Source organism: Actinoplanes sp. TBRC 11911, from assembly GCF_012933445.1.
Classification (GTDB): domain Bacteria; phylum Actinomycetota; class Actinomycetes; order Mycobacteriales; family Micromonosporaceae; genus Actinoplanes.
This window is the reverse complement of record NZ_JABBNC010000007.1, coordinates 167585-224183: the sequence shown is the minus strand read 5'-3', so window position 1 is coordinate 224183 and position 56599 is coordinate 167585. Positions and strand designations below refer to the sequence as shown.

Here is a 56599-nt window from a genome sequence, read left to right as displayed (position 1 = left end):
GTCGTCGGCGAGATGCTGATGCGCGTAGCCGGCGAAGATGCGCGGCGCGACCAGCTCCGGATCGCGGGCGCCCCACAGCCGGTGCCGCAGATCGCTGAGCACCCCGTCGTCCGCGTGCGGATCGGGGAAGCGGACCACCTTCTCATGGCCGCGCGTCGCACCCCGGGGGCCGCCGAGACCGCCCGCCGTGTTCACCACCGCCGTGCCCAGGGCCAGACCCGCCGCCGAGTCGTTCGCGGGCTCCAGCACGTCGCTGCCGCCCGGAAGCGCGATGCGCACCGGGAACTGGCCGAAGAACTTCGCGTACAGCGGCTCCAGCCCGCGCACCGCCTGGCTCGCCAGGATCAGGTGGATGCCGCACGAACGACCCGACCGGGCCAGCGACTCGAGCAGCGCGGCCGCCTCGGTCGCGATCGGATCGTTGCCGGCCAGCAGCACCGGGAACTCGTCGAGAACACAGAGGATCCGTGGCAGCGGCTTGCTGCGGCCCTCCCCGGCCGCGACCGCGCGCAGCTCGGCAAAACGCGAAACACCGGCACGCTCGTACGCCAGCGTGCGGCGCGACATCTCGGCGTCCAGCTCGCGGAGCACGGCCAGCCCGTACTCACGGTCGGCCTCGACACCGACCGCGCGGGCGTGCGGCAGCCACGTACGGTCCCGGCGGGTCGGCACGAACTCGGCGAACGACACGCCCTCCTTGAAGTCGAGCAGGTAGAGCGCCATCTCGGCCGGGCTGTAGCGAGCGCCGAGCGCGTACAGCACGTTGATCAGGAAGGCCGTCTTGCCGGACCCCGAGCGGCCACCGACCAGCCAGTGCGGGGTCAGATCGTTGAACCGCAACGCCAGCGGCGTGTCCCCGGCGTGGCCGACGACCGTGCTCAAGCCCTCGGCCGCGTCCTGCGCCCACATCGGCTCGTCCGGGTCGGGCAGCAGATCGGCGAGCGTCACCTGGGAGGCGGTGCGCGAATGCGAGACCAGCTCACGGCACACCGCGTCGAGCAGGTGCGGCGGGGGCTCCTCGTCCAGGAACACCGGCGCGTTCAGCCAGAGAGCATTGGGTTCCGAGCCGTACGTCCCGCCGGGCGGGTCGCCGATCACCGCGTACGGATTACGCACCGAGATCATCGTGGTGCGCGGCAGCGGCGGCTGGGTGGTCTCGGCGGTCAGCGGCGGCGGCGGCCAGCCCCCCACGAGCAGGTGCAGGCCCGAGTCGGGACCCTGCTGCGCGAGCGCGGCGATCCGGCGAAGCTCCTCGCCCTCGGTGAGCTCGGGCAGGCTGGCGATGACGACCAGCATCATCCGATCGGGACGGGAACGGCGGCCGCGGGCGGGACGCAGCCACTTCTCCGCCTCGGTGAGCACGTCCCGCAGGCCTTGCCGGTCGACGGCCGGGGGCGACATGAGGCCGGCGTCGCAGAGACCCGCGAACGGTGCGAACACGGTGCCGTCGCCGGTGCCGTCGACGGCGCGGATCAGCAGCGACCCGGCCGGGGCGGCCGCGAGCAGGCGCAGCAGCACGGACCGGATCAGGGCGAAGACGCGGGCGTCGGTGGCGGTGGCGTCGACGGTCAGGTGCCCGGTGCCGAGCAGCGGGACGACGGCCGGGAAACGAGCGTCGTCCAGCGGCTGAGCGACCCCGAGACGGACGAACTGGGGTGGATAGACACCCCCGAGCGGGTTGGTGGCCGACTGCGCGTCCAACGGGGACCCGAGCCAGCCCGGCGCCAGCGCGGCGGCCGCGGCACGTAGCTGCTCGACCACGCGATGCTGCTCAAGCGGGTCGGGAGCCGGCACGAAATCCGACTCCAGCGCCGCCGCGGCGGCCTCGACAGTGGCCGCGACCTGCCGGTGCAGGGCAGCAGCGTGCTGGACCCGCAAACCCGAATCCGCCACCGCCGTCACCTCCTGTGTGCGGATAAAACCTATCCCAGACCCGGCCGTCGATTGCGTTGCCGGTCCCGGTCGGCTTACGCGCCGTCCGCACTTTCGTACGGGTCGGGCGTCCGTTCGGTTCGTTCGGTTCGCCGGGATTGCGCCGTCAGGCACCGATTGGCGCTCGCCGCAGCGAGATGCCGGGATCGTAGGCACTACTGTCGTGTGTGTGCAGCCGCCGTCTGAGCCCGTGACCGGAGGATCCGCGCCGCGCGTGTCGGATCCGCCGCCGGCCACCCCGGGCGAGTCGTCGCCGGAGGCGAAGCCGAGGCGCAAGAGGTTGCGGCTCTGGGTGGCGATGGTGGCGGGGGTGGCAGCGCTGCTGGGTCTGGGCGGAATCGGCGTAGCCGTGCTCGTCTACGACAGGGAAACAAAGATCGAGAGAGCCGCCCCAGACGCCGTCGCCGACAATTTCCTCCGCGCCTACCTGGTTGACCGTAACGACGAAAGAGCTTCGCTCTATCAATGCAAGTCAGGTGGGGATTTCGGCGAGATCGCTAGCTATCGTGCAGATATCGTTGCACGTGAGAAGCAGTTCTCCGTGGGGATCCTCGTGACCTGGTCCAGCTTCGCCGTCCAGACCAACGGTGCGAATGCCGAGGTCACGACGGACCTGACTAAAACCACAAGCGACAAATCGGGCCGTCTGCGAGATTCGTGGCGTCTCACCCTTGTTGATCAAGACGGTTGGCGCGTCTGCGGTGCGAGTGCGGTCTCCTAAGTCATTCGACCCATAGAAGATCAGCTGCCACTTCGAGCGTTTTGGGCGCGCGGCCGCTCCACGCCCATCGATACCAATCGAGCTCGGCAGCCACGCGCGCGCAGATAATTCCGTCGCTATTTGTGTGTAGCTCGGTCACCGCACGCAGGTCGCGCTGCTCCCCACCGTCATCGAGTATCTGAACGGCTCGACGGCCGGAGATCGAGTCTGCGTCCGTCACGCGCACCGGGTTTCGTCGCGGCGGGTCATCCAGCGAAACCAGCCTCGACATGATGTCTTTCGTCAAACTGCTGGTGCCTGACATGCCGAACTCCTCGACCCAAACACGGTCGACTGGCACGAGAGGGGCGAAGACCTCGGTCTGTTCGGATTCGGCGCGGTACCACTCGGCTTCCTGGATTATAGGAACGTATGTGCGGCTGCCCTGTACGACCTTCTCGTCTGCGCGCAAGTCAGCGCGCCAACCGAAACCCGGCAGTCCGACCAGAACTCGTCGGCCGCGGAGCTGACCGCTCATCGTCGCGGGTGTGGGAACGATCGGTCGCGGCGCGTCCAAGGCCCAGTCAGAGGGCCCGGCGAAGGGGTCGGGCTGCGATCCGCCTGTCATTCCTCACCTCCGAGGGGGGCACCGTGCGCGCGCATGAACTGTATGGGATTGATCGCCCCGGCGCTGGAGCGGTCGTTGTTCAGGTGGACCTCGAAGTGTAGGTGCGGGCCGGATGAGTTGCCGCTGGTGCCCACGTGCCCGAGTTCTTGCCCGGCGGTGACTTCCTGGCCCTCCCGGACGTCTGGGTGCTGCACCATGTGGCAGTAGCGGGTCATGATGTTGCCGGCGTGCTGGATTTCCACCATCCAGCCACATCCGCCCTTTCCGGGATACCCGTCGACGTCGCACGTGCGCCGGCCCTGGTGGTCCTCGTCGCACTTCACCACCGAGACAACCCCGCTGGCGGCGGCCACGATCGGCTCGCCGCGACTGGCGCCGAGGTCGACGCCCTGGTGAGTGGGGCGCGCCGCGGTCCGGAAGCCGGAGACCACGCCCTCCTTGACGGGCACCGTCCAGCCCGACGCGGCGATCTGGCCCGCCGAGGCGCAGACCATGGAAACCGAACTTCCGACGGCGTTGGCCGCGCCGTTGGCCAGCTGGTTGACGATCTGGGTGGCCTGCGGTTCGTGCTTCGCGTACGCGTCCGGGTACGCGCTGATCTGCACCGCCTGCGCGGCCTTGGTGAGCGGCTCGTTCTGCCAGTTCGGAACGGCCTTAAGCTTGTTGTAGAACTTCGTGCTCGCGTACACGGGATCCCGCACCTGCGCGGGCGTTCCCCAACCGGCGCTCGGTCGCTGCTGGAACAGGCCGAGGGAGTCGTGGTCGTTCTGGTCGCCGAGGTTGCCCAGGTTGTTGAGCCCGGATTCCTGCATCGCCGTCGCCACCGCGATGACCCAGGCACGCGGCGGCATCTTCAGATCCGCGCCGGTCTTGATGATGACGGCGGCGTTATGCATCTCGGTGGCGTCGTACTGCGCGACCCGGGGGAGTTTCGCATTGGGATCGACGGGTCCGCCCTTGCCACACCCGAACGCATTGGTCACATTGTTGCCGTCGTCGTTTAGCTGCCCGAACAGGGCTGTAACGAGCCCACCACCGCAGCACAGGAGAGCGAGGGTCGCTACCAGGGCGACCAGCAGCACGATCTTGCGAGGCGCCCGGACACTCACGTCGCCGCCCAGTCGATGCCATCGACCACCCAGGGACCGTCTGGACAAATCATCCGCAGGCTCAGCTTGCCCGTGTCCATGGTGACCACCGCGTTGACCACCGTTGCGCTCACCGGTACCAGGGTGGGCCGGCCGACCACGCGGTCCGCGGGAACCCCGGCAGGATCGACACCGTCGAGTTCGTCGCCGAGTTCTTTCGTGCTGTTGGGTAAGAGCCGGTCCCGCCACGTCTTGGACGAAACGTTGCGGTGGTCCACCCACGCCGAGGCGAAGGCGTACGCGACAGCTTCCGGCTGAGCGCGACCCTTGCTCGTTTTGGGGCTGGGCGGTGGTGCGGTGTCGATGACGCTGTCGTCGTCCTTCGGATCAGCGCTCACCACCGGTGCCGGGGAACCGGCACCCAGGGGCGTTGACGACGAGCCGCCGCCGGAGAGCAGCCGGCCCAGGCCGACGATCGCGAGCACGATCGCGACGATGATGATCGCCACGCCCCATCGCGAGCGGAATATGCGGTTGAGGCCTAGTTCCAGATTCCGGGGCATGTGATCACTTGGCCTCGGAACGCACCCGCGGTGTCGCCGGTTCGTTGGTCGTCGAACCGGTCTCCGGCCGGTAGATCGCGTACGAAGCAGGCTGCTCGGCCACGTCCGGTTCGGTCCACGTGGTGGTCGGACGCGTGGGGGTCTCGCGACGTGCGGGTGAAGCGGCCGTGACCGGCGCCGTCGCCGGTGACGGAGTGCTTTCGGCGACGGGCTCGCGACCATCGGGCCGCGGTTGGGCGGGAACGCCGTCGGGCCGCGATCCGGTCCCGGCGGGCGCGATGTCACCATGGCTCGGCGTGGAGTGCGACGGGTCTTCGAGTCTTGCTTCGGGACGTAGGTGGCCCTGGTCGACGTAGACCGTGCGTTTGGTCTTGCCGACGACCGTTTCGCGACCCTCCTCGTTGGCATTCTCGATCTTCGAGGCCTCGCGCGCATCTCGGAAGAACCGGCGTTGCCACGAGCCGCCGGCGGCGATTTCCCGGGCGCCGTCCCGGCCGCCGAGTTGGGTGATCCGCCGATAGGGGCGCAACAACAGCCAGCCGACGACGCCGCAGAGGAACACGAGCACGACCTGCAGCCAGCCGGGGAGACTGGCCGTATTCATGATGAGGTCGACGGCGAACAGGTAGATCGCCGCGCCGGTGCCGAAGATCGCGATGTTGAAGACGGCGGCGACGACGGCATTGCCGAGCCGGCGGATTCCCGCACTGGCCGGACGAAGAAGGCCAACAGTGCCCAGGATCGGGGCCGCGATGACGGCCCATCGGAAGATTAGGAAGCCCAGAAGGACCAAGATCGACGCGGTCAGATCAAACAATGCGAACATAACGGCGGCCAGGACGGCGATGAATCCTGCACCGATCCGGTCCATGCCGTTGACACCCTGCAGGTACTCATACGCCTCAGGATCTTCCTGTTTAATCTGCTCGGCTACTCTTTCCCACTGTGCTTTCTTGGCGTCAAGAACACCGTCTCTGGTAGCCGGATTGTCCCGAATCCGTTGGGCTTCCTCCCACGTAAGAGACCGGGCGTCGTAGAGAGCCATTCCATATTTCTGTGCGGTCTCGCTGTCGGACGAGCCGAGCAGTCCACGAAGCCAGTTTCGGTAAAGCATTGTCTCGGTCGCGGTGTCGCTGGCCCTCACTGCGGGCGGACGGTTGTCCTCACATGCGTTGCCGCCGAGGGCACATGTCGCGGGTGGAGCCGCCGGCCGGGGACCGACTGCCTCATGGACAACGTTCAGCGTTGTGACCAGGGTGCCGTCGGCAATGTTCGCAGACCGAACTGGCCAGGCGGCAATAGCGGTCACGGCAACCATCACAAAGATAGCCCAGCCCGCCGTGGTGGCGGCGGCGCCCATTTCAGCCTGGCGTGACCGCCAAAGCAGGTACAGCCCGACGATGGCCAGCGTTATGACCCCGAAGACGCTGAAGACCTTCTCGTACACCGCTTTGGTTGCCTGGTCGACGAGCGGATCCGCCCATCCCCACAATGCTTGCGGGTTCCATGCCCGTTCACGCAACGCGTTGGATGCGCCGATCACCGCCGTGGCCATCATGAACTCGCCGTTGGCGACGGTCGTTTCAAATTTGTACTCCGGGTCGACCAATGTGGAGGCGCAACCGCTGTCCAGATCGTACGTGGAATAGCTGTATCCCGCGTATCCGTAGTCGCTGTACAGGCCGGGCAAGCTCGTTTTTGCCTTGGCGGACTCCGGTTGCTCGGCGAACCAGCCGGCCAATCCGGAGTCCGGCGTGCTGGGCGTCGGCGGGTTCAGGCACTGAGCCCGATCCTCTCCCACGTCCGTCAGGCGCTTCACGCAGCCCGGAATGTCCTGCTGCCACTCCTCCACACTGCACGCCCCACCCGGCGCCCGCACCGGTGCCGCCACCGCCACTCCGGGCGGCGCCGCCACCGCCCAGACGATCGACGCCACGATGACGATGAACATCGTCGTCAGCAGCGCCAACCCCCGCCGCAGCATCTCAAACCTCCAGGTCGGACGGCGACATCGGAAGAGCCGTCGGCGCCTTCGCGACCGTCGGTGTCGTGTCGAGGTGGTCCAGCAGGCCCTCAACGTACGACACGTCCACGCGCACCTTCTGCACGCGCCCGTCCACGTCCCGCATGACGAACTCACGGAAGCCGAGCCGCGCCGAGGAGGAGGTGTCCACCTGCGACAACGAGGCCAGCGTCGCCTCGTACCCGTCGTGCACCGGCACCCGGAGCAGCCGCAGCGCCTCGGACGCGATCTCCTGGTCCTCCGCGATCCGGCCGACGAACACCGTCGACACCAGGTTTTGCACGTCCAGGCCGAGGATGTCGCGCGGGTTCTGCGAGGCGACCAGTGCGGCCAGGTTCCACTTGCGGGAGTCGCGGGCGAGCCGCACCAGGAACGACCGGCCGGACCGCCAGCCCTCCATGAAGTGCGCCTCGTCCAAGCCGACCATCTTGCGCGTCGACATCGAGCCGCCGTACGAGCGCCGGACCGCCAGCCGGTGTGCCGTGTGCAGCATCGGCAACGCCAGCGACTCCTCCGCCGACCAGTACTCCCGCTCGATCTTCAGGTCGGGCAGTCGCAGGCCGGCCATGGTGATCACGGTGAGGGCCGCGTCGGCGCCGAGCAGGTGCTGTGGCGGCGAACCGAAGAACAGCAGCGCCAGCGGCATCTCGGCCGTGTCGAGGAGCAGGTTGGCCAGCTCCTTGCCCTCGTCGTCGTCCAGTCCGGCGAGCGTGCGGACCACGTCGTCGAGTGTGGACGACTCCTCGGCCGGGACCTGCCGGACGGCGTGCCGCAGCAGCGTCGCGGTCGACGCCTCCTTGGCCACCTGCGGCGGCACCAGCATCGAGCAGATGTCCTGCACCAGCATGCGGCGTTCGGCGCGGGCGTTGGAGACCGAGATCTCGTACTCGCGGTCGCCGCCGGGCCCGGTCGGGAACTCGGAGCGGACCGGGGTCGGGATCAGCGCGTACGGCGCCAGCGTCCCCTGCTCGGATCCGGTCAGGTTCAGCACCCGCGAGTAGGGCCGCAGCTCCGGCATGTCGCACAGCCGGGCCAGCGGGCCGGACGGGTCGAGCAGCGTCACCTGCACCCCACGGCGGGCGTTCAGGTAGCCGAGCGCGCCCATCAGCGTCGACTTGCCACCGCCCGGCTCGGCCACCATCACGCCGAGGCCGGACCGTTCGCGTACCTCCATCGGGAAGTGCAGGTCGAGGAAGACCGGACGGCGGCAGGTTCCCGACGTACGCCCGATCAGGTCCCCACGCCGGTCACCCACCGTGGACGCGGCTTGCGGAACCGCCGCGGCCAGCAGCTTCACCGGCATGCGCCGCACGTATCCGGTGTTCGCGATCGGCTCGCCCGGGATGAACTCGCGGGCCAGCTGGTCCTGGTTCTTCGGGTGCTGCAGCGAGATTCGCAGCTCACGCGAGTACAGCTGGATGAGCCGGCGGGCCCGTTCCAGGCATTCCTCGCGGGTGGCGCCGCCGACCGCGATCCGGTGCCAGCCGTGCGCGCGGGCCGACTCGACCGGCAGCCCGGTGGTCATCTCGTCGCCGATCACCAGCGCGCGCTTGGCGAGGCGTTCGAGTTCCGGCGGTGCGTCGATGCCGTGCTCGGCGTAGTCGAGCTGCTGCGACCGGATCATCCGGAGCCGGTGCTCGAGGTTCTTGAACGAGCTGCCCGAGCCGAGGATGTCGATGCGCGAGGAGATCTCCATCGGCCACGGCAGGCGCTCGTGGAAGTGCAGCCACGGCTCGTGCTTCTCGGGGATCTCCAGCGGTTCCATCCGGCCGACGGACAGGACGGCGACGTGCCTTTCTTCGCCGGTCATCCGGTTGACCAGCTTCACCGTCGACCCGTACGGCGTACGGTAGCGCTCGACCTGCTCGGTGAGCGCCAGCAGATCACCGGTTTCCCACTGCCCGTTGGAGATCGGCGACAGTGGACCGGGCGGCGCCATGCACAACGCCACCGACCGGAACAGCAGCCATTCGAGCTCCTGCGGGGTGACCCGGCGCCCGCGCATGCCGAACGCGTTCAGCACCTCGTCGAACTGCTCGACGGTGCGTCCCAGCTTGCGCCGTTCGCTGTCCGAGGTGCCGCGGCCGAACATCCGCAGGATCCGCTCGGAGAACGTGTTGCCCAGCGAGCGCCGCGCGAACGTCACCCCCAGGTACGTCTGGCCCTCGGCGTGGTTGACCGACAGCAGGTGCCGCTGGGCCGCGACCAGGTGATCCGACCACGAGGTGGCGCCGTGCACGTCGGGCAGCGGCTTGGCGGTGAACGAGTCCATCGTCCGCGCCCACTCGTCCGCCGGGAACGGCCGGTTCGTGCGCCGCAGATGCAGCCGGAAGCCGGCCAGTCCGGCGTACTGCTCGGAGATGGCGCTGAGCAACGCCTCGCGCTCCGCGTCCGGGCGGAACGCCCAGCGCACCTCGGGCAGGTGATACCAGGCGGTGACCGTGCTCTGGGTGAAGGTCAGATGCCCGGCGATCTCGCTGATCGCCAGCTCCAGCGCCGGGTCGCGGTCGTTGAACTTGAGCTTGTGCGGGCGAAGCTGGGTGTCCTTGCGCGGCCGGACGGGAAGATTTTCCGGGCGCTTGGCCGGCGCCTTCTCACGGCGCTTGGCGGGTGCTTTCTCGGTGAGCGGCACCGGCAGCGGCGGTTCCACATGATCCGCCGGCGGTGCACCCACGGTCTGCGGATCCGGCTCGGCGACCGGCGGCGCGAGCGGGGCCGGAGCCGTGGCGACAGCGGGCGGCGCAGGCCACCCGTCGAAGTCGGGCCATTCCTCATAATCCGAGGCGGCCGCCGACTCGTCGAAGAAGTCCGGCTCGGGCCCGACCGGCGCACGTTCGACCGGCGCCTCCTCATCGGACTCGACCGACGACCCGGAAACCACCGACGCCCCGGAAACCACCGGCGGCGGCACAAAAGCCCGAGCAGGCGGACCCGAAACCGGAGCAGGCGGACTCGAAACCGGAGCAGGCGGAGTCGAAACGGGAGCGGGCGCCGGCGGACTCCCCGTCCCCCCGAAGAGATCGAGGAACGGCGAATCGATGTCCAGCGACGTGTCCACCGTGGCGGTGCGCGGACGGACCGGCTGCGGCGCCTGGAACACACCCACCGCGCCGTGTCCCGGGGCAGCGACGAGCTCCTCGGCGCTTTCGTCCGCGGTATCTGGCGAAGAGTAACCATTCGATCGCACACCGTTACTCTGCCTCGCCGACGCAAGCGAGTCCGCGCGGGGATCCCCCGGCGGGAGTGATCCAGTCATGCCGGGCCCTCACCTACGCGCATTGGGAACCAACTCCTCCCGGACTCGGATACGAGTGGCGACGAGTCGTGGATCGCGTTGCTCGACCGCCGGTTCGCGTGTGCGGCGCCAGTCGGTGAGCGCGGTGCGGATGACCACCCGGGCCGGGCGATCGGGATCGACGTGCCGGAACACGTAGGACGTGGTGACCATCGCGAGCGCGATCTCCCACGCCGGGAACGGGTCGAACCGGAACGTGATCAGGTAGTGCGCGAGCATGAACAGCGGAACCAGCGCGACGAACATGCCGTACTGCGCGTACGGCAGGTGGATGGGCAGCGTGTACCCGGGCGGCCCCAGGTAAACCAAGCGCGCCCGATAGATGTCGTCGTCGGTGCGGAGCCTCATCTCAGTTGAAGATCAGGTCGATGAGGTAGTCGCCGACGAAGAACAGGGTCGCCGCACCGGCGATGAACGCTAGGCCCACGATCGCGATGGCGGAGCTGGTCAGCACCTTCGAGATCTCACCCCGGCTGGCGCGTCCAATGAAGATCACGCCAAGCGCCGCGAGCAGGATCGGCGCGATGTTACGGGCGAAGAAGCTGACGACGCCCTGGGTGTCGATGCCCTTGGGTTGGTCGGGCGCGGCGAGCGTGGCCTGCTGAACCGCCTCGACAGCGTGTCTGGCGAGCTCGGTGGCGATCATCGGTAAACCTCCAAGTGCCCGGGTAGGGGATTCCGGACACGCTGCAGTTGTGAAGCCTCGCGGCAACGCCCATATCGTGCTACTTGCAGTCCACCGCGTCGAGTGAGCCGTTTGGGCACTGCCATGCTCGTCTGCTCTCTTCGGTCCCTTCATGATGCCCAGTTCCGAAGAGTACGGGCCGTACTTCTTAGCTACAAGCGTCGGAAACGTTACGCAAGGTTACTGCATGCATGAAAATGAGTCACCATCGGTCGTACATATGTTCGACAAAGCATTGAGCCGTACCCTCGTCGTGTGACGACTAGGCGGACCGGCTCGCAGGTCAGGACCACGGATATCGGGAAAGATCACCCGGTCGTGATGGGCGTCCTGAACGTCACGCCGGATTCCTTCTCGGATGGTGGACGCTTCGCCGATGTGGACGCCGCCGTCGCGCACGGGATCTTGTTGCACCAGCAGGGCGCGGACATCATCGACGTGGGCGGCGAGTCGACCCGTCCGGGTGCCGAGCGCGTCGACGCCGCGACCGAGATCGCCCGCGTGGTGCCGGTCATCAGCCGGCTGGCCGAGGCGGGCGTGCCGATGAGCATCGATACCACCAGGGCCAAGGTCGCCGAGGCCGCGCTGGACGCCGGCGCCGTGGTGATCAACGACGTGTCCGGCGGCCTGGCCGATCCGGCGATGGGCACGCTCGCGGCCGATGCCCACTGTCCGTGGATCCTGATGCACTGGCGCGGTCATTCCATGAACATGAATGAACTGGCCGTATATAAGGACGTGGTGGCCGAGGTCCGCGACGAGCTGAGCGCCCGGGTGGCTGCCGCGTTGCGGGCCGGCGTCGCCCCCGAGCAGCTCATCCTCGACCCGGGCATAGGCTTCGCCAAGAAGGCCGAGCACAACTGGGAAATCAGCGCACACCTGGACGAATTGATAGATCTCGGTTTCCCGGTGCTCTTCGCCGCCAGCCGCAAGACCTACCTGGGCCGCCTTCTCGCCGATGAGCAGGGACATCCGCGCCCGGTCGACGAGCGCGAGGCTGCCACAATTGCCACCACGATCCTGGCCGTCGCCGCCGGGGTCTGGGGCGTGCGCGTCCACGAGGTCCGCGCCACCGTCGACGCGATCAAGGTCTGGCGCGCCACCGGCTCACCACGCCTGTAGTGATCAACAACACCCAGGATCAAGAGCCGGATGTCGCAGCGGGGTGGTGGGTGCGGACCGTCGCTCCCGCCGAGGGCCGAGCATGGGCGCGGGGCGCCCAGAACACTCGGCGACGTGCGTGATTGGTTGCGCCCAAGACCCCTGGCAGGGTGGAGGCCGACGCACAGCGTGCCCGACGGCGACGCGCCACGATGCGGCACGCTGGACGACGAGAGGGGGACAGGAACGTGACGGGTCGGATCACGCTCACCGGGCTGCGCGCCCACGGGCGCCACGGGGTCTACGACTTCGAACGCGAGGCCGGCCAGGACTTCGTCGTGGACGTGCGGCTCGATCTCGATCTGGACAAGCCGGCCGCCACCGACGACGTGGCCGACACGATCCACTACGGCGAGCTGGCCGAAAAGCTGGTCGCGGTGATCGGCGGCGAACCGGTCAACTTGATCGAGACACTCGCCGACCGGCTGCTGGCAGTCTGCCTCGACGATCCGCGGGTGGCGGTCGCCGAGGTGACCGTCCACAAGCCGCAGGCCCCGATCCCGCACGAGTTCGCCGACGTGGCCGTGACGATGCGCCAAGAACGGTCGGCATGGGTCGAGCTGATGCGCGGGAGGCGGTCGTGAGCCGCGCGGTGCTGTCGATCGGCAGCAACCTGGGGGACCGTCGCCGCAATCTCGAGCAGGCGGTCCGGCTGCTCGGCAACTGTGTGGTCAAGGCGTCCGGCGTCTACGAGACACCGCCGTGGGGTGATCCGGACCAACCGGCGTACCTGAACGCGGTCTTGCTCGTCGCGGATCCGAAGGCCGCGCCGCACGACTGGCTGGACCGCGCCCGCGCCTGCGAGGCCGCCGCCGGCCGGGTCCGTGATCCGCAACGCCGGTTCGGTCCGCGCAGCCTCGACGTGGACGTCATCGCGGTCTGGGACGCCGACGACGAGCCGGTGATCAGCGATGACCCGGAGCTGACGCTGCCGCATCCGCGCGCGCACCAGCGGGCCTTCGTGCTGCAGCCATGGATCGACATCCAGCCGTACGGGCAACTGCCCGGTCACGGCTGGCTCACCGACCTGCTGAACGAACCCGAGATTTCGGACGACGTGGCGGGAATGACCGCCCGACCCGAAATCGCACTAGAGTCAAGAACGTGAGCAGCAATCCCCAGGCACCGAGGTCGGACCCGTCGATGCGGCCGACCAGCGTCTCGGTGCTGATCGTCGCCGCGCTCGCCGCCGCCGCGCTGGCCTGGCTGCTGCTGGCCGCGTTCTACGGCTCGATCGGGCCCAACCTGCCCTGGTCACCCGCGATCGTGCTGGCCGTGCTCGCGGTCGCCGAGACGTTACTGGCGCAGAACACGAGCGCCCGCATCCAGCGCAAGCCCGGCACCCCGCCGGTCGATCCGCTGGCGGTGGCCCGCTACGTCGCTTTAGCCAAGGCATCCGCGCTGGTCGGCGCGCTTTCCTCGGGTTTCTCGGCGGGCCTGGTGGCCTGGCTGTCGGTGGCCGGGACGGAGGCGGCGCACGACGATCTGCCCGCCGGGATCGGCGGTCTCGTCGCGGCGCTGATGCTGGTCGGCGCGGCATTGTGGCTGGAGCGCGCGTGCCGCATCCCGGAGCAGCCCGATTCCGAGGACGAGGACGACCCGGACCGCTCGCCCGGCCGCCGCTGAAGCATCACTCCGGTCTTGAACTGAGACCAACTCGTATCCGTATGCTGCACTGTGCACGAGCAGGCGCTCGGCAGAGTTCTGGGTGCGCGGCGATCCCACGTCGGCGCACGAGGAGGCGCGACGATGGCGTACGACGACACGACCTTTCGTCGGAGTGAGGAACAGCCGTCGGATCCGGCCGCCTACCGGGCGAACGCCCTGGCCGCCGAGCAGCGCCGCCGCGCCGACGAAGTCGCGGCCGCCGAGACCGACACCACCACCGGCAGCCTGAGCCCGATCGGCCCCGAGGACGACGGTCGCGACCGGCTCGGCATCCACCTGGGCTGGGAGGTCGTGCTGCTGCTCGGGGCCGCCGCGATCGGGTTCCTGCTCTGGCGGGTGGACGCGGACGCGCTGAAGCGCCCGGCCCTGGACAACCTGCTGGTCACCGGGGCCGCGATCGGCCTGCTCGCGATGGGCGCCGGGCTGACGCTGCGCGCCGGCGTGCCGAACCTGGCGCTCGGCCCGATCGCGCTGGCCGCCGCCCTGCAGTACGCGGAACAGGGCGACCAGGGCCTGGTCAAGGCCGCGGTGCCGGCGATCATCTTCGCGGCGGCCGGCGGCATCGTGGTCGGCCTGCTCATTCTGGTGCTGCACGTGCCGGGCTGGGCCGCGACGCTCGCCGCCGGGCTCGGGGTGATCGTCTTCGACCAGCTGCGCACCGCCCCGGTCCGGGTACAGGGCGACTTCGACCCGACCAACCAGGCCTTCTTCATCTTCGGCGGCTTCGCCTTGCTGGCCGTGATCGGCGGCGCGCTCGGCACGATCACGCCACTGCGCCGCTGGCTGGGCGGGATGCGCGCGTCCGGGGACCCGGCCCGCCGCCGTGGCGCCGTGGTCGCCGCCCCGGTGCTGCTCTCGCTGGCGCTGTCGTCGATCTTCGCGGTCGGCGCCGGCATCCTGATGGCGGCGCAGTCGACCGGGCCGGTCGTCCCGGGCACCGGCATCGAGTGGACCGGCATCGCGATCGGGCTCGCCCTGCTGGCCGGGACCAGCGCGTACGGGCGGCGGGGTGGGATTTTCGGCACGCTGTTCGCGGTCGTCGGGCTGACCCTGTTCCTCGACTACAACGTCCGCAAGGACCTGCAGATCTCGCTCTTCGCGATCGCCGCCTGCCTGCTCGGCGCCGGCCTGCTCATCACGCGTCTGGTCGAGACGTACGGGCGGCCGCTGCCCCCGCGCGTCGAGGACTGGAACGCGGCGCCCACCTCCGGTGTGGAGAACTGGAACCCGGACCTGCCGGGCAGCTGGACGTCGCCGGGCGCCACCCCGGTGACCCAGGAGGACCGTTGGGACGACGGACCTTGGGGATCTAAGCGCTGACCTCGTGGGCAGGCACCTTATGCTTGCCCGCATGACCTCTCCAAGCTTCGCCGAGCTGGACGCCCTGCCCACCGAGGAGCTGCGCGAGCTGGCCTTCACGCGGGCCCGCGAGCACCTCGACGTCCGGTTCTTCTGGTCGCTGCTCAAGCGCCTGCCGGACTCCGAGAACGCGTCGGAGCTGGACGGGGCGCCCAACACGATCGGCCCGATCGTCGACGAGGCCGTCGCGCTGTTCCGCGAGTTCGAGGGTCACGGCTACGGCGACCAGGAGCCGGTGCTCCGCGCCAAGTTCATCGACTACCTGCAAAAGCACCGCTGACCAGGGCATTTACCGGCGTCGTTTGAAAGTTGCGGTGCTCCGGGAATTAGCGGGGCATGGCTCTCGGGAATCGTTACAAGTCTGCGACCGGTGCGGGCACCATCGCCGCGCTCATCCTGGTGCTCGTCTTCGGCAGTCCCTGGTATTCGGACTGGGTCAACGACGGGTCCAACACCAACCCCAACTCGGCCGGCGGCTGGTTCCTGCGTCTGCTCGCCTGGCCGCACTGGGAATTCAACTCCAACGACTCGCTGCGCAACGTGATCGTGGGCGACCTCCGGGCGATCCTGGTGGTCGTGCTGGCGGCGTTGTTCCTGTTCCTGCTGCCCGGCTCGCAACTGGCCCGGGCCCGGGGCACCCTCAGCCAGTTCTTCGCCGGCTGGGGTGCGTACATCTTCGCCGGAAGTTTCGCCGCCCTGCTGGCCACGTTGTTCCTGCGTAACCCCTCGATGCTCAGCGCGTTCCAGGCGGCCGGCGGCGGCGCCCAGTACGGCTTTTTCGTGGGCTGGATCGTGGGGCTCGCCACGCTCGGCGGCTATCGGAAGTGACCACGAGGCCGGGGTGCCCGCCCCGGCCTCGCGATCAGGCCGTCTGCCGTTCCGGGTCGGCGAAGACCGACGCCCGGGCCACCACGCCCACCGCGCGGTCGCCGTCGACCACCACGACCTCGGCGGCGTCGGCCGTCAGCATGACGGCGAGCGCGTCGTAGAGCGTGCCGGTCACATCCACCGTCGGCCGGTCCCCGGCCGGCTCACCGTTGGACAGCGGGCGCATCGTGTCCCGCACCCGGGTCACCGCGAGCCGCCGGATGCCCCGGTCCGCGCCCACGAAGTCGGCAACCGCAGGCGTTGCCGGGTGACTGAGCAGCTCCGCGGGCGGGGCGTACTGCCGCAGCGCGCCGTTCTCGCCGAGCACCGCGATCCGGTCGCCGAGCCGCACCGCCTCGTCGATGTCGTGGGTGACCAGCACGACCGTCTTGCGCACCGTCTCCTGCAGCTTGAGAAACTCCTCCTGCAGCCGCCCCCGCGCGATCGGGTCGACCGCGGAGAACGGCTCGTCCATTAAGAGCACGAGCGGGTCCGCGGCCAGCGCGCGAGCCACCCCGACCCGCTGCCGCTGACCACCGGAGAGCTCGTGCGGATAGCGCTTCGAATACCGGGCCGGGTCGAGCCCGACCAGATCGAGCAGCTCGTCGGCGCGCGCGTTGATCCGGTTCTTGTCCCAGCCCAGCAGCCGCGGCACCGTGCCGATGTTGGTGCGGATGTTCTGGTGCGGGAAGAGACCCACGTTCTGGATCACATAGCCGATATGGCGGCGGAGCTCGTTCGGGTCCTGCTCCATCACGTTCCGGCCGTCGACCAGGATGCGCCCCTTGGTCGGCTCGATCAGCCGGTTGATCATGCGCAGGATCGTCGACTTGCCGCCGCCCGAGGGCCCGATCAGCACGGTCAGCTCGCCGGGGCGTACCTCAAGGCTGAAATCGCCGACCGCGACCGTACCGTCCGGGTATGTCTTGCCCACGTTCTCGAGAGTGATCGGCGCCGCGCTCCGGGCAGGCCCGGAATCGTTGATCGCGGTAGCGTCCACTTATGTCCTTCCTGTCGTGGGGCCCGGCGGCCGCTGTGCCGCTGGCCGCACCCGCCGAAGACGGGCCGGGAAATCCGTGGTTCTCGTGGCAGTACATCCACGACAACGCCGACACCCTCGGTAGCGCCCTGCTCTTCCATGCGGGCCTCACCGCCCGGGCGGTGATCTTCGCATTGATCGTTGCTCTGCCGCTCGCGGTCCTGGCCTACTGGATCAGACCGCTGACCGGCCCGATTCTTGCACTCTCCGGTGTTCTCTACACGATCCCTTCGCTGGCCCTGCTCGCGCTACTCGCCCCGTTGATCGGGACGACCAGCGACTGGGCGGTACTCATCGCCCTTGTCCTATATGCCCTGCTTGTTTTGATCCGCAACTTCCTGACCGGGCTCACCTCGGTGCCCGACGAGGTGCGCGAGGCCGCGACCGGGATGGGCTACAGCCGATTCGGCCGCCTGCTGCGGGTGGAGCTGCCGCTCGCCCTACCCGGCATCTTCACCGGCTTACGGCTGGCCACCGTGTCCACGGTCGCCCTGGTCACGGTCGGTTCGCTGATCGGCAAGGGGGGACTGGGCGAGCTGATCCTGGGCGGATTCCGCAACAACTTCTACAAGGCTGAGATTCTCACCTCAACTATTTTGGTCGTCGCCCTGGCGCTCGTCCTGGACCTGATCCTCGCCCTGCTCGGCAGGCTGCTCACGCCGTGGACCAGGAGGCGGACGTCGTGAACTATTTCAGTCAAGCCCTGACCTGGCTCAACGACCCGCTGAACTGGACCAACCCGGGTGGCCTGTTCGACCGGCTGATCGAACACCTGCAGATCACCGCGTGGGCGGTGCTGATCGGGTGCATCATCGGCTGGCCCATCGGGATCTGGCTCGGACACCGCGGCAAGGGCGGTGCCGCGGTCATCACGGTCGCCAATCTCACCCTGGCGGTGCCGACGCTGGCGTTGCTCACCATCCTGCCGCTGACCCCGCTCGGCTTCGGCCGGCCACCGGTGATCGTGGCGCTGGCCGTCTTCGCGGTGCCGCCACTGCTCGCGAACGCGTACACCGGGCTGCGCTCGATCGACCCGGAGACGATCGAGGCGGCCAAGGGCATGGGCCTGTCCGGCGGGCAGGTGCTGCGCCGCGTCGAGTTGCCGCTCGCGGTGCCCTATCTCGCGGCCGGGCTACGCACCGCCGCGGTTCAGGTGGTGGCGACGGCGGCTCTTGCAACATTTGTTAACGGCGGCGGACTCGGCGAGATCATTGCGGCCGGATTCGGCCTCGGAATCAATGTCGGAGGCGGCCAGATTGTTGCGGGAGGCATCGTTGTGGTGGCTCTCGCATTAATTGTCGAAGGACTGCTCGCACTCGTACAACGCCTGGTCACGCCCGCTCCGCTACGTGCCGTGAAGCGTCGCCGCCCGGTTCGCGCGACCTCGGTCGGGTAACGGAGTCGCATCTTTCCGCGAAGTTGTCATACCCAGCGGGTAGACACATCAGGGCATAGATACGGGCATCGCGGTTTGACTGCCCGTCGGACACGCGGCGCGCTCCACCCGAGCGCGCCGGGACACAGAAGGCGGCAGTATGCGTCGACACCTCATCCTGATGGCCGTTGCCACCACGGCGGCGGGCCTCACGCTCGCCGGCTGCGGTGGCGCCGGCTCTTCCGGCACGGCGGCTCCGCCCTCGGCTGCTTCGGGGCAGGGTTGCGCCCCGGTCGCGGGCGACACCTTGACCGTGCTGACCGACGACAAGCACCTGCAGAACAGCGACAACGTTGTTCCCGCGATCAACGCGAAGGCATCGTCGCCGCAGTTGATCGCCGCGCTCGACAAGGTCTCCGCAGCGCTCGACACGACCAAGCTGATCGCGCTGAACAAGGCGGTCGACATCGATCGCAAGACCTCCAAGGCCGCGGCCACCGAGTTCCTCACGACCAACAACGTGCTGGCTGGCATCCAGAAGGGTCCCGGCGGCAAGATCACGATCGGCGCGGCGAACTTCAGCGAGAACGCGACGCTCGGCGAGGTCTACAGCCAGGCGCTCACCGCCGCGGGCTACACGGTCACCGTGCAGCAGATCGGCAACCGGGAGCTGTACGAGCCCGCGCTGGAGAAGGGCGACATCGACGTCGTCCCGGAGTACGCGGCGACCCTCGCCACGTTCCTGGCCGGAAAGGTGAACGGAGCGAACGCGAAGGATCCGTCCTCGCCCGACCTCAACACGACCATGACCAACCTCAAGGCGCTCGGCGAGAAGCGTGGCCTGACCTTCGGCACCCCGTCGCAGGCTCAGGACCAGAACGCCTTCGCCACCACCACGGCGTTCTCCGACAAGTACGCGGTGAAGACGCTGTCCGACCTGGCCGCCAAGTGCTCCGGCGCGGCGACCGTGCTCGGCGGCCCGGCGGAGTGCCCCCAGCGCCCCAAGTGCCAGGCGGGCCTGGTGTCGGTGTACAACTTCCAGGCTGGCAAGTTCAGCAGCCTGGACGCGGGCGGACCGCTCACCAAGACCGCGCTCAAGCAGGGCACGATCAGCGTGGGCCTGGTGCTCAGCTCGGACGGGGCGCTAGCTGCGGGTTGATCCCGTTAAGGGCAAGTGCCGGGATATTTCATGATGTTGCCCGGTGCTTGCCCTTTTCGCCCAAGCCACCCTCTCGGTAGCATCAGCGCCCATGCCGGACCGGGACCCCGTGGCGGGACATAGCGCGCGAATGCTCCGTGGCCTCATCTGGACGGGCGTCGTGCTCGCTCCGTTGGCCGCGATCATCGTGCTGGTCGGCGGCGGCTCCGCCGTCCGATTCGCCGTGCTGCTCATGGCGGTCAGCGTCGTGCTGGTCGGCGCCTCGGTGCTGATCCGCAACGACCCGTCGCTGCAGCGGATGGACGTCGAGGACCGCGTCGCCGAGGAGGTGGCGGTGCTCCGGCGCGAGTTGCGCGCCGAGTTCGGCCAGCCCGGCCCCGGCCTCGGTCCGACCGAACCCGCCTACTTCCGCGAGCAGGCCGCGCCGGGGCAGGGCCCCGGCCCCGCGCCCCGATCTCCGGGCATGCTGCCGCGCCGCGAGCCCGGCACGGTCTCGGGCACCCGCCCGGCGGGCGCGCCGGCGCCGATGGGTGCGGGTCAGATGGGTGCGGGTCAGATGGGTGCGGGTCAGATGGGTGCGGGTCAGATGGGCGCCGCTGCTCCGATGGGACCAGGCCCGATGGGCGCGGCCCCGATGAATGCAACGACCACGATGGCTGCGGTGGATCCGATGGGTGCGGCAGCCCCGATGGGTGCAGGGCCGATGGGCGCCGGGCCGATGGGTGCCGGGCCGATGGGCGCCGGGCCGATGGGCGCAGGCCCGATGGGCGCAGCTCCGATGGGGGCTGGGCCGATGGGCGCGGCCCCGATGGGCGCCGGGCCGATGGGCGCGGCCCCGAACGGTGCGGCTCCGATGGGGGCTGGGCCGATGGGGGCTGGGCCGATGGGCGCGGCTGCTCCCGTGGGTGCCGCGGCCGTCGTTCCCCCGCAGGCACGCCAGCGCGGGGGCGCCGCGGTTCCGCCGCCCGCCCCACCCGCACCCCAGCAGCCCCGCGCGGCCGCGGCCGTTCGCCCCGGCGGCACCGAATACGGCCGCCCCGAGCCCCAGCCGACCGAGGGCTACGACGAATTCGGCGGCGAGCCCAGCGGCGAGGTCTACGGCACCACCTACGGGTCCGGAACGACCTACGGCGGCCAACAGGGCGGCGAGTACGGGCAGCCGGGCGGCGACTACGGCCACGAGGGCTACTACGACCAGAGCGGCGACGTCTACGCCGGCGGCTACCCCGAGGGCAACGAATACGGCGGCTACGACGAGCACCCGAGCGGCTACGACGGCCCGGCCAAGCCGGTCAGCGGCGACCCCAACTACCGCGCCAAACGGCACCGCCCCTCCGCCAACGACACCAACGTCGGCACGCTGGAGGACTTCGCCGAGTACGGCGGCTACAGCCGGTTCACCCAGCCCCGCTCGGAGGAGCGCTTCGGCCGCTGGTAGCCGCTACTTGTCGATGTCGCCGACCACGAAGAACATCGACCCGAGGATGGCGATCAGATCCGGCACCAGGCTGCCCGGGATCAACGTGGCCAGCGCCTGCACATTCGCGTACGAGGCGGTCCGCAGCTTGAGCCGCCACGGCGTCTTCTCGCCGCGCGAGACCAAGTAGTACCCGTTGATCCCGAGCGGGTTCTCGGTCCACGCGTAGGTGTGCCCCTCCGGCGCCTTGACCACCTTCGGCAGCCGCACGTTCACCGGGCCGGAGAGCTGGTCCAGCCGGTCCAGGCATTCCTCGGCGAGGTCCAGCGACACGTACGCCTGCTCGAGCAGCACCTCGAACCGCGCGTGGCAGTCCCCGGCCGTCCGGGTCACCACCGGCACGGTCAGCTGGTCGTACGCCAGATAGGGCTCGTCGCGCCGCAGGTCGAAGTCGAGCCCGCTGGCCCGCGCCACCGGCCCGGACGCCCCGTACGCCGCGGCCTGCTCGGCGGTGAGCACGCCGACCCCGACCGTACGGGCCAGGAAGATGTCGTTGTTGCGGATCAGGTTGTCCAGGTCGGGCAGTCCCTTGCGGACCGCCTTGATCGCCTGCCGGGTCCGCTTGCTCCACCCGGCCGGCACCTCCTCCTTGAGGCCGCCCACCCGGTTGAACATGTAGTGCATGCGGCCGCCGGAGACCTCCTCCATCACCGCCTGCAGGGTTTCCCGCTCGCGGAACGCGTAGAACATCGGGGTGATCGCGCCGATCTCCAGCGGGTACGACCCGAGGAACATCAGGTGGTTGAGCACCCGGTTCAGCTCGGCCAGCGCCATCCGCAGCCAGGTCGCCCGCTCCGGCACCTCGATGCCCATCAGCCGCTCGACCGCGAGCGCCACGCCCAGCTCGTTGGAGAACGCGGACAGCCAGTCGTGCCGGTTCGCCAGCACGATGATCTGCCGGTAGTCGCGCACCTCGAACAGCTTCTCGGCGCCGCGATGCATGTACCCGATGATCGGCTCGCACTCCACCACGCGCTCGCCGTCCAGCCGCAGCCGCAGCCGCAGCACGCCGTGCGTGGACGGGTGCTGGGGCCCGATGTTGAGCACCATGTCGGCGGTGTCGAGACCCGCGCCGGTACCGACGGTGATCTCGCGGAGCGAATCAGTCACTAAGGGATGCTCCCATGCTCGTCGATGCCGATCGTGTGCAGCAGCCACCAGTGTCCGCCGAGTCCCTCCGGTTCGGTGAGTTCGGCGGCGGCCCCGGCCGCGGAGAGCGCCCGCAGATACCCCACCGGGTCGGTGCGGGCGAGATCCAGCGGTGGCCGGGCGCCGTCGACCCCGAGCGCTCGCAGGGCCTCACGCTGGCGGATCATCCGGTACGGGGTTCCGGCCGCGGCCGCCACCGCATCCATCGCCACATGCGCCGTCAGGTCGCAGGTACCGTCCGGGACCGGCGTCACCTGGCGTCCGTCGCGGAAGGCGGTGAGCGTCCCGAGCGCCGGCCGTGACTCGCGCAGATGCCCGTAGTCGATGGCCAGCGCAGCGCCGCGCCGCACGTGGTGGACCGCGTCGGCCCAGGCCGTGTCCCGGGGCCAGCCGACCTCGGCCCGCCCCGGCCGCGGCCACCAGCGGGCCAGCCAGACCTCGTCGGCGGCGTCGGCCGCACCGCCCAGCGACTCCGAGCCTTTCTCGTCGACCAGCACCTTGCGCAGCCGCCCGGCATCGTCCACGTCGACCACGTCGAGCGGCACATTGTCCAGCCACTCGGTGGCCAGCAGCAGCCCGGTCACCTCGGCCGGCACGTCCCGCCGCCAGGCGATCCGGTCGTCGAGCCCGCGCGGCCGCGGCGCCACCTCGACCGCGGTCGCCCGGACCCGGTCCGGCAGATCCGGCAGCAGCGCGGCCAGCAACTCGCCGCGCCCGGCCCCGACATCGACCAGGTCGAACACCTCGGGCTTGCCGAGCGCCGCGTCCAGCTGCGAAATCAACCGCAGGATCGCGCCGGCGAACAGCGGCGAAGCATGCACACTTGTCCGGAAATGTCCGGCGGGTCCGTCGTCGTCGCGCACGAAAAACCCACCCGGCCCGTACAGCCCCCGCTGCATCGCCGCACGCCATCCGGTCACTCGGTCACCTTAGAACCTCTTGCGTGGTGCAGTTCTTCACAGTGCTTGTCACACATGCGTTACCACCGCGCATACTCGACGCGACCGGTACCCCATCTCGAGGACTGGATCTTTAGATGAACACTGTGCGCTCTCTGAGCGTCGGCGTCGTCGGCGCCGGACGGGTCGGCGCCGTACTGGGCGCCGCGCTGACCGCCGCGGGCCACCGCGTCGTCGCCGCGGCCGCCGTTTCCGCGGCCTCCCGTGAGCGGGCCGCTCGACTGATGCCGCAGGCCGCCGTCCTGCCCGCCGACGAGGTCGCCCGGGCCGCGGACGACCTGCTTCTGCTCGCCGTTCCGGACGACGCGCTCGGCGCCGTCGTGTCCGGCCTGGCCACCACCGGAGCGTTACACCCCGGCTTGATCGTGGCACACACTTCCGGCGCGCACGGCCTCGCGATCCTCGGCGACGTGCGGGGCATGGCCCTGCATCCCGCGATGACCTTCACCGGCTCGGACGGCGATCTCGACCGGCTCGCCGGCATCGCGTGGGGAGTGACCACCGAGGACCGCGGATTCGCCACCCGGCTGGTCGCCGACCTCGGCGGCGTTCCGGAGTGGATCGCCGAGGACGCCCGGCCGGTCTACCATGCCGCTCTCGCGCACGGCGCGAACCACCTCGTCACGCTCGTCAACGAGGCCGCCGACGTGTTGCGCGCGGCCGGCGTCGAGCGGCCCGAGCGAGTGCTCGCCCCACTGCTGCGTGCCGCGCTGGACAACGCGCTCCGGCTCGGGGACGCGGCGCTGACCGGTCCGGTGTCCCGGGGCGACGCGGGCACCGTCGCGAAGCATCTGGATCGGCTTCCCGGCGAGGCCGTACCGGCGTACCTGGCAATGGCCCGGCGGACCGCGGACCGCGCCATCGCCTCCGGGCGCCTGCGCCCCGCCGACGCCGCGTCGCTTTTGGACGTGCTGGCCCGGGTGGCGGTCGGGAGCACCTCGTGACCGACCTGATCCACACGCGCCGGGAGCTCGCCGCCGCGACCGCCGCCGTGCCCGAGGTCGCCGTCGTGATGACGATGGGCGCGCTGCACGAGGGTCATCGGCAGCTCATGCGCGCGGCTCGCGAGCGGTCCGCCTTCGTGGTCGTCACGATCTTCGTGAACCCGCTGCAGTTCGGCCCGTCCGAGGACTTCGAGAAGTACCCGCGCACGCTGGAGGCCGACCTCGAGGCCTGCCGGGACGAGGGCGTCAGCGTGGTGTTCGCGCCGAGCCGCGACGAGGTCTACCCGGGCGGCCCGCCGCAGATCACCATGAACGCCGGCCCGCTCGGCGACATCCTGGAAGGCGCCAGCCGTCCCGGCCACTTCGCCGGCATGCTGACCGTCGTCGAGAAGCTGCTGCTGCTCACGCGCGCCGACGTGGCGTACTTCGGGGAGAAGGATTTCCAGCAGCTCGCGCTGATCCGCCGGATGGTCCAGGACCTCGAACTGGACGTGGAGATCGCCGGGGTGCCGACCGTGCGCGAGCCGGACGGCCTGGCGCTGTCCAGCCGCAACCGGTACCTGTCCGCCGACGAGCGGAGGTCCGCGGCGGCGCTGTCCCGCGCCCTGCGCGAGGGGGCGGCCCAGGGCGACGCCGAGGCGGCGCTGGCCGTCGCCCAGAAGATCCTCGATGACGAGCCCGGCGTACGCCTCGACTACCTGGCCCTGACCGGCCCCGATCTCGGCCCGGTCCCCGAGTCCGGCCCGGCCCGCCTGCTGGTCGCCGCCCGGGTCGGTTCGACTCGCCTGATCGACAACGTTCCGCTGCAGCTCACGAAGGGTCGCTGATGCTCCGCACCATGCTCAAGTCCAAGATCCACCGAGCCACCGTGACGCAGGCGGACCTGCATTACGTCGGCTCGGTCACGGTGGACCTGGACCTGATGGAGGCGGCCGACCTGCTGCCCGGCGAGCAGGTGGCGATCGTCGACGTGACCAACGGCGCCCGCCTGGAGACGTACGTGATCGCGGGCGAGCGGGGCAGCGGCGTGCTCGGCATCAACGGCGCCGCCGCCCACCTGGTGCACCCCGGCGACCTGGTCATCCTCATCTCGTACGGGCAGATGGACGACGCCCAGGCCCGGTCCTACGAGCCGCGGATCGTGCACGTCGACGCCACCAACGCGATCATCGAGCTGGGCTCCGACCCGGCCGCCGCGCCCGCAGGCATGGCCGGTGCGCTGGTACGGGGTGATCTCAAGCTGGTCTGATTCCGCAAACGCCGCCCATCCGGTCGGTCATCACCATATGATCGACAAACCGGACATAGGCGACGCTGCGAGAGGACGGGCATGCGAGGGATCCGGGTCGGCATCCCGGCCGCGCTGGCACTCGTGCTGGCGGTCGCGGGCTGCGCCAATCCCGGCGGCGTCGACGGCGACCTCACCAACCAGTGGGCCCCGATGGCGTCCGCGACCGGCTTCGAGCCGAACGGCGGGACCTGCCACATCTCCAGCTTCGACCCGGTCGGCGCCCGCGGGGCGTATGAGGAGATCGGCTGCGAGATCCAGCACCGCACCGAGACCGTCTACGTCGGCCAGTACGAGGCACCCGCCGCGGAGGCCGACGAGCCACCCGCCGCGGACTCGGCCGGTGCGCGCGAGGCGTACCGGGTCTGCGACAACAAGACGACCGCGTATGTGGGCGGGCCGTGGCGTACGGGACGGCTCTGGATCGGGGTTGTGCATCCCACGCCGGCGGCCTGGACCGGCGGCTCCCGCTGGTACCGCTGCGAGGTGATCGAGCTCAGCTCGGTGGAGGACGACGGCACCCTGGTGCAGCGCGCCGGCAGCCTCAAGAACGCGCTCGCCAGCACCGGCGCTCTCACCCTCGGCTGCTACGCCGTACGGCAGGACAGCTCCGGCGCGATCGCCTCGATGCCCGCGGTGGCCTGCGACGCCGAGCACAACGCCGAGTTCGCCGGCCTCTGGAACGCCAAGAACCTCGCCTACCCGAAACGCGACGCCGCCTGGCGGCCGTTCCACAACGGCTGCCGCGAGGTGGTCTCCGGCTACGCCAAGGTGCCCGACGACAAGGATCTTCAATATCGGACCGGTGTCGTCTCGCTGCCCGGCAGCGAGGACGTCTGGGGGCTCGGCGACCACAGCGTGCGCTGCTACCTGTGGGTGGACGGTGCCGAACTGACCGGCACACTCAAGGGCAAGGGCACCAAAAGCCTGCCTATCCAGTACAAGTAAGAACGACCACTGAGGGCACCCCCGCGACGCGTCGGCACGCCCGGCGATGTCTACTGAACGGATGCCTTCCGTCGCCGACCTACCCGAGCTGCCCCGCCGGCTCGCCGCGGCCGCACCGGGCTGGAGCGAGACCACCGACGTGCTCGTCGTCGGCTCCGGTGTCGCCGGTCTGACCGCCGCCCTGCACCTGCGCGAGCAGGGCCTGCACGTCACCGTCGTCACCAAGGTGAACATCGACGACGGCTCGACCCGGTGGGCCCAGGGCGGCATCGCCGCGGTGCTCGACCCGCTGGACACCCCGGCGGCGCACGCCAACGACACCGAGATCGCCGGTGTCGGCCTGTGCGACCCGGCGGCGGTGCGGGTGCTGGTCGAGGAGGGCCCGGCCCGCGTGCGCGAGCTGATGCGGATGGGCGCCGCGTTCGACCGCAACCCGGACGGCTCGCTGATGCTGACCCGCGAGGGCGGCCACCGCGCCGACCGGATCGTGCACGCCGGCGGCGACGCGACCGGCGCCGAGGTGCAGCGCGCCCTGCACGACGCGGTCCACCGCGACCCGTGGATCCGGCTGGTCGAGCACGCGCTCGTGCTCGACCTGCTGCGCGCCGCTGACGGCCGCGCCTGCGGTCTCACCCTGCACGTGCTCGGCGAGGGCTCGGAGGACGGCGTCGGGGCGATCCTGGCCCGCGCGGTGGTGCTCGCCACCGGCGGCATGGGCCAGATCTACTCGTCCACCACCAACCCGTCGGTCTCCACCGGCGACGGCGTGGCGCTCGCGCTGCGGGCCGGCGCCACCGTGACCGACGTGGAGTTCGTCCAGTTCCACCCGACCTCGTTCGTCACCGCGAGCGTCACCTCGGTGCAGCGGCCGCTGATCTCCGAGGCGCTCCGCGGCGAGGGCGCCCACCTGGTCGACGAGTCCGGCAAGCGGTTCATGGTCGGCCAGCACGAGCTCGCCGAGCTGGCCCCGCGCGACGTGGTGGCCAAGGGCATCCACCGGGTGCTGCGCGCGACCGGCGCCGACCACGTCTACCTCGACGCCCGGCACCTGGGCGGCGAGTTTCTCGAACACCGGTTCCCGACCATCGTGGCGTCCACCCGCGCGGCCGGCGTCGACCCGGTCACCGATCTGATCCCGGTCGCGCCCGCGGCGCATTACGCCTCCGGCGGCGTCCGCACCGACCTGGCCGGTCGCACGAGCATTCCCGGCCTGTACGCGTGTGGCGAGGTCGCCTGCACCGGAGTGCACGGCGCCAACCGGCTGGCCAGCAACTCCCTGCTGGAGGGGTTGGTCTTCGCGAAACGGATCGCCGACGACATCGCCCGCGAGCTGCCCCCGCAGGCCGACCCGGTCGCCCCGGCCGGCGACCGCGGCTGGGTGGTGCCCGCCGAGATCCGCGCCGACCTGCAGCGCTCCATGACCCGGGGGGCCGGCGTGCTGCGCTCGGCCGATTCGCTGGCGGCCACCGCCAAGGAGCTGACCCGGCTGGGCGAGCAGCGGGCCACGCCGCGCAACGCGGCCTGGGAGGCGACCAACCTGCTCACCGTGGCGAGCGCCCTGGTCGCCTCGGCACGCACCCGGCGCGAGACCCGCGGCTGTCACTGGCGCGAGGACTACCCGGTCGCCGAGGACGAGTGGCGCGGCCACCTGCTCAACAGCATCGACGCGCGCGGCGCGATCACCCAGAACTTCGAGGAGATGGCATGACCGAGCGGCACCTCGGCACGGCCCGCGAGGTGCGGCCGTGACCGACTCCGGATTAGATCTCGCCGAGGTCGAGCGGGTCGTCTACACCGCTCTCGCCGAGGACCTCGGTGACCCGCCGCGCGACGTCACCAGCGAAGCCACCATCCCGGGCGGGCAGACGGACACCGCCGAGCTCGTGGCGCGCGCCGACGGCGTGGTCGCCGGTCTACCGGTGGCCGCCCAGGTGTTCGCGGTCACCTCCGGCGGCACCACCACCTTCGACCAGCGGGTGGCCGAGGGTGACCGGGTCCGTCGCGGCGACGTCCTCGCGGTCGTGACCGGGCCCACCCGGTCGCTGCTGACGGCCGAGCGGACCGCGCTGAACCTGCTCTGCCGGATGTCCGGGGTGGCCACCCACACGCGCCGGTGGGCCGACGCCCTTGAGGGGACAAAAGCGACAGTGCTCGACACCCGCAAGACCACCCCGGGGCTACGCGCCCTGGAGAAGTACGCGGTCCGGGCCGGCGGCGGCACCAACAAGCGCATGGGCCTGTACGACGTCGCGATGATCAAGGACAATCACAAGCTCGCCGCGGGCAGCATCACCGCGGCATATGCGCTGGTCCGAGCCAAGTTCCCGGACGTGCCCGTCCAGGTCGAGATCACCACGCTGGACGAGGCGCGAGAGGCGGTGGCGGCCGGGGCGACCTTCCTGCTCTGCGACAACATGCGGCCCGCCGCGCTGCGCGAGGTCGTCGAGGCGGTCGGCGACCGGACCGAGCTGGAGGCGACCGGCAACCTCACCCTGGAGACGGTGGCCGAGTACGCGGCGACCGGCGTCGACTACCTCTCCGTCGGCGGGCTGACCCATTCGTCCCCGATCCTCGACATCGCGATGGATCTCCGTCCGCACTGACCGTGGCGCACCTGTAACGATTGAGGGGTACGCGCGTACGAGATGAGGGGTTGCTGCCGTGCTGCTTTGTATTGATATCGGGAACACGAACACGGTGCTGGCGACCTTCGACGGGGACAAGCTGGTGCACAACTGGCGGATCAAGACGGACTCGCGGGCGACCGCCGACGAGCTCGGTCTGATGTTCCGCGGGCTGCTCGCCGGTGACAACGTGGAGATCACCGGGGTGGCCGCCTGCTCGACCGTGCCGGCCGCCCTGCGCAGCCTGCGGTCGATGCTGGCCCGCTACTACAGCGACCTGCCGCACGTGATCGTCGAACCGGGCGTGAAGACCGGTGTCCAGCTGGCCATCGACAACCCCAAGGAGGTGGGCTCCGACCGGGTCGTCAACACGCTCGCGGCGCACGCCCTCTACGGCGGGCCGTCGATCGTGGTGGACTTCGGCACGACGACGAACTTCGACGTGATCAGCGCCAAGGGCGAGTTCCTCGGCGGCGCGTTCGCACCGGGCATCGAGATCTCGTTCGACGCGCTCGCCGCCCGGGCCGCCCAGTTGCGCAAGGTGGAGCCGACGAAGCCACGCTCGGTGATCGGCAAGAACACCGTGGAGTGCCTGCAGTCCGGCATGTATTTCGGTTTCGCCGGCCAGGTGGACCGCATCGTGGAGCGGATGATCGAGGAGATCGGGCCGGTCTCGGCGGTCATCGCCACGGGTGGACTGGCCGGTCTGGTGGTCGACGAATGCCACACGATCACCGCGCACGAGCCGATGATCACGCTGATCGGCCTGCGGATGGTATATGAGCGGAACGTCTGACTCCCCCTTAGTACGCTTTGCCACAGCCGTTGACCCGAATCACAGAGAGTCGTGACGTGACCGAGCAGAATGTGCCCGCACCCGATCCCGCCGAGGACCTTCCCGAGCAGATGCGGGTCCGCCGGTCGAAGCGGGATCGCCTGCTTGCCGAGGGCCGCGAGCCCTACCCGGTGACCGTTGCGCGGAGCGCGTCGCTCAAGGAGATCCGGGAGAAGTACGCGTCGCTGCCGACCGACACTCCGTCGGGCGACACGGTGTCCACCGGCGGCCGGGTGATCTTCATTCGAAACGGTGGAAAGCTGGCCTTCGCCACGCTGCGCGACGGCGACGGCACCGAGCTGCAGGCCATGTTGTCCCTGGACAAGGTCGGCGAGCAGGCCCTGAGTGACTGGAAGCACCTGGTTGACCTGGGCGACATCGTCTCGGTGAGCGGCGAGGTGATCACCAGCAAGCGGGGTGAATTGTCGGTGCTCGCCGATTCCTGGTCGATGAGTGCCAAGGCGCTGCGCCCGCTGCCGGTCGCGCACAAGCCGCTTTCCGAGGAGACCCGGGTCCGTCAGCGATACGTCGATCTGATCGTCCGGCCGCAGGCCCGGGACACGGTGCGTACCCGGGCAACGGTGGTGCGCGCACTTCGCGAGTCGCTGTTCCACCGCAATTTCCTCGAGGTGGAAACACCAATGCTTCAGTTGCTGCACGGTGGCGCGGCGGCCCGTCCGTTTGTGACGCACAGCAACGCACTCGACACGGATCTTTATCTGCGGATCGCGCCGGAACTGTTTTTGAAGCGAGCCGTGGTCGGCGGGATCGACCGCGTCTTCGAGATCAACCGAAACTTCCGTAATGAGGGTATCGACTCGACGCACTCCCCGGAGTTTGCGATGCTCGAGGCGTACCAGGCATACGCCGACTACAACGTGATGCAGCAACAGGTGCGTGAGTGGATTCAGGAGGCCGCGTTCGCCGTCGCCGGATCACACATCGTGACGCACTACGACGGTACCGAGTTGGATCTCTCCGGTGAGTGGCCGTCGGTCACGCTGTTCGGTTCCCTCTCGGCCGCTCTCGGCGAAGAAGTCACGGTGGACACCGATCGCACTCAGTTGGCGCGGTACGCGGAAAAGCACGACCTTTCCGTGGACCCGAAGTGGGGTCCCGGGAAGCTGGCCGAGGAGCTGTTCGAGCACCTGGTCCAGCACACCTTGCAGACGCCCACTTTTGTGCGGGATTATCCCGAAGAGACCGCGCCGCTGACCCGGGCGCATCGGGAAACTCCGGGCCTCACCGAGAAGTGGGACCTGTACGTCATGGGCATCGAACTCGCAACCGCTTATTCCGAGTTGGTCGATCCGGTGGTGCAGCGGGAACGGCTGGTCGCGCAGTCGTTGCTGGCGGCCGGCGGGGATCCCGAGGCGATGCAGCTCGACGAGGATTTCCTGCGCGCCATGGAGTACGGAATGCCACCGTCCGGCGGGATGGGAATGGGAATCGACCGGCTGTTGATGGCGCTCACCGGCCTCGGCATTCGGGAAACGATCCTCTTCCCGTTGGTACGCCCTGAGTAACGTTATCCCCCCGCCATTGACGGACGACGCGGCTCTGGCGTTATTGTCTGTGCGTTGCTCTGGGGAAAACCTGTGTTCGGGAGGATAGCGGCGCGTGGCCAAGCAGATCATTCACAAGCTCGTCGATGACATCGACGGGGGTGACGCGGACGAGACGGTGAAGTTCGCGCTCGACGGCATTCAGTACGAGATCGACCTGTCGGAGAAGAACGCCGCCAAATTGCGGGACCTCTTCGGCCAGTATGTCGAGGCGGGGTCGCGGGTCGCCCGTGGCGGCGTCGTGGTCGGCGGCCGGGCCGCCCGCGGTCGCGGCGGCGCGACGGCCGACCGGGAGCAGAACAAGGCGATCCGGGAGTGGGCGAAGAAGGCCGGCAAGGACATCTCCGACCGGGGCCGTATCCCGCAGGAGATCGTGGACGAGTTCCACGCGAAGGGTCCGGGCCGCAGCTGAGTCCCGGGCGCGCGCCGGGCGCACCGTAACGCTGAGCAGGGGGTTCGTTGCCGAGAGGCAGCGGACCCCCGTGCTTTTCGCCTGATCTTCGGTCCGGGTCAGTAGAGTTATCCACAGATGTGGACAAGGTTGTCCACAGCCTGTGGACCGCGCTCAGATGGTCCGGCTCGGCGATTTCGCTGTCCGCGTACTCCTTCGGGTGGGGGAACAGCCGTTGAGCGTGCGAAGTTGGCTTAATCAACGTTGCGGACGGTTTCCGGGGACCACGAGCCCCCAGCGGAGCCACCCGGCGGCGATAGAGTTACAGCACGGGTATCACCGATTCCCGTGCGCTGGCCCCGCCAGTCGATTGGCGCACGGCACGTGAGGAGCACGAGGGCATGTTCGAGCGGTTCACCGACCGAGCGCGACGGGTTGTCGTCCTGGCCCAAGAAGAGGCCCGGATGCTCAACCACAACTACATCGGGACCGAGCACATCCTGCTGGGCCTGATCCACGAGGGTGAGGGCGTCGCCGCCAAGGCTCTGGAGAGCCTCGGCATCTCCCTGGAGGGAGTGCGGCAGCAGGTTGAGGAGATCATCGGTCAGGGCCAGCAGGCGCCGAGCGGGCACATCCCGTTCACGCCGCGTGCCAAGAAGGTGCTGGAGCTCTCGCTCCGCGAGGCCCTTCAGCTCGGCCACAACTACATCGGTACCGAGCACATCCTGCTCGGCCTGATCCGTGAGGGTGAGGGCGTCGCCGCCCAGGTGCTGGTCAAGCTCGGCGCCGACCTCAACCGGGTCCGCCAGCAGGTCATCCAGCTGCTCTCCGGTTACCAGGGCAAGGAGCCGGCCGCGGCCGGCGCGGCCACCGGGGAAGCGGCTCCGTCGACGTCATTGGTCCTCGACCAGTTCGGCCGCAACCTGACGCAGGCCGCCAGAGAGGGCAAGCTCGACCCGGTCATCGGGCGCGAGAAGGAAATCGAGCGGGTCATGCAGGTCTTGTCCCGCCGCACCAAGAACAATCCGGTTCTGATCGGTGAGCCGGGCGTCGGCAAGACCGCGGTCGTCGAGGGGCTGTCCCAGTCCATCGTCAAGGGCGAGGTGCCCGAGACGCTGAAGGACAAGCAGCTCTACACGCTCGACCTCGGAGCGCTGGTCGCCGGTTCCCGCTACCGCGGTGACTTCGAGGAGCGCCTGAAGAAGGTCCTCAAGGAGATCCGCACCCGCGGCGACATCATCCTGTTCATCGACGAGATCCACACCCTGGTGGGTGCGGGTGCCGCCGAGGGCGCGATCGACGCCGCTTCGATCTTGAAGCCGATGCTGGCCCGCGGTGAGCTGCAGACCATCGGTGCGACGACCCTCGACGAGTACCGCAAGCACCTGGAGAAGGACGCCGCGCTCGAGCGCCGCTTCCAGCCCATCCAGGTCGGCGAGCCGTCGCTGGCGCACACCATCGAGATCCTCAAGGGTCTCCGCGACCGGTATGAGGCGCACCACCGGATCAGCATCACCGACGCCGCCCTGGTGGCCGCCGCGACGCTGGCCGACCGGTACATCTCCGACCGCTTCCTGCCGGACAAGGCGATCGACCTGATCGACGAGGCCGGCGCCCGGATGCGCATCCGCCGGATGACCGCGCCGCCAGACCTGCGTGACTTCGACGAGCGCATCGCCCAGGTGCGGCGCGACAAGGAGTCCGCGATCGACGCGCAGGACTTCGAGCGGGCCGCCCAGCTGCGCGACAAGGAGAAGCAGCTGCTGGGCCAGAAGGCGCAGCGGGAGAAGGAGTGGAAGGCCGGCGACCTGGACGTGGTGTCCGAGGTTGACGACGAGCAGATCGCCGAGGTCCTGGGCAACTGGACCGGCATCCCGGTGTACAAGCTCACCGAGGAGGAGACCTCCCGGCTGCTCCGCATGGAGGATGAGCTGCACAAGCGGGTCATCGGCCAGGAGGACGCCGTGCAGGCGGTCTCGAAGGCGATCCGGCGCACCCGGGCCGGCCTGAAGGACCCGAAGCGCCCGTCCGGCTCGTTCATCTTCGCCGGCCCCTCGGGTGTCGGTAAGACCGAGCTGTCCAAGGCGCTTGCCGAGTTCCTGTTCGGCTCCGAGGACGCGCTGATCCAGCTCGACATGTCCGAGTTCCACGACCGTTACACGGTGTCCCGCCTCGTCGGTGCCCCTCCCGGCTACGTGGGCTACGACGAGGGCGGCCAGCTCACCGAGAAGGTGCGCCGCAAGCCGTTCTCGGTGGTCCTGTTCGACGAGATCGAGAAGGCCCACCCGGACGTCTTCAACACGCTGCTGCAGATCCTGGAGGACGGCCGCCTCACCGACGGTCAGGGCCGGATCGTGGACTTCAAGAACACGGTCATCATCCTGACCACCAACCTCGGCACGCGTGACGTGGCCAAGGCGGTGTCGCTGGGCTTCCAGGCCTCGGAGGCCGAGGAGAGCAGCTACGAGCGGATGAAGATCAAGGTCAACGACGAGCTGAAGCAGCACTTCCGCCCCGAGTTCCTCAACCGTATCGACGACACGATCGTCTTCCACCAGCTCCGCCAGAACGAGATCCTCGCGATCGTCGACATCTTCACCTCGCGTATCGAGAGCCAGCTCAAGAACAAGGACATGGGTCTCGAGCTGACCGACAACGCGAAGAAGTACCTGGCGAACAAGGGCTTCGACCCGGTGCTGGGCGCCCGGCCGCTGCGCCGGACCATCCAGCGCGATCTCGAGGACGCCCTGTCCGAGCAGATCCTGTTCAACGAGCTGCGTCCCGGCCAGATCGTGGTCGTGGACTGCGAGGGCGACCCGGAGAACATCGAGAAGTCCAAGCTGGTCTTCCGCGGTGCCGACCGAGGTGTCTCGGTCCCGGACGCGGTGCCGGCCGACCTCGGTGCTGCTACCAGCGAGGAGTAAGTCGCTGCGAAACGGCCCGGCACCCCGGAAGGGGGCCGGGCCGTTTCCTGTCCGTGGCTGCGGCGATCTATGGTTTGGGCGTGTCCGCGAGCCGCCCCGCCCTGCTGTGCCGCTCGGACGATCTGCACGTGGCGGAGACCGATCGTCTGTGGGTCGTGACCAGCCGCGCACCCGGCATCTGGTCGCCGGCCTGACGGTGCACACTTCCAACGGGGTCAGCGAGATCGGCGGCGCCGTCCATCGCGACTATCGCGCACAGGGCTACGGCCACGAGACGTTGACCATGGTGTCCCGTCTGGTACACCGGCACTTCGGCATCGAACGTCTGGTGGCCGGGTGCGACGTCGCCAACACGGCGAGCCGGCGTTGGCTGACCAAGGCCGGATTTGTCCGGGCGGCCGGGTCGCCCACCCACACCTTCGCGAATGGACGAGTGATTCAGGCGATGTGGTGGGAGCACGTCGACCCGGACCGGGAGCTGCGGTGCCGCCGCCCTCGACCCCGCCCGCAACGGCGGCGGCTCTTCGGCCGCAACTAGCGGATCAGAGCGGCTGAGCCGGGTCGCGAGGCGCATCGCCGGCCAGCACGAAATCCTCCGCGCCGAGCGGCTCGACCAGGCCGTCCTCGACCAGCCCGGCCAACGCCCGCGCCCGCTGCACCTCGTCGTTCCACACCATGTCCAGGCGCTGCCGGGGCACCGGGCCGGTCGCGTGCCGCAGCACCTCCAGCAGCAGCCCGCGCACCTGGCGGTCGGTGCCCGCATACCGCTGCGGCTTGCGGCTCGGCCCGTCCAGCGCCGGCGAGCCGCTGAGCCGCCACGCGCACACCGCCTCGAACGGGCAATCCACGCAGCGCGGCGACCGGGCCGTGCAGACGATCGCGCCCAGCTCCATGAAGGCGATGCTGGCCCGGGCCGCGCGTTCCGCGGACGCGGGCAACAGGTCGGCCATCGCGGTCAGGTCGGCGGCCGTCGTGTTCGGCCCCGCGTCCGGCTTGCCCTCCACGGCCCGCGACACCACCCGGCGCACGTTTGTGTCCACCACCGGGTGACGCTGCCCGTACGCGAAGGTCGCCACCGCCCGCCCGGTGTAGGTGCCCACGCCGGGCAGCGCCAGCAACTGGTCGAGATCGTCCGGCACCCGGCCGTCGTGGCGCTCCACGATCGCCACCGCGCAGGCGTGCAACCGCATCGCGCGCCGCGGGTACCCGAGGCGGCCCCACATGCGGATCGCCTCGGACGGCGGATCGGCGGCCAGGTCGGCGGGCCGGGGCCAGCGCGCCATCCAGGACCGCCAGGCGGGCTCGACGCGTACGACCGGGGTCTGCTGCAGCATGACCTCACTGACCAGCACCCCCCAGGCGCTCGTTTCCGGCGTCCGCCAGGGGAGATCGCGAGCATTTTCGGCGTACCACGCAATTGCGGCGTCAGCGAGAGTCATAGCCCGTTTACTGTAAGCGGGTGCATGAGCTCGCCATCACCGTCATCGGCCCGGACCGCACGGGCATCGTCGCCGACGTGGCCGAAGCGCTCGCCGCCGTGGGCGCCAACCTCACCGACTCGACGATGACCCGCCTGCGTGGCCACTTCACCATGACCCTGATCTGCACGGGTCCGACCGCGGAGGAGGCGACGGCCGCCCTCGCCCCGCTCAAGGACGTGGTCACCGAGGTCCGCGTCGTGGAACCGGAGGCGGACGCGCGCGACGCCGGCGAGCCGTACGTGGTGAGTGTCCACGGTGCCGACCGGCTCGGCATCGTCGCGGCGGTGACCCGGGTGGTGGCGGCCGAGGGCGGCAACATCACCGACCTGAGCACCCGCCTGACCGGTGACCTCTACCTGCTCATCGCCGAGGTGGACCTCCCGCCCGCCAACGCCGACGAACTGGCCGAGCAGCTCGCGGTCGCGGCCGCCGAGCTCGGTGTCGAGGTCGCGTTGCGCCGCGCCGATTCGGAGATCCTGTGACGACTCCGGCGTGGTCGGGCCCCGAGGGCCAGGTGCGTAAGGTCGTGTCAGCGCCGGCCCGCGTCCTCAGCACGGTGGGCGACGAGGTCGATCCGACCGACCCCGAGGTCGTACGCCTCGCCGCCGATCTCGTGGCCACGATGCGTGTCTCGCCGGGCTGCGTCGGCCTGGCCGCCCCGCAGGTCGGTGTCGGTGTCCAGGTCTTCGCCGTCGACGTGCGGCAGCACCCGAAGACGGTCACCACGCACGGCACTGTCGTGCTCTGCAACGCGAAGATCATCGAGGCGTCGAGGTGGAAGGCGGGCCGCGAGGGCTGCATGTCGGTGCCCGACCTGACCGGCGACGTCAAGCGGGCCGGTCGCGTCGTGGTCCAGGCGATGCTGCCCGGCAGCGGCGAACCGGTCAGCGTCACGACCGACGCGTTCGAGGCGCGGGCGCTGCAGCACGAGATCGACCACTGTGAAGGAAAACTATTCCTCGATCGGGTCGCCGGAGCGCACGCGATCTACCAGCGCAAGGTCTATCTGTAAGCGAGCCTCTGTCGCGTACTCGGCGCGTCGCGACGCTTGCCGCACCCCGGCGGGTTTACCGTGAGCCCATCATGCGAACGACGGTTGGTCCCCTTCCCTCCGCCGTGTACTGGCGGCGTCGTGCGGTCGTACTAGGTGCGCTCGTGCTCGTCATCATCGTGCTCTTCGTGCAGTGCTCCGGCGGCGGTGACGACAAGAAGCAGGGCAAGGGCGCCGGCTCGACGACGTCGCAGGCCCCGTCGGCACCCGCGTCGCAGCCGCAGTCGCCCGAGCCGACACCGTCGTTCCTCGGCAACACGGGCAACGGTGGCGGGCCTTCGCTGCCCGCTCCCGGTGACATCCAGTCACAGCAGCCCGGCGACGGCAGCGGCAGCGACACCGGTAACTCCGGTTCGACGCTGCCCACGCTCGGCAGCGGCGGCGAGGACACCAACGTGGGCGCGCCCAGCGGCAGCACGTGCGCCGACTCGGAGATCGCGCTCACGCCGAAGGCCGCGAAGGCCACGCTCGCCCGCGGCGACACCCTCGCGATCACCCTGACGATCAAGAACAAGGGCGCCCGTACGTGTTCACGCGACGTCGGCGCCGGCCCCCAGGAGCTCTACATCGACATGGGGGCCCGAAAGTACTGGTCGTCGGACACCTGCAACCCGGACAAGAGCAGCGACGTACGCCAGCTCCACTCGGGCGAAACGCTCACCTACAACCGCACGTGGAACGGCCGCCAGTCGAGCGACTGCAGCGCCGGCAACTCGTCCGGCCCGACGCCGCCGCCCGGTCAATACCAGCTGCACGCCCGGCTCGGCACCCTGATCAGCAACCCGGTCGCGCTGACCATCCAATAGTCCTCAGTGGTGCGTCGGCTAGACGTACCGCTCGAGGATCGACGCCTCGGCAAGGCGCGACAGCCCTTCCCGTACGCCTCGGGCCCGCGCATCGCCGACGCCGTCCACCGCCTGCAGATCCTCCACGGTCGCGCCCAGCAACCGCTGGAGGCTGCCGAAGTGGTCGACCAGACGGTCCACGACCGGCGTGGGCAGGCGCGGCACCTTGGCCAGCAACCGGAACCCGCGCGGCGACACGGCCGCGTCCAGTGCGTCCGAGACGCCCTGATATCCGATCGCCTTCGCCACCGCGACCAGGTCGATCATCTCGGTGGCGCTGAGCAGGTCGAGCTCGACCAGACCCTCGTCCAGCGTGCGCGCCCGGCGGCTGGTCGGCAGGTAGTCGCGGATCACCAGCGTGCGGTCCGCGTCGACGCCGGCCATCAGCTCGTCGAGCTGCAGGGCCAGCAGGCGGCCGTCGGTGCCGAGCTCCACCACGTACCCGGAGATCTCGTCGGCGATCCGGCGCACCATCTCGAGGCGCTGCACCACGGCGACCGCGTCGCGCACGGTCACCAGATCTTCGATCTCCAGCGCGGACAGGGTGCCGGACACCTCGTCCAGCCGCAGCTTGTAGCGCTCCAGCGTGGCCAGCGCCTGATTGGCCCGGGAAAGGATCGCGGCCGAGTCGTCCAGGACGTGGCGCTGACCGTTCACATACAGCCCGATGATGCGCATCGACTGGCTCACCGAGATCACCGGGAAGCCGGACTGCTTGGCCACCCGCTCGGCGGTGCGGTGCCGGGTGCCGGACTCCTCGGACGGGATGGACGGGTCGGGCATCAGGTGCACCGCCGCGCGCACGATCCGGGTGCCGTCGCTGGAGAGCACGACCGCACCGTCCATCTTGCACAGCTCGCGCAGGCGCGTGGCGGAGAACTCGACATCGAGCGGGAAGCCGCCGGTGCAGATGCTCTCGACCACCGAGTCATAGCCCAGCACGATCAACGCGCCCGTGCGGCCGCGCAGGATGCGCTCCAGGCCGTCGCGCAGGGCGGTGCCGGGCGCCATCAGCGCGAGATTGGCGCGCAGCGGATCGCCGCTCACGCCGCCCCCGGTGAGGCCGGGACCGCCGCCGGTAAGGCCGGGGCTCGTCGGAGTGGTCGGTCGCGCCGCACCGTTGACACCGGGTTTCGGCGCCGGGGTCGAGGCAGGCTTGGATCCATCGCGGTCGAGCGGCACCTTTGCATTCTACGAACTGTCAGCCACGGCAACGACCCGCGGTTCAAGGAAAGCTCCGTAGCGTCATGCAAAGTCACTCTGCGTTACTCTGTGCCGAAGCCCGCGCCGCCGACTGCAGCGCCGCGCGCAGGTCACTGACCTCGGTCACCTGCATCCCCTTCAGGCCCGACGAACTGTCCGGTGCGCAGCCGGGTGGCACCAGCGCCACCCGGAACCCGAGCCGCGCCGCCTCCGCGAGCCGCCGGCCCACCGCGCCGACCCGCCGGATCTCGCCGGTGAGACCGACCTCGCCGATCGCCACCAGATGCGGTGCCATCGCGAGATCGAGACCGCCGGACGCAACCGCCAGCGCCATCGCCAGGTCGGCGGACGGCTCGGTCAGCCGGATGCCGCCGACCGTGGCCGCGAAGACCTCGCGGTTGTAGAGCTTCAGCTGCTTGGTGCGGCGTTCCAGCACGGCCAGCACCATCGCCAGGCGGGCGCTGTCGAGCCCGGACACCGTACGCCTCGGCGAGCCCTGCACCTCGGCCCCGATCAGCGCCTGCACCTCGGTGACCAGAGCGCGCCGCCCCTCCATCGCGACCGTGACACACGTGCCCGGCACGGGCTCCGAATATCGCGTCAGGAACAGCCCGGACGGGTCGGGCAGGCTCGCGATACCCCCCTCGTGCATCTCGAAGCACCCCACCTCGTCGGCCGCTCCATACCGGTTCTTCACCCCGCGCACCAGCCGCAGCGACGAGTGCTTGTCGCCCTCGAAGTGCAGCACCACGTCGACCAGATGTTCGAGCACGCGGGGGCCGGCGACCTGCCCGTCCTTGGTCACGTGACCCACCAGGACCGTGGCGATGCCCCGCTCCTTCGCCACGCCGACCAGCGCCGCGGTGACCGCCCGCACCTGCGTCACGCCGCCTGGCACGCCCTCGGTGCCCGGCGCCGAGATGGTCTGCACCGAGTCGAGCACGAGCAGGCCCGGCTTGACCGCGTCGAGATGACCGAGAACGGCACCCAGATCGCTTTCCGACGCCAGATAGAGCCGGTCGTGCAGCGCGCCCAGTCGCTCCGCGCGCAACCGCACCTGACTCACCGATTCCTCGCCACTGACCACGAGGGACGGTGAGCCGGCACCGGCCGCCCACTGCTGGGCCACGTCGAGTAGCAGTGTGGACTTGCCCACACCCGGCTCACCGGCGAGCAGCACCACCGCGCCGGGCACCAATCCGCCGCCCAGCACGCGGTCGAGCTCGCCGACGTTCGTCGGCACCGCCTTGGCCGGCGCGGCGCTGATCGTGGCGATCGGGCGGGCCGGCTCGGCCGGCATGCGTGAGCTGACCACCCGGCCGGCCCCCAGCGGGGTCGACACCGTGGACTCGATGACCGAGCCCCACTCGCCGCACTCCGGGCAGCGGCCGAGCCATTTCGGCGGCTGGTGCCCGCAGGCGTCGCAGATGTAGGTGGGTCGGGCGGCCTTGGCGGCCGTGCGGGACGTCGTCACCCCGACAAGTTAGCCGGGCCGTACGACATTTCCGCGTTAGTTGCCGCCCTCTTCGCTTTCGTCCGCGGCACCCGAGGCGCGCGGCGCCGGCGACAGCGGGATCGCGACCGGGGCGAGCAGCTGCAGCGGCTGGCTGGTCGCGCTGGACTCGACGGTCAACGCGAGCGCGGAGCCGTTGGCGAGGTCACCGCTGAGGCCGACCGCCCGCAGTTCCTGCGGGTCGCCCGGCATGAAGCTCTCGGCGCTGTGCGGCTCGATGGTGAAGCGGGCCGGCGCCAGCTCCGGCGCGGCCGCGGACTCGGACGGCGAGGGCTCCGAGGCGGACGGCGACGGCTCGGAAGCGGCGGCCGAGGGCGCGGCACCGCCGCTCACGCCGATCTGCTGCGCGCTCACCACGCTCTCGCCCGCACCCTGCTGGGGCGTGCTGCTGATCAGCACGGTGATCGTCGACTCGGTCTGGTTGAACAGCGACACCTCGATCGGTGCCGTGTCGCCGGCCTTGTAACCGTCGGTGTTGTTGTAGACCACCTGAAGGTTGCGAATCAGCAGGCTACCGTCGGGGCTTGTGGTGTTCACCCCGGAGACCGCCGGCTGCAGGATGGCGGTCTCGGCGACCTGTCCTGCCGAGCAGCCGGCCAGCCCGATCACGGCGACGGTGGCGACACCCGCGGCCATTGCGACGCGGCGGGTTCCCAGCGAGCGCATCACGATCCTCCAAGAAGTGACACCAAAGGCGTAAGGCTCAGCCTAGAGGTCCGCGATCCGGCTCGTGCGGCGACCTCCCCATTCACACCACGCGTCCGCTGGTGATGAGGAGCACCACGTCGATCAGGGCGACGATGATGACGGCCCGGAACATGGCGACTCGCCGCCCACGGGACCGCCGCGCGGCGTACCACCCGAGCGGCAGGATCACCACGGAGGCCGCAGCGGCCGCCCAGGCCGCCGCCGACGGCCGCCCGGGGGGTCCGAAGACCAGCGTGAGCGTCGCGGCGAGCAGCAGCAGCGCGGCGGCGATCGAGGAACCGGTGGCGCCGAGCATGTGCGGCAGCCCGCGCACCCCGGTCGCCGCGTCGTCGTCGAGGTCGGGCAGCACGTTCGCGAAGTGCGCCCCGCCGCCCAGCAGCGCGCCCGCCGCGACCAGCCAGGCCGGCGGTGCCGGATGCCCGGGCAGCGACACCACCACGAAGGCCGGCAACAGCCCGAAGGTCACCAGGTACGGCACGATCGAGAGCGGCGTCGACTTCAGCGGCCAGTCGTAGAGCAGCGCGAAGATGCCGGCAATGGTGATCAGCACGGTCGGCCAGAGGCCGAACGGAAGACCGAGGACCGGCACGGCGAGGCTGGCGATCAGTCCGGCGATTCCGACCGTACGCCGGGACACCGCCCCCTCCGCGACAGGTTTGTCCCGCCGGCCGGCCCGCCGGTCCCGTTCCGCGTCCAGCCAGTCGTTGACCCAGCCGACCGAGAGCTGGGTGGCACCCACCGCGAGGAAGATCCCGAGGATCGACCAGCCGCGATGACCCACACCGATGCCGAGCAGGGTCATCGCGATGGTGACCGCGCCACCGGGCTCCGGATGTGACGATCTGAGCAACGCCAGCGCGCGGGACATGATTTGCAGTGTGGTGCTTGTGAGCGTTGCGTGCCAGGCTCGATCACATGCCGTCGCTATCGCGCAACGATCCGCGCCAGTACGACGACCTCGCGGATCAGTGGTGGCGACCGGGCGGTGTCTTCGAGCTGCTGCACTGGCTCGCCGAGGCCCGCGCGCGGCTGATCCCGCCGGCGAGTCGGCCGGGCGCGATCCTGCTGGACGCGGGTGCCGGCGCCGGCCTCCTCGCCCCGCACGTGGCCGGCAAGGGATATGTGCATGTCGGGGTCGATCTGCGGCAATCCGGCTTGAACCTGGCGGCGGCCCGCGGCGTACGCGTGATTCGGGGTGATGTGACCGCGTTACCGCTGGCCTCGGCGAGTGCCGACGTGGTCGCCGCCGGGGAGATCCTCGAGCACGTGACCGACTTACCGGCCACGGTGGCGGAGATCACCCGGGTGCTGAAGCCGGGAGGTCTTGTGGTGCTCGACACGCTGAACGACACCGTGCTCAGCCGCTTTGTGACGATCACCGCGGGCGAGGCGATCGGCGTCGCACCGAAGGGCCTGCACGACGGCGCGCTGTTCGTCGATCCGCGCCGGCTCACCGCCGAGTTCGCCCGTCATGGCGTACGCCTGGAGGTCCGTGGCGCCCGTCCCAGCGCCCCCGGCCTGCTCCGCTGGCTGCTGCTGCACCACCAGCCCAACGGCCGGCCGCTCGGCCGGATCCTGCCCACCCGCTCCACCGCCGTCCTCTACCAGGGCCGGGGTCGTAAAGAAGAGGAGACCGCATGATCGACGAGGCGCGACGGCTGGCCCCGAGGTTCGCGGCCCGCGCGGCAGGCTACGACCGGGACGGCGCCTTCCCCGCCGACGACTTCGACGACCTGCGGGAGTCCGGCTTCTTCGGCCTGATGGCGCCGGCCAAGCTGGGCGGCGCCGGGGCCGGCTTCGCCCAGTACGCCGAGGTCGCCTACGAGCTGGCCCGGGGCAACGGCGCGACCGCGCTGGTCTTCAACATGCACGCCTCGGTCACCGGCGCGCTGGCCGGCGTGACCGACGAGCTGGCGGACGCGCTGGGCCTGCCGCCGGCCGCGATGCAGGCGCGCGACGACTACCTCCGGGCGGCCGCCTCGGGCAGCTGGTACGCGGTGGCGATGAGCGAGCGCGGCGCCGGTTCGCGGCTGTCGCAGCTCACCACGTCGTACGAGCCGATCGACGGCGGCTACCGGATCAAGGGCTCGAAGACGTTCTGCTCCGGCGCCGGGCACGCGACCGCATACCTCGTGGCCGCCCGCAGCATCACCGACCAGTCGCAGGTCTCCCAGTTCCTGGTGCCGGCCGGCGAGGGCGTACGCGTCGAGGAGACCTGGGACGCGCTCGGCATGCGCGCGACCGGCTCGCACGACGTGCACGTCGACGTCACCGTCCCGGCCGGCGCCCTGCTCGGCGGCGTGGAGGGCCTGGCCCTGGTCGTCGCCCAGCTGGCCCCGCAGTGGATGGTGGCCAGCTACGCGGCGGTGTACGTGGGCGTGGCCCGGGCGGCCGTGGACGCGGCGATCGAGCACGTCAACAACCGCAAGCTCGCCCATCTGCCGGCCATCCGCTCCCGGATCGGCCGGGCCGACGCCGCGGTCGCCGCCGCCAAACTCGCGGTTTTGGAGGCCGCGAGGCGGGTAGACGAGGCGCCCGGCGACCCGGAGACGAATCGCTGGGTGTGGCGGGCCAAGCTGCTCGCCGGCACGACCGCGGCGGAGGTCGCGGCCTCGATGCTGGAAGCGGCCGGCACCTCGGCGATGCGCCGCGGCCACCCACTCGAACGGCTTTATCGCGATGCGCGGGCCGGTTCCCTGCAACCGGCCACCAGCGACGTCTGTGCCGACTGGCTCGGCGTCGACGCGCTCGGCGGCGATCCGGACTCGGAGGGTTCGGCGCCCCGCTGGTGAGCAACGCACGACATCGGCGGGGAAATGGGAGGAATTGAGTGAGCGGCAACGCCACCATCAGCGGTCTAGGAATCGCACTGCCACCATCGGCGACCCAGGAAGATCTGTGGAACGGCTTCTTCGCCGACCGCTTCCCGAGCGAGCGGCGGGCGCTCGCCAAGCGGATCTTCGAGCACTCCGGGGTGATCACCCGGCAATCCGTCGTCAGCCCCCTCATCGAGGACGTGTCCGACTGGTCCACCGAACGCCGCATGCTGCGCTACCAGGCGGAGGCGGTGCCGCTCGGTAAGGAGGCGGTCGAGCGGGCGCTGACCGACGCGGGCGTCAAGGCCGGCGACATCGGCCTGTTCGCGGTCTGTTCCTGTACCGGCTACGCGACCCCCGGCCTGGACATCCTGCTCGCCCGCGACCTGGGCATGTCGGCGTCCGTGCAACGGCTGTTCGTGGGGCACATGGGCTGCTACGCGGCGCTGCCCGGACTGGGCACGGTGTCCGACTACGTCGTGGCCCGTGGACGGCCCGCGCTGCTGCTCTGCGCCGAGCTGCCCACCCTGCATCTGCAGCCGCCCGGCATCCGGGCGGATTTCCAGCAGATCGTCTCCCACGCGCTCTTCGCGGACGCGGCCACCGCCGTCGTGGTCACCCCCGGCGACGCTCCCGGGCACGCCGTACGCGAGGTGGCGGCGGTGACCGACGCGACGAAGGCCGACTACATGACGTGGGACGTCACCGATCAGGGCTTCCGGATGGGCCTGTCGCCGCGCGTGCCCGCGGTGTTGTCGGTGCACGTCCGGCCGCTGGTCGACGACCTGCTGGCCCGGCACGGCCTCACGATCGGTGACGTGGACGGCTGGGCCGTGCACCCCGGCGGGCCGAAGATCGTCGATGTGGTGCAGGAGCGGCTCGAACTCGACGACGCGGCGGTTTCCGCGTCACGGGACGTGCTCGCGGCGTACGGGAACTGCTCCTCGGCCACGGTCTTGCTGATCGTCGATGCACTTCGCCGCCGCCCGTCACCGCCGAATCGCATCCTGGTGCTGGCCTTCGGACCGGGGCTCACCCTCTACGCGACGCTGCTCGAGCATTCGTGATGGGTGCGGCGGCGCGTGGCGTCATCCTGTACGTGAGTACGGCTTTGTTACTGGCGCTCGGGGCGGCGTGGTGGGTGCACGCCGCGCCGGGCGACCAGGCCGACAAACGCATCGAGCAGTGGCGGAAGGACGCCTCGACGCTGCTGCCCGACCGCCAGGCCGTGATCGAATCGGACTCGCTGACGTTGGGGGCGTCGACCGAGCAGGAGGTCGTCGCGAGTCCCGGGCCGGGCAATTTCCAGGTGTCGGTGGTGTGCGTCGGCGGGCCGGGGAGCCGGGCGCGGGTGACATTGGGGGAGCTCGGGCTGGACTCGGGTCACGGCATGGACTGCGGCAGCGACCGCGAGCCGGACGCGTTCAGCGTGAGCGTGGTCGACGACCTCCGCATGAACGTCAGCGTGAGCGACAGCGGGCCGGTGGTCTTCCGCTACACGCTCCTGCGCGAGACGCCGGGCTGATTTCGTTTCGCTTGCGTGGCAGCGGCTCTTCAACAAGGGCGCGCGGGTTCCGCTCAGACCCGGGCCGGGCGCGACAGATCGGGCGGCGCCGACGCGCGGACGTGGCCCACGGCCTGCCGACGTGGCCCCCCTGGCCTTGCGGATGTCGCCGGCCGGTCTAAAGGCGCGCTAGGTCGGCTTTGATGCCGTCGACGGTGGCGATTCGCTGCGTTCGCACGATCGTCCCGTGTGCGTCGACCAGCATGACCGACGCGGTGGTATCGCCGGACGGCGGAAGTTTCAGCGCGGCCCGCACCGTGTCGGTCGGATCGTGCAGCATTCGTACGATCTTGCCCTGTGCCTGGGGGGTGGCGCCGGTCGGCGGGGTAGCGGCCGTAGCCGCCGCCGCGGTGGTCGAGATGGTGATGACCGCGACCCGGGGCGGCACCGCCTGGATGGTGTCGGCCACGAGCTTGCTGCACTGGCAGTCGTCGATCAACATGATCACGGCCGGCAGGTCGGCGGCCAGCGACACCGCGTGCCCGTCCGCGCCGAACAGCTCCAGCGCCGGCACCGTCTTCAACGTGTTCTCGGTCGTCCCGCCGGCGCCGGTCGTGCGCGAGGGAGCCGCCTGCCGGGCCGGTCCGGGCCACGCCGACGCGAAAAGGCTGGCCACCGTGATCAGGATGGCCAGCATGACGATCAGGACCGGAGCGCGTACGAGTGTGGTGGCCACCCGGCGCACGATGCGGGGCCCGCGCCGCTGCATGAATCGGCGCCACCGCGTCGGATGCTCGGCCAGGCGCAGCTCGGCGCGAATCGTGCGTACTTCCTCGTCAAGCTCGGACAGATCATCCGGGATGACGATGACGCCCCACTCTTCGGGCAGGTCGGGCAGGTCGTCCGGCGACGATCCGCCGTTGTTGCTCGCACCAGCCATGACTCACCCTCCCCCCTGGCCGACCAGTGGTTCTTCGGTCGGGGACCTAGGTCAAGCCTCTCTTAAGTAGGGCCCGACCGCCAGTAGTGCGCGGTTCCGGACCTTAGCGATAAGCTGGACCTCACAAACGACGTAGGACCGAAATATCCGACTCGTTGCGCAAAGCGGTCACTGTTTCGTCACTTTGCGTTACTGAGGCAGCTCTTCGCGCTTATGTCAAGCGGGAGAAAGGCCTGTCACAGGGCCTCTGAGCTGCACTAACGGTCACCGGCAGGGTGGGACATCGTTGCCTGAGCGTGTTACCCTAGACACAGCGAAAGGGGCTTCGAACCTATGGTTTTCAGTGTCGGCGAGACCGTTGTTTACCCCCACCACGGGGCCGCACTCATCGAGGCAATCGAGACTCGAGTCATCAAGGGCGAGGAAAAGCAGTATCTCGTTCTGCGTGTCGCGCAGGGTGACCTGACGGTTCGGGTGCCTGCTGAGAACGCCGAGATCGTCGGCGTGCGCGAAGTGGTTGGCGAGGAAGGCCTGGGCAAGGTCTTCGACGTCCTCCGCGCTCCGCACACCGAGGAGCCGACCAACTGGTCGCGGCGTTACAAGGCCAATCTCGAGAAGCTCGCCTCCGGTAACCCGCTCAAGGTTGCCGAGGTCGTTCGTGACCTCTGGCGTCGCGAGCGCGAGCGTGGCCTCTCCGCCGGAGAGAAGCGCATGCTCGCGAAGGCGCGCGACATCCTGGTCGGCGAGGTGGCTCTGGCGGAGAAGAGCACGAAGGACGAGGCCGAGGTTCTCCTCGACAAGGTCCTTACCGAGGCTTGATCCTCCCCACACCCCTTACCCCTCCGATTTCGACATTCGAAGAGGACCGCGACGTGACCGCGCAGCTTAATGCTGAGGGTGACGTCGCGGTCCTCGTTCCGGCCGCCGGCGCCGGCCTGCGCCTGGGCCCCGGCGGCCCGAAGGCCCTGCGCCTGCTGGCCGGCGAGCCGCTGCTGGTGCACGCGATCCGCCGCGTCGCCGCGGCCCCGTCGGTCCGCCTGATCGTCGTGGCGGCCCCGGCGGCCGAGCTCGACGCCGTACGCGCGCTGCTCGCCCCCGTCGCCCCGGTCACCGTCGTGGCGGGCGGCGCCGAGCGGCAGGAGTCCGTGTCCCGGGCGCTGGCGGCCGTCCCCGCCGATATCGCCATCGTGCTGGTCCACGACGCGGCGCGCGCCTTGACCCCACCAGACCTGATCGAGTCGGTCGCCGCCGCGGTCCGCGCCGGCGCCCCGGCGGTGATCCCGGTCCTGCCCGTGGTCGACACCATCAAAGAGGTCGGCCCGGCAGCCCCCACCGCGGCCGCGGTTCTTTCCGAGGGTCCTGCGGCGGCCTCCATCGCGCCTGCGGTTCTTTCCGAGGGGCCTGCGGCTCCCGTCGCGCCCGCGGTTCTTTCCGAGGGGCCTGCGGCGGCCTCCATCGCGCCTGCGGTTCTTTCCGAGGGGCCTGCTTCGGCCGCCGTCACGCCCGCGGTCTTTTCCGAACCGCCGCTGGCAGCCCCCGTCGTGCCAACGATCCCTTCCGAAGGATCCCCGGAAGTTTCCGAGCGCGCCGCTCCCGTTGAGGCTGCCGCGCCGTCCATCGCCGGGCCGGTGTCTTCGGACGATTCGTCCCTGCGATCTGCCGGGGCCGCACGGTCTGCGGGTGCGCCGATCCAGGCTCTGCCCGCCGCCAGTTCGGCTTCGACCTCCTCCGACGGCCCTGCCACCGAGACTGGCTTCGCGGCCGCCGATTCGCCCAGCGCCCGCGGGTCGGCGGCCTTTTCGGCAGCCAGCGATTTGTCGGCTACGGGGTCTGGTGGCGCCAGTTCCGCGGCGGGGTCTCCTGCTGCGGCTGACCCCTTGGCGAGCGCGCCGCTGGAAGTCGTGCTGGGGACTGTGGACCGGGCTGTCTTGCGGAGCGTGCAGACGCCGCAGGGGTTTCGGCACGAGGTGCTCGCGGCGGCGCACGCGGCGGCGATCGATCCGCTCACCGATGACGCCGGGCTCGTCGAGAAGGCCGGGCTGCCGGTTAGCTGCGTGCCCGGTTCCGAGTTGGCCATGAAGATCACCCGGCCTTTGGACCTCATCCTGGCCGAGGCCTTGCTGCACGTACGCTGAGGCCCGTGACTGATCAACGGGTCGGCATCGGAACGGATGTGCACGCCTTCGCGGAAGGCCGTCCCTGTTGGGTCGCCGGGCTGCTCTGGCCCGGCGAGGTTGGACTGGCCGGGCACTCCGACGCCGACGTGGCCGCCCACGCCGCCTGCGACGCGATCTTCGGGGCGGCCGGCCTGGGCGACCTGGGCAGCAACTTCGGCACCTCCCGCCCCGAGTGGGCCGGGGCCTCCGGGGTCGCCCTGCTGACCGAGACCGTGCGCTTGCTGGGCGAGGCGTCCTTCCGCGTGGTCAACGTGTCCATCCAGGTGATCGGCAACCACCCCAAGATCGGAAAGCGCCGCGCCGAGGCGCAGCAGGTGCTGTCCACCGCCGTCGGTGCCCCGGTGACGATCTCCGGCACCACCACCGACGGCCTGGGCCTGACCGGGCGCGGCGAGGGCTTGGCCGCGACCGCGGTGGCCCTGATCACCTCAGCCTGACCCGCTCTGCAGCCAACACGCGAGCGCACATTCACGACCAGATGACTCGTGTTGACTGAATCAACATTGACGCGGCCGGCGTCGTACCGGTGCGCGAGACCCCGCCTTGGTCGAGCCGCCAGACTGGCGACGCCGGCGTTCCTGTTCCGCAGAGCCTGACGCGGAAGCGGCACCGCGTCTTTGCTGCCGCTGTCACCAGACGTCTTTGCTGCCGCTGTCACTAGATGGGAAACCCGTCCGTTATCCGGGACTGGCGTCCACATCCTGAATCCGCGTCCATTGGGTGGGATCAGGATCCTCTATGGACAGAGATTACTCCCGTTATTCGGCTTTTGTGCTGCGGTTTTCGGGGTCGTAAACCGGACCTTGGAGAGTTGAGGTCCGCATATGGGCGTAACTCTCCAAGGTCGCCAGCAATCCCACGATGCGGCACACTTCGCCCATATGGCGGAACAGTTCAGCTGGTTCTCGCGCCGCTCACCCTCCGATGCGTTGGCCTTGCGTGGCGGACCTGAGGGCCTTCGCTGTGGGGGGCTGGGACGTTCCGGCCGTGGCGGGTGCCCACACCTGCTGTGGGTGGCCGTGGTGTGGGGAGCCAGGGCCTTCCCGGCGTTGCGATTCCCCGCGCGTGGGTGGGGGTGGCCGTGGTGTGGGGAGCCAGGGCCTTCCCGGCGTTGCGATTCCCCACGCGTGGGTGGGGGTGGCCGCGGTGTGGGGAGCCAGGGCCTTCCCGGCGTTGCGATTCCCCACGCGTGGGTGGGGGTGGCCGCGGTGTGGGGAGCCACGGCCTTCCCGGCGTTGCGACTGCCCACACCCGGGTGGGGGGCGCCCATTGTCGGGAGCTGGGACCTGCCCGGGCCTGGCGGCGTCGCCTCGCACGGGGACTCCCGGCCGACGGAACCAGCTGAACAGTTACATATAGCGAGACCGTCGGCCGTCGCCAAACAATGTTGGCCGTACTGTGCGCATCGCGTGCTCTCGGAGCCATCAGGCTGGCCGGCGGTGGCGGCTTCGGCATCGTGTTGATCTTGTTGAGGTGGGGGCGCCCGCCAACGCGAACGGCGTAATTCGCGGCTCTGGGGGAGCAACGGCTGAGCGGGCGCGGAGGGCTGAGCGGGCGCGGGGGGCTGAGCGGGCGCGGAGGGCTGAGCGGGCGCGGAGGGCTGAGCGGGCGGCCGTCAGAGCGGGAGGCGTGACTGCCCAGCCACGGCCCGTGGAGGAATGGCTGGCGATGCGCGCGGCACGTGGAGCTGCGAGCGACGCCCCCGAGTGGCCCGGCGTGCAACTTTCGCCAGATGGGGATCGTTCGGGCGAATTCGTATCCGTCGCTACCAACGGTGTGCGTGGGCCTCTCCAGGGTGGGGGTCGTGGGTCACCCCGGGCCGCGAAGGTTGGCGGTAGCGCATACCCTCGATTCGTGGCGGCGCCCCTGGATCCCGAGACCACGCCGGAGGAGTACCGGCAGCGAGCCCTCCTGCTCGCCGACCTCGGCCGGTATGACGAGGCCGCCGGGGAGATCGCGGCCGGGCTCGGTGCCGCCCCGGATGACGCGGGGCTGCTGGCCACGCTCGCGCGCATCCACCTCGCCGCCGAGCAACCCGTCGAGGCGCTCGTCGCCGCCGACCGGGCCGCCACCGCCGCGCCGGGTGCGCTGACCACGCAGGTCGTGCGGGCGATGGCGCTCACCGATAATCGGCGGTTCGGCGATGCGGCGCAGGTGGCCAACGAGATCTTGCGGCAGTGGCCCGCCGACGCGTACGCGCAACGCACCGGCGCCGCACTGCTCAGTGAGGCGCGCAACGGCCAGGAGGCGCTCAATGCCGCGTGGAACGGCGTGCGGGTCGCGCCGTCCGAGGCCGAGGCGCATCTGGTGCTGGCCGTCGTCGCGGCGCGGTTGCGATTGTTCGATCTGGCGCAGCGGGCCTATGCGGAGGCGCTGGAGCTCGACGAGTCGATCGAGGACGCTCAGTACGACATGGGCATCGTCCGGTTCGAGCGGCGGCGCTGGGCCCGCTCGCTGGAGGAGATGGCGGACGGCGCGGTGCTGCCCAGCCCGCCGATCGAGGACGAGGCGCCCTACCCGTCGCCCTTCCCCCGGCCGTACGAGCCGCCGGACCGGCCCAGCCCGGTGCCGGAGAATCAGCACAGCTCGGCCAGCTGGACCGAGCAGGTGAGCCGCCCGTCCCGACCGGTGCTGCAGCCGTCCGCCGAATCGGAAGAGTCCGTCCGCTGGGCCGTGCTGTCCGGCGCGAACGCCACCCTGATCGCGGCCGTCGTGGCCGGCCTGATGACGCTGGTCAGCGGCGGCATCTCGCGCACCTGGGGCGGCCTGATCGGCGTGCTCATCGTGGCCGGCTTCCTCATCGCCCTGCGCCGCCGCCTTGCCGAGCCATTAGGTACGGCGCTGGCGCGTCTCCGAACGCACCAGCGCCCCCTCGCCGCCGCGGCCTATCTGGGCTTCGCGGCCCCGCTGCTGCTCATCGTCTACGCCCCGGTCGGGGGCGTGTTCCCGCTGGTCGCGGCCATGGTGCTGGCCGCCGTGGCCGAGGTGCTGGTGTTGACGCGCCGCTGAAGAAGAGCGTCCCGCACCACCGGCTCGACGGCCGACGACATACCCAGCGCGTCCAACGCCAGCAGCGCCGCCCCCACCACCGGCGGCGCGTCCAGCATCTTGATCTCCACCTTCGGCGCTTGCGCCCGCGCGCCCGCGACCACCTGGTCATGCAACTGAGCGTGCCGGGCCTGCAGCACTCCGCCGCCCAGCACCAGATCGTGCGGCTTATCCAAAAGGTCCAGCCGGGCGGCGGCCACCCGATGCTGCGCCAGGATCTCGTCGGCTTGACGGGTCACCAGCTCGGAGGCCACCAGGTCGCCCGCGGCGGCCACCTCGAACAGCACCGGGGTCAGTTCGCGGACCCGATCCAACGGGATGTCGCCCAGGTGCAGCGCGATCGAAACCGCCTCCACCGTAGGCAGCCCGAAATATCCGGAAACCGCCGACGACAACCGCGTAGGAGTTCCCCGCCCGTCCTCGCCCCGCGCCGCGTACCGCAACGCATGCTCGGCCAGATCGTGGCCGCCACCCCAGTCCCCGGAGATCGGACCGAGAGCGGGGAAACGGGCGGTACGACCATCCGCCGTACGACCGACGCAGTTGTTTCCGGCGCCGCAGACCACCACCACCGCATCGGGGGAGGCCGTCCCCGCCCGCAGCATCGCGAAGCAGTCGTTGTCCACCAGAGCCCGCGCGGCCCACGCGGCATCGGACACCGCCGCCGACAGCTGGGCCACCTCGACCGGCAGGTCCGCCCCGGCGAGATAGACGGCGACCGCCTCGACCCGGGTGCCGAACGGGACTCCGGCCTGCTCGTGCGCCGCCCGGATCAGCGCGTCCAGCACCGCGACGGTGCCGTCCAGGCCGATGTTGTGCGGCGACGACGTGCCGCCGCGCACGAACGCCAGCACCCGGCCGGTCCCGTCGCCCAGCACCACGTCCGTCTTGGAGTTCCCGCCGTCGGCCGCCAGATACAGCTCGGTCATCGGGCCCACGCGAGGTGGTCCCGACCGGCCGCGATGAGGTCGTCGGCCAGCGCGTCGGCGTACTCGTGCTGGCCGATCAGCGGATGCGCGAGCATGGCGCGATAAACCCGATCTCGGCCGCCACGAAGTGCCGCGTCCAGGGCCAGTTCCTCGTACGCCGACACGTGCGCGACAAGTCCGGCAAGATCCGGCGCGAGCAGCGTGACGGGCAGCGGCACCGGTCCGCCGGCGAGCGAGGCGCGCGCGGACACCTCGATGACCGCCGAGTCCGCGAGAAACGGCAGCGTGCCGTTGTTGCGCACGTTGACCGAATGCACCGCGGAGTCGTCGTACCCGTGCAGCGACGCCAGCAGCCCTACCGCCGCCTCGGAGTAGAAGGCGCCGCCCCGCTGGCCGAGCAGTTCCGGCTTTTCGACGAGCGTGGCGTCCCGGTACATCTCGAGCAGCGTGGCCTCGAGTTCGGCGACCTTCTGGCCGCGGGTCGGAGCGCCGGTCATGTCCCGTACGTGCTTATCGTGGTTGTAGAAATAGGACAGATAGTACGAGGGCACGTTGCCGAGCGTGGACAAAACCGTCAGCGGCAGGTCCACAAGAGACGATATTTCCGACAAATGGGTGGAAAGCAGCGACGGTAACCGGTCGACGCCGTCCACCCAAACCGCACGCTCCCACGTCAAATGGTTCAGCCCCACGTGATCCAAAACCACCGACGACGGCGCAACCCCCAGCAGCGCAGCGAACTTCCGCTGGAACCCGATCGCCACGTTGCACAACCCGACGGCCTTGTGCCCGGCATCGAGCAGCGCCCGCGTCACGATCCCCACCGGGTTCGTGAAGTCGATGATCCACGCCCCCGGCTTGGCCCGCTCCCGGATCCGTTCCGCGACCTCGAGCACCACCGGCACCGTACGCAAGGCCTTGCCCAACCCGCCCGCACCGGTCGTCTCCTGCCCGACACAGCCGCAGGCCAGCGGAAACGTCTCGTCGCTGATCCGGGCGGTCTGCCCGCCCACCCGCAGCTGGATGAGCACGGCGTCGGCGTCGGTCACCCCGGCGTCCAGGTCGCCGGTCCACCAGATCTTGGCCGGATGCCCCTGATGTTCCAGGATGCGCCGGGCGAACGCCCCGACAATCTCCAGCCGTTCCGCAGCCGGATCGATCAGGACCAGCTCGGTGACCATCGACCCCAGCCGTGCGAACCCGTCGATGAGCTCCGGCGTATAGGTCGATCCGCCACCGATTACCGCGATTTTCACTTGAACCCCGTCAGCGTGATGCCCTGCACGAGTGCGCGCTGGGCGAAGAAGAAAATGATGATCAGAGGAGCCATGGCCAGCACCGTCGCGGCCGTGACCAGGTTCCAGTCGACATGATGGACACTGTGGAAGGACGCCAGCCCGAGCGACAGCGTCCACGCTTTCTCGTTCTCGCTCGTGTAGAGCAACGGCCCGTAATAGTCGTTCCAGCAGTAGAAGAATTGGAAGAGGCCGGCCGCCGCGATTCCCGGCTTCGCCATCGGCAGCACGACACGCAGCAGGGTCCGCCATTCGCCGCAGCCGTCGACCCGGGCCGCGTCCAGGTATTCGGACGGAATGGTGAGCAGGAACTGCCGCAGCAGGAAGATGCAGAACGCGTCGCCGAACAGGGCCGGAATGATGAGCGGCGCGAGTGAGCCGGTGAGCCCGTAGCGCGCCCACATCAGGTAGAGCGGGACGGTGACGACCTGCGGCGGCAACATCATCACGCAGATCACGATCAGGAACAGCGCGTTGCGTCCGCGAAACTTCAACTTCGCCAGCGCGTACGCCGCGGGCAGGCTGGACGCGAGCGTCAGCACCGTGGAGGTGACCGCGTAGATGACCGTGTTGAGCAGGTACCTCGGCAGCGGCGTCGCCTGGAACACGCGCAGGTAATTCTCCGGGTGCCAGGAATTCGGCCAGTAATCGCTGGTCAATGCCTGATTGCTGGTCATCAGCGAGAGCAGCACCAGATAGACGACCGGCGTGACGAACATGATGACCAGCACGATCGCGATGCTGTGCCGGGCCACCCACGCGAGCCGGTCCTGGCGGCGGATCCGGCGGTCCGGCGGCGGCGCGGAGACGGTGGCGGGGATGTCCAGGACGGCGGTCATGCTTCCTCCACCGAGAAGGCCCGGGCCCGGCGCAACATGATCACGGTGACCCCGAGGGCGACCACGAACAACACGATCGCCAGCGCGTTCGCGTAGCCGAGGGCGTTGTAGCGGAACCCGACGGTGTAGAGCCACAGCGGGTAGGTGAACGTCGAGCCGTCCGGGTATCCGAAGCTCTGCGAGATCCCGGCGCCGGTGGTGGCCTGCCCGCTGGCGATCGAGCCGGCCACCGCCGCCTGGTCGAAGTACTGCAACGTGTAGATCACACCGGTGACCGCGGCGAACAGGATCACCGGACGGATCGACGGCAGCGTGATCGACCAGAATCGCTGCCACGCGTTCGCGCCGTCCAGCGATGCCGCTTCGTACAGGCTTTCCGGCACGCCCAGCACCGCGGCCAGGAAGATGATCATCAGATCGCCGACCGCCCACAGTCCCAGCAGCACGAGCGCCGGCTTGGCCCACGCCGGTGAGTTGAACCAGAGCGGGCCGTCGATGCCGATCTTCGCCAGGAAGTGGTTGACCGGGCCGGTGCCCGGCTTGAGCAGATACACGAACGCGATGGTGGCGGCCACCGGCGGCACCAGCGCCGGTAGGTAGAAGACCGTCCGGAAGAAGCCGGCACCCCGCTTGAGCTGGGTGAGCAGCATCGACAGGCCGATCGCGCCGATGATCCGCGCCGGGACGAAGACCACCACCATCCACAGTGTGTTCCGCGCCGCCTGCAGCAGGAACGGGTCGTCGATCATCGACTTGTAGTTGTCCAGGCCGACCCACTTCGGCACGGTCAGCAGGTCGAACTTCGTGAGCGAGAAGTACGCCGCGGACACCAGGGGGTACACCAGGAACACCACGATGCCGATCAACGCCGGCGCGAGGAACGACAGCGTGGTGAGGTTCCGCCGCAGGCGCATGTCTCAGCCGCCCAGGTTCATGACGTTGTTGATCTGCTTGTCCGCGTCGGCCAGACCCGAGTCGAGGTTCTTGACCTTGCCGGACTGCACGTTCAACAGGAACTGCTGGAAGGTCTCCTGGTACGCCGGTCCGGAGGCGGTCGGCGGCGTGGTCGACGAGTTCGGGTTGTTGAAGATGTCGATGAACGCCTTGAAGTCGGCATCCGCGTTGAGGGCCGGATCCGCCAGCGACTTGGTCGTGGTCGGCACGTTCTTCAGCAGCCCGGCCAGCTTGGTCACGGCCTGGTCGTTCGTGGTCAGATACTTGATCAGCTCCCAGGCGGCCTCGGGGTTCTTGGCGTTCTTGCCGATTCCGAGGATGTTGCCGGTGACGTACCCGCCGCCGTACCGGGCCGGGTCGCTGGTCGGCAGCGGCGCGACGCCGTACTTCAACGACGGCGCCTGATCCTTGAGGAACGCGAGCCGGTACTCGGCGTCGATGTTGATCGCCACCTGACCCTTCTGGAACGCGTTGTCCGCGCTGAACTCGTCACCCAGACCGGCCCGGAACTTCACCAGGTTGTCGTAGCCGTACCAGTCGATCAGGCTCTTCTGCCAGGTCAGTAGCGTCTTCCAGGCCGGGTCGGTGCCGACCGCGGACTTGCCGTCGGCGGTCAGCCATTTCGCACCCACGGCCGGGGCGAGGTGCGC

56 protein-coding genes and 1 pseudogene (2 of these 57 cut by a window edge) are annotated in these 56599 nt (G+C 69.8%); 35 read left to right on the top strand and 22 right to left on the bottom strand.

Going from position 1 to position 56599, the window contains the following annotated elements:
- Positions 1–1902, bottom strand: the 5' portion of a protein-coding gene (locus HH310_RS13365) for an FtsK/SpoIIIE domain-containing protein (RefSeq protein ID WP_312034032.1). It extends 675 nt beyond the left edge of the window; 1902 of the gene's 2577 nt are visible here — the first part of the coding sequence; its start codon is at positions 1900–1902; its stop codon lies off the left edge, out of view.
- Between the two features lie 340 nt (positions 1903–2242).
- Here HH310_RS13365 and HH310_RS13360 point away from each other — a divergent pair, with 340 nt between their 5' ends.
- Positions 2243–2653, top strand: coding sequence for a hypothetical protein (locus HH310_RS13360; RefSeq protein WP_312034031.1), 411 nt, complete (start codon positions 2243–2245; stop codon positions 2651–2653).
- A gap of 1 nt (position 2654) precedes the next feature.
- On the opposite strand, the gene HH310_RS13355 is transcribed toward HH310_RS13360, so the two are convergent.
- The 7 genes from HH310_RS13355 to HH310_RS13325 are packed head-to-tail and all read right to left on the bottom strand — an operon-like array spanning position 2655 to position 10875.
- Entirely contained in the window at positions 2655–3260 is a 606-nt protein-coding gene (locus HH310_RS13355) for a hypothetical protein (RefSeq protein WP_169175830.1), read from the bottom strand.
- Complete coding sequence (locus tag HH310_RS13350; protein WP_169175829.1) at positions 3257–4369, bottom strand: M23 family metallopeptidase; 1113 nt, start codon at positions 4367–4369, stop codon at positions 3257–3259. Before HH310_RS13350 ends, HH310_RS13355 begins: the two co-directional genes overlap by 4 nt.
- Complete coding sequence (locus tag HH310_RS13345) at positions 4366–4911, bottom strand: hypothetical protein (RefSeq protein ID WP_169175828.1); 546 nt, start codon at positions 4909–4911, stop codon at positions 4366–4368. Before HH310_RS13345 ends, HH310_RS13350 begins: the two co-directional genes overlap by 4 nt.
- A gap of 4 nt (positions 4912–4915) precedes the next feature.
- Entirely contained in the window at positions 4916–6895 is a 1980-nt protein-coding gene (locus tag HH310_RS13340; protein WP_169175827.1) for an MFS transporter, read from the bottom strand.
- Position 6896: 1 nt separating this feature from the next.
- The gene (locus tag HH310_RS13335) at positions 6897–10190 is read right to left on the bottom strand and encodes an ATP-binding protein (RefSeq protein ID WP_169175826.1); all 3294 of its coding nucleotides are present in this window, start codon (positions 10188–10190) and stop codon (positions 6897–6899) included.
- A gap of 9 nt (positions 10191–10199) precedes the next feature.
- Complete coding sequence (locus tag HH310_RS13330; RefSeq protein WP_169175825.1) at positions 10200–10577, bottom strand: hypothetical protein; 378 nt, start codon at positions 10575–10577, stop codon at positions 10200–10202.
- 1 nt (position 10578) lies between these two features.
- Entirely contained in the window at positions 10579–10875 is a 297-nt protein-coding gene (locus HH310_RS13325; RefSeq protein ID WP_169175824.1) for a hypothetical protein, read from the bottom strand.
- A gap of 360 nt (positions 10876–11235) precedes the next feature.
- Between HH310_RS13325 and folP the strand changes: the two genes are divergently transcribed.
- The 7 genes from folP to HH310_RS13290 all read left to right on the top strand — a co-directional run bounded on the left by folP (position 11236) and on the right by HH310_RS13290 (position 15930).
- Positions 11236–12036: a dihydropteroate synthase gene (gene folP, locus HH310_RS13320; RefSeq protein ID WP_169175892.1), complete on the top strand. Its 801-nt coding sequence runs from the start codon at positions 11236–11238 to the stop codon at positions 12034–12036.
- A 227-nt stretch (positions 12037–12263) separates the two neighbouring features.
- Complete coding sequence (gene folB / locus HH310_RS13315; protein ID WP_169175823.1) at positions 12264–12659, top strand: dihydroneopterin aldolase; 396 nt, start codon at positions 12264–12266, stop codon at positions 12657–12659.
- The gene (gene folK, locus HH310_RS13310) at positions 12656–13183 is read left to right on the top strand and encodes a 2-amino-4-hydroxy-6-hydroxymethyldihydropteridine diphosphokinase (RefSeq protein ID WP_169175822.1); all 528 of its coding nucleotides are present in this window, start codon (positions 12656–12658) and stop codon (positions 13181–13183) included. The genes folB and folK overlap by 4 nt, the downstream gene beginning before the upstream one ends.
- Positions 13184–13218: 35 nt before the next feature.
- On the top strand, positions 13219–13701 hold the full coding sequence (locus tag HH310_RS13305) for a DUF3180 domain-containing protein (protein WP_169175891.1): 483 nt from the start codon (positions 13219–13221) through the stop codon (positions 13699–13701).
- 123 nt (positions 13702–13824) lie between these two features.
- Positions 13825–15063 (top strand): ABC transporter permease subunit, encoded by a 1239-nt coding sequence (locus HH310_RS13300; protein WP_169175821.1) that lies wholly within the window; start codon positions 13825–13827, stop codon positions 15061–15063.
- A 31-nt stretch (positions 15064–15094) separates the two neighbouring features.
- Complete coding sequence (locus HH310_RS13295) at positions 15095–15382, top strand: Smr/MutS family protein (protein ID WP_248293963.1); 288 nt, start codon at positions 15095–15097, stop codon at positions 15380–15382.
- Between the two features lie 56 nt (positions 15383–15438).
- A complete protein-coding gene (locus HH310_RS13290; protein ID WP_169175819.1) occupies positions 15439–15930 on the top strand; it encodes a hypothetical protein in 492 nt (163 codons plus the stop codon).
- A gap of 34 nt (positions 15931–15964) precedes the next feature.
- Here the strand turns inward: HH310_RS13290 and HH310_RS13285 are convergent, their stop codons facing one another.
- Positions 15965–16969 (bottom strand): ABC transporter ATP-binding protein, encoded by a 1005-nt coding sequence (locus HH310_RS13285; RefSeq protein ID WP_169175818.1) that lies wholly within the window; start codon positions 16967–16969, stop codon positions 15965–15967.
- 2 nt (positions 16970–16971) lie between these two features.
- Here HH310_RS13285 and HH310_RS13280 point away from each other — a divergent pair, with 2 nt between their 5' ends.
- The 4 genes from HH310_RS13280 to HH310_RS13265 all read left to right on the top strand — a co-directional run bounded on the left by HH310_RS13280 (position 16972) and on the right by HH310_RS13265 (position 20980).
- Positions 16972–17694 carry an ABC transporter permease gene (locus tag HH310_RS13280; protein WP_169175817.1) on the top strand — a complete coding sequence of 241 codons (723 nt, stop codon included), beginning with the start codon at positions 16972–16974 and terminating at the stop codon, positions 17692–17694.
- Positions 17691–18404 carry an ABC transporter permease gene (locus HH310_RS13275; RefSeq protein WP_169175816.1) on the top strand — a complete coding sequence of 238 codons (714 nt, stop codon included), beginning with the start codon at positions 17691–17693 and terminating at the stop codon, positions 18402–18404. Before HH310_RS13280 ends, HH310_RS13275 begins: the two co-directional genes overlap by 4 nt.
- Positions 18405–18543: 139 nt before the next feature.
- Entirely contained in the window at positions 18544–19542 is a 999-nt protein-coding gene (locus HH310_RS13270; protein WP_169175815.1) for a glycine betaine ABC transporter substrate-binding protein, read from the top strand.
- Positions 19543–19672: 130 nt separating this feature from the next.
- Positions 19673–20980 (top strand): hypothetical protein, encoded by a 1308-nt coding sequence (locus tag HH310_RS13265; RefSeq protein ID WP_169175619.1) that lies wholly within the window; start codon positions 19673–19675, stop codon positions 20978–20980.
- Between the two features lie 3 nt (positions 20981–20983).
- Here HH310_RS13265 and HH310_RS13260 read toward each other — a convergent pair whose 3' ends face one another.
- Both HH310_RS13260 and HH310_RS13255 read right to left on the bottom strand, forming a co-directional pair.
- Positions 20984–22069 (bottom strand): NADH-quinone oxidoreductase subunit D, encoded by a 1086-nt coding sequence (locus HH310_RS13260; RefSeq protein ID WP_248293981.1) that lies wholly within the window; start codon positions 22067–22069, stop codon positions 20984–20986.
- A 59-nt stretch (positions 22070–22128) separates the two neighbouring features.
- Positions 22129–23067, bottom strand: a complete 939-nt coding sequence (locus tag HH310_RS13255) for an SAM-dependent methyltransferase (protein WP_169175890.1) — start codon at positions 23065–23067, stop codon at positions 22129–22131.
- Between the two features lie 137 nt (positions 23068–23204).
- Here HH310_RS13255 and HH310_RS13250 point away from each other — a divergent pair, with 137 nt between their 5' ends.
- The 11 genes from HH310_RS13250 to HH310_RS13200 all read left to right on the top strand — a co-directional run bounded on the left by HH310_RS13250 (position 23205) and on the right by HH310_RS13200 (position 35184).
- Positions 23205–24071, top strand: coding sequence for a Rossmann-like and DUF2520 domain-containing protein (locus HH310_RS13250; RefSeq protein WP_169175813.1), 867 nt, complete (start codon positions 23205–23207; stop codon positions 24069–24071).
- Positions 24068–24898 (top strand): pantoate--beta-alanine ligase, encoded by an 831-nt coding sequence (gene panC / locus HH310_RS13245; protein WP_169175812.1) that lies wholly within the window; start codon positions 24068–24070, stop codon positions 24896–24898. The genes HH310_RS13250 and panC overlap by 4 nt, the downstream gene beginning before the upstream one ends.
- Entirely contained in the window at positions 24898–25320 is a 423-nt protein-coding gene (panD, locus tag HH310_RS13240) for an aspartate 1-decarboxylase (protein WP_169175811.1), read from the top strand. Before panC ends, panD begins: the two co-directional genes overlap by 1 nt.
- Positions 25321–25401: 81 nt before the next feature.
- The gene (locus tag HH310_RS13235) at positions 25402–26307 is read left to right on the top strand and encodes a septum formation family protein (RefSeq protein ID WP_169175810.1); all 906 of its coding nucleotides are present in this window, start codon (positions 25402–25404) and stop codon (positions 26305–26307) included.
- Between the two features lie 61 nt (positions 26308–26368).
- Positions 26369–28015, top strand: a complete 1647-nt coding sequence (locus HH310_RS13230; protein ID WP_169175809.1) for an L-aspartate oxidase — start codon at positions 26369–26371, stop codon at positions 28013–28015.
- Positions 28016–28052: 37 nt separating this feature from the next.
- Positions 28053–28910: a carboxylating nicotinate-nucleotide diphosphorylase gene (gene nadC, locus HH310_RS13225; protein WP_169175808.1), complete on the top strand. Its 858-nt coding sequence runs from the start codon at positions 28053–28055 to the stop codon at positions 28908–28910.
- A gap of 58 nt (positions 28911–28968) precedes the next feature.
- Positions 28969–29727: a type III pantothenate kinase gene (locus HH310_RS13220; protein ID WP_169175807.1), complete on the top strand. Its 759-nt coding sequence runs from the start codon at positions 28969–28971 to the stop codon at positions 29725–29727.
- Positions 29728–29783: 56 nt separating this feature from the next.
- The gene (gene lysS / locus HH310_RS13215; RefSeq protein ID WP_169175806.1) at positions 29784–31292 is read left to right on the top strand and encodes a lysine--tRNA ligase; all 1509 of its coding nucleotides are present in this window, start codon (positions 29784–29786) and stop codon (positions 31290–31292) included.
- Positions 31293–31386: 94 nt separating this feature from the next.
- Entirely contained in the window at positions 31387–31743 is a 357-nt protein-coding gene (locus tag HH310_RS13210; RefSeq protein ID WP_169175805.1) for an Lsr2 family protein, read from the top strand.
- A gap of 380 nt (positions 31744–32123) precedes the next feature.
- Positions 32124–34646, top strand: a complete 2523-nt coding sequence (locus HH310_RS13205) for an ATP-dependent Clp protease ATP-binding subunit (protein ID WP_169175804.1) — start codon at positions 32124–32126, stop codon at positions 34644–34646.
- A 148-nt stretch (positions 34647–34794) separates the two neighbouring features.
- Positions 34795–35184 (top strand): GNAT family N-acetyltransferase, encoded by a 390-nt coding sequence (locus HH310_RS13200; protein ID WP_169175803.1) that lies wholly within the window; start codon positions 34795–34797, stop codon positions 35182–35184.
- A gap of 4 nt (positions 35185–35188) precedes the next feature.
- On the opposite strand, the gene HH310_RS13195 is transcribed toward HH310_RS13200, so the two are convergent.
- Entirely contained in the window at positions 35189–36085 is an 897-nt protein-coding gene (locus HH310_RS13195) for an A/G-specific adenine glycosylase (RefSeq protein WP_169175802.1), read from the bottom strand.
- A gap of 20 nt (positions 36086–36105) precedes the next feature.
- Between HH310_RS13195 and HH310_RS13190 the strand changes: the two genes are divergently transcribed.
- The 3 genes from HH310_RS13190 to HH310_RS13180 all read left to right on the top strand — a co-directional run bounded on the left by HH310_RS13190 (position 36106) and on the right by HH310_RS13180 (position 37984).
- Positions 36106–36609: an ACT domain-containing protein gene (locus tag HH310_RS13190; RefSeq protein WP_169175801.1), complete on the top strand. Its 504-nt coding sequence runs from the start codon at positions 36106–36108 to the stop codon at positions 36607–36609.
- Positions 36606–37139, top strand: coding sequence for a peptide deformylase (def, locus tag HH310_RS13185; protein ID WP_169175800.1), 534 nt, complete (start codon positions 36606–36608; stop codon positions 37137–37139). The genes HH310_RS13190 and def overlap by 4 nt, the downstream gene beginning before the upstream one ends.
- Positions 37140–37282: 143 nt before the next feature.
- A complete protein-coding gene (locus HH310_RS13180) occupies positions 37283–37984 on the top strand; it encodes an adhesin (RefSeq protein WP_312034027.1) in 702 nt (233 codons plus the stop codon).
- An 18-nt stretch (positions 37985–38002) separates the two neighbouring features.
- On the opposite strand, the gene disA is transcribed toward HH310_RS13180, so the two are convergent.
- The 4 genes from disA to HH310_RS13160 form a co-directional block, all read right to left on the bottom strand.
- Positions 38003–39205 (bottom strand): DNA integrity scanning diadenylate cyclase DisA, encoded by a 1203-nt coding sequence (gene disA, locus HH310_RS13175; RefSeq protein WP_169175798.1) that lies wholly within the window; start codon positions 39203–39205, stop codon positions 38003–38005.
- A gap of 73 nt (positions 39206–39278) precedes the next feature.
- Entirely contained in the window at positions 39279–40700 is a 1422-nt protein-coding gene (gene radA / locus HH310_RS13170) for a DNA repair protein RadA (protein ID WP_169175797.1), read from the bottom strand.
- 36 nt (positions 40701–40736) lie between these two features.
- Entirely contained in the window at positions 40737–41405 is a 669-nt protein-coding gene (locus tag HH310_RS13165; protein ID WP_169175796.1) for a hypothetical protein, read from the bottom strand.
- 82 nt (positions 41406–41487) lie between these two features.
- Positions 41488–42315: a UbiA family prenyltransferase gene (locus HH310_RS13160; RefSeq protein ID WP_211192069.1), complete on the bottom strand. Its 828-nt coding sequence runs from the start codon at positions 42313–42315 to the stop codon at positions 41488–41490.
- A gap of 47 nt (positions 42316–42362) precedes the next feature.
- Here HH310_RS13160 and HH310_RS13155 point away from each other — a divergent pair, with 47 nt between their 5' ends.
- Genes HH310_RS13155 through HH310_RS13140 form a run of 4 tightly spaced genes read left to right on the top strand, consistent with a single transcriptional unit; the run spans position 42363 to position 45788 of the window.
- Positions 42363–43088, top strand: a complete 726-nt coding sequence (locus HH310_RS13155) for a methyltransferase domain-containing protein (protein WP_169175795.1) — start codon at positions 42363–42365, stop codon at positions 43086–43088.
- The gene (locus HH310_RS13150; RefSeq protein ID WP_169175794.1) at positions 43085–44239 is read left to right on the top strand and encodes an acyl-CoA dehydrogenase family protein; all 1155 of its coding nucleotides are present in this window, start codon (positions 43085–43087) and stop codon (positions 44237–44239) included. The genes HH310_RS13155 and HH310_RS13150 overlap by 4 nt, the downstream gene beginning before the upstream one ends.
- A 38-nt stretch (positions 44240–44277) precedes the next feature.
- Positions 44278–45330 carry a type III polyketide synthase gene (locus tag HH310_RS13145; protein WP_169175793.1) on the top strand — a complete coding sequence of 351 codons (1053 nt, stop codon included), beginning with the start codon at positions 44278–44280 and terminating at the stop codon, positions 45328–45330.
- A complete protein-coding gene (locus HH310_RS13140; protein ID WP_248293962.1) occupies positions 45330–45788 on the top strand; it encodes a DUF6023 family protein in 459 nt (152 codons plus the stop codon). Before HH310_RS13145 ends, HH310_RS13140 begins: the two co-directional genes overlap by 1 nt.
- 157 nt (positions 45789–45945) lie before the next feature.
- Here HH310_RS13140 and HH310_RS13135 read toward each other — a convergent pair whose 3' ends face one another.
- Positions 45946–46707 carry a hypothetical protein gene (locus tag HH310_RS13135; RefSeq protein ID WP_169175791.1) on the bottom strand — a complete coding sequence of 254 codons (762 nt, stop codon included), beginning with the start codon at positions 46705–46707 and terminating at the stop codon, positions 45946–45948.
- A gap of 333 nt (positions 46708–47040) precedes the next feature.
- Here HH310_RS13135 and HH310_RS13130 point away from each other — a divergent pair, with 333 nt between their 5' ends.
- From HH310_RS13130 to HH310_RS13110, 5 genes and pseudogenes are all read left to right on the top strand, one after another.
- Positions 47041–47526, top strand: a complete 486-nt coding sequence (locus HH310_RS13130) for a CarD family transcriptional regulator (protein ID WP_030443670.1) — start codon at positions 47041–47043, stop codon at positions 47524–47526.
- A gap of 53 nt (positions 47527–47579) precedes the next feature.
- Positions 47580–48030 (top strand): annotated as a pseudogene (locus tag HH310_RS13125) (2-C-methyl-D-erythritol 4-phosphate cytidylyltransferase); the annotation flags it as partial.
- A gap of 218 nt (positions 48031–48248) precedes the next feature.
- The gene (locus HH310_RS45795) at positions 48249–48842 is read left to right on the top strand and encodes a 2-C-methyl-D-erythritol 4-phosphate cytidylyltransferase (RefSeq protein ID WP_396027515.1); all 594 of its coding nucleotides are present in this window, start codon (positions 48249–48251) and stop codon (positions 48840–48842) included.
- A gap of 5 nt (positions 48843–48847) precedes the next feature.
- On the top strand, positions 48848–49321 hold the full coding sequence (gene ispF, locus HH310_RS13115; RefSeq protein ID WP_169175790.1) for a 2-C-methyl-D-erythritol 2,4-cyclodiphosphate synthase: 474 nt from the start codon (positions 48848–48850) through the stop codon (positions 49319–49321).
- 1417 nt (positions 49322–50738) lie between these two features.
- Positions 50739–51893, top strand: a complete 1155-nt coding sequence (locus HH310_RS13110; RefSeq protein ID WP_169175789.1) for a hypothetical protein — start codon at positions 50739–50741, stop codon at positions 51891–51893.
- Here HH310_RS13110 and HH310_RS13105 read toward each other — a convergent pair.
- The 5 genes in view from HH310_RS13105 to HH310_RS13085 are tightly spaced (at most 3 nt apart) and all read right to left on the bottom strand, a layout consistent with a single transcriptional unit that may run on beyond the window.
- Positions 51806–52861: an N-acetylglucosamine kinase gene (locus tag HH310_RS13105; RefSeq protein ID WP_169175788.1), complete on the bottom strand. Its 1056-nt coding sequence runs from the start codon at positions 52859–52861 to the stop codon at positions 51806–51808. The genes HH310_RS13110 and HH310_RS13105 overlap by 88 nt on opposite strands.
- Entirely contained in the window at positions 52858–54117 is a 1260-nt protein-coding gene (locus tag HH310_RS13100; RefSeq protein WP_169175787.1) for a 6-phospho-beta-glucosidase, read from the bottom strand. Before HH310_RS13100 ends, HH310_RS13105 begins: the two co-directional genes overlap by 4 nt.
- Positions 54114–54995: a carbohydrate ABC transporter permease gene (locus tag HH310_RS13095; RefSeq protein WP_169175786.1), complete on the bottom strand. Its 882-nt coding sequence runs from the start codon at positions 54993–54995 to the stop codon at positions 54114–54116. Before HH310_RS13095 ends, HH310_RS13100 begins: the two co-directional genes overlap by 4 nt.
- Positions 54992–55909, bottom strand: a complete 918-nt coding sequence (locus HH310_RS13090; RefSeq protein WP_169175785.1) for a carbohydrate ABC transporter permease — start codon at positions 55907–55909, stop codon at positions 54992–54994. Before HH310_RS13090 ends, HH310_RS13095 begins: the two co-directional genes overlap by 4 nt.
- 3 nt (positions 55910–55912) lie before the next feature.
- Positions 55913–56599 carry the 3' portion of an ABC transporter substrate-binding protein gene (locus HH310_RS13085; RefSeq protein WP_169175784.1) on the bottom strand. It continues 621 nt past the right edge of the window, so the window shows 687 of its 1308 coding nt (coding positions 622–1308); the start codon falls outside the window, past its right edge — the gene reads right to left on this strand; the stop codon is at positions 55913–55915.

Coding starts and splice junctions, on each gene's coding strand:
- HH310_RS13355 (WP_169175830.1), bottom strand. CDS start 3,260: ATGACAGGCGGATCGCAGCCCGACCCCTTCGCCGGGCCCTCTGACTGG.
- HH310_RS13345 (WP_169175828.1), bottom strand. CDS start 4,911: ATGCCCCGGAATCTGGAACTAGGCCTCAACCGCATATTCCGCTCGCGA.
- HH310_RS13340 (WP_169175827.1), bottom strand. CDS start 6,895: ATGCTGCGGCGGGGGTTGGCGCTGCTGACGACGATGTTCATCGTCATC.
- HH310_RS13335 (WP_169175826.1), bottom strand. CDS start 10,190: ATGACTGGATCACTCCCGCCGGGGGATCCCCGCGCGGACTCGCTTGCG.
- HH310_RS13330 (WP_169175825.1), bottom strand. CDS start 10,577: ATGAGGCTCCGCACCGACGACGACATCTATCGGGCGCGCTTGGTTTAC.
- HH310_RS13325 (WP_169175824.1), bottom strand. CDS start 10,875: ATGATCGCCACCGAGCTCGCCAGACACGCTGTCGAGGCGGTTCAGCAG.
- folP (WP_169175892.1), top strand. CDS start 11,236: ATGGGCGTCCTGAACGTCACGCCGGATTCCTTCTCGGATGGTGGACGC.
- HH310_RS13305 (WP_169175891.1), top strand. CDS start 13,219: ATGCGGCCGACCAGCGTCTCGGTGCTGATCGTCGCCGCGCTCGCCGCC.
- HH310_RS13300 (WP_169175821.1), top strand. CDS start 13,825: ATGGCGTACGACGACACGACCTTTCGTCGGAGTGAGGAACAGCCGTCG.
- HH310_RS13295 (WP_248293963.1), top strand. CDS start 15,095: ATGACCTCTCCAAGCTTCGCCGAGCTGGACGCCCTGCCCACCGAGGAG.
- HH310_RS13290 (WP_169175819.1), top strand. CDS start 15,439: ATGGCTCTCGGGAATCGTTACAAGTCTGCGACCGGTGCGGGCACCATC.
- HH310_RS13280 (WP_169175817.1), top strand. CDS start 16,972: ATGTCCTTCCTGTCGTGGGGCCCGGCGGCCGCTGTGCCGCTGGCCGCA.
- HH310_RS13270 (WP_169175815.1), top strand. CDS start 18,544: ATGCGTCGACACCTCATCCTGATGGCCGTTGCCACCACGGCGGCGGGC.
- HH310_RS13265 (WP_169175619.1), top strand. CDS start 19,673: ATGCTCCGTGGCCTCATCTGGACGGGCGTCGTGCTCGCTCCGTTGGCC.
- HH310_RS13260 (WP_248293981.1), bottom strand. CDS start 22,069: ATGGTGCTCAACATCGGGCCCCAGCACCCGTCCACGCACGGCGTGCTG.
- HH310_RS13255 (WP_169175890.1), bottom strand. CDS start 23,067: ATGCAGCGGGGGCTGTACGGGCCGGGTGGGTTTTTCGTGCGCGACGAC.
- HH310_RS13250 (WP_169175813.1), top strand. CDS start 23,205: ATGAACACTGTGCGCTCTCTGAGCGTCGGCGTCGTCGGCGCCGGACGG.
- panD (WP_169175811.1), top strand. CDS start 24,898: ATGCTCCGCACCATGCTCAAGTCCAAGATCCACCGAGCCACCGTGACG.
- HH310_RS13235 (WP_169175810.1), top strand. CDS start 25,402: ATGCGAGGGATCCGGGTCGGCATCCCGGCCGCGCTGGCACTCGTGCTG.
- HH310_RS13230 (WP_169175809.1), top strand. CDS start 26,369: ATGCCTTCCGTCGCCGACCTACCCGAGCTGCCCCGCCGGCTCGCCGCG.
- HH310_RS13205 (WP_169175804.1), top strand. CDS start 32,124: ATGTTCGAGCGGTTCACCGACCGAGCGCGACGGGTTGTCGTCCTGGCC.
- HH310_RS13195 (WP_169175802.1), bottom strand. CDS start 36,085: ATGACTCTCGCTGACGCCGCAATTGCGTGGTACGCCGAAAATGCTCGC.
- HH310_RS13165 (WP_169175796.1), bottom strand. CDS start 41,405: ATGCGCTCGCTGGGAACCCGCCGCGTCGCAATGGCCGCGGGTGTCGCC.
- HH310_RS13160 (WP_211192069.1), bottom strand. CDS start 42,315: ATGTCCCGCGCGCTGGCGTTGCTCAGATCGTCACATCCGGAGCCCGGT.
- HH310_RS13155 (WP_169175795.1), top strand. CDS start 42,363: ATGCCGTCGCTATCGCGCAACGATCCGCGCCAGTACGACGACCTCGCG.
- HH310_RS13150 (WP_169175794.1), top strand. CDS start 43,085: ATGATCGACGAGGCGCGACGGCTGGCCCCGAGGTTCGCGGCCCGCGCG.
- HH310_RS13140 (WP_248293962.1), top strand. CDS start 45,330: ATGGGTGCGGCGGCGCGTGGCGTCATCCTGTACGTGAGTACGGCTTTG.
- HH310_RS13135 (WP_169175791.1), bottom strand. CDS start 46,707: ATGGCTGGTGCGAGCAACAACGGCGGATCGTCGCCGGACGACCTGCCC.
- HH310_RS13130 (WP_030443670.1), top strand. CDS start 47,041: ATGGTTTTCAGTGTCGGCGAGACCGTTGTTTACCCCCACCACGGGGCC.
- HH310_RS13105 (WP_169175788.1), bottom strand. CDS start 52,861: ATGACCGAGCTGTATCTGGCGGCCGACGGCGGGAACTCCAAGACGGAC.
- HH310_RS13095 (WP_169175786.1), bottom strand. CDS start 54,995: ATGACCGCCGTCCTGGACATCCCCGCCACCGTCTCCGCGCCGCCGCCG.
- HH310_RS13090 (WP_169175785.1), bottom strand. CDS start 55,909: ATGCGCCTGCGGCGGAACCTCACCACGCTGTCGTTCCTCGCGCCGGCG.